Consider the following 54,773-nt stretch of genomic DNA (forward strand, 5'->3'; position numbering starts at 1 on the left):
GCCAACACATCCCCTCGACACGACACTCGATCACCCTGGCGCGGGGTGGAGCAGCCCGGTAGCTCGTCAGGCTCATAACCTGAAGGTCACAGGTTCAAATCCTGTCCCCGCAACCAAACATCATATCCCACATCAGCCGGCTCGCCCAACGCGAGCCGGCTTTTTCGTGTTTTAAGCAGGCACGACGCTAAGCCTTGCCTCTTCTACTATCTCGATGATGCAAGGCCCCCTGTCCCGAGTAGAGCAGGGGAGGGGGCTTCTCACTTCCCGCCAGCGATGAAGACGGTCTATTCGCCCTGGGGTAAGGCGGCAGGGCCGCCGTCCGGGTTCATGCCTTCTACGGGCGGCTTCCGCCGTGGGCGAGGAGGCGCGGCGGGTGCGGTGGCCGCGGTGACGTTGACGCCGAGGCGCGTCGCCAGGGCGAGGGCGCGGTTCTCGGTGACCCGGAGATGGCAGAAGCCGTGGGCGCCTTCGCGTGCATAGGTGCGGCAGAGCTGCTCGCGGTCCGACGAGAACGCGGCTTGCTCCGTCACGATCGGGCGGACGTCCTCGCGCCGCGCCCGCTGGGTCATTAGCTTGTAGTTCTCGCGCACCGCCTTGTCGGCGACGCCCCGGGCTGAATCGAACTCGGAGGAGCGGGGAATCAGGGTGGCCGCGGCCGGCCCCCACAGGCCGACGGGGGTGGTTGCGCAATCCTGGGCGGAGAACGTGCAGACCGGCGTCGGCCCGAGGCTCGATACCAGCACGCCGCCTTCCGTCACGTCGAACCGCAACGGGCACTCCGCGGCCGCCGCCTCATAACGGGGCACACCTTCCGGCCGGCCCTCCGGGGTCAGGGTGATTGTGCCTCCGCCGCCGAGCGGCACCTTGCAGGTCTCCGTCGGCTGCGAGACTTTGGTGCCCGGCAGCGTGATCCGCGCGGACAAACCCGAGCCGGCGCGCTCGAGCTTGAGGCTGCCGCTCAAGCCGTTGAGCATCAGCTCCTGGCCGACCAGCCCATCTTCCGATGGGGCCTTCAGCACCACGGGGCGCGAGGGGACGACCGGGCGCGGTGCCTCGGGCACGGAGGCCGCGGGATCGTCGGGAAGCGGCGTGCCGGGGATCGGTGCGGCGGGCGGGCCCGCCGGGACCCCGCGCGGCGGCACAGGAGGTTTCGCTGCGCGGCCGATCCCGAACAGCTCCTCGAAGAAGTTTTGGGCCGAGGCTTCGCCGGGCATCAGGGCCGCGAGCGCGAAGCAGGGAACCGCGAGAAACGGGATGACGGGGCTGCGGGTCGGACGCATCGGGTCTTTCGGTACGGCGGCAGGTGGCCCGCGCGATGCCGGCCTCGCACCATGCTGGACGCTCTTTACGAAGCGTTAACACGGCTTCGGTGGCGGAGGCGTGGCCGAGGCGCAACAAAATGCAGGCCGGCGGGACGGCGTTCGAGCAAGTCCTGGAGGCGAGTCGGCACCATAGCGATGCAATGCACGGGCGAAACAGCTTCAAAATCGATCGGCCGGCCGCGTTCCGCGTGACGGCGCAGGCACTTGGCGCGAACGCGCATCTCGGAGGCGGCTTCGCCTTGCGAGCCTGCATCGCCCTTCTTATATCCGGCGAGACGCGGGATTAAGCGTGGGATCGGAGCCGTTCGCGGCCCCTGTTCCGGCCCCGGTTCCGTCTCCACATCTTCCAGCACCACACCGCCATGGGCCGAGCTGCTTCGGGGCTCGGCGGTCTGCTTGATCGCAACCAACATAAGGGATCCCACCATGGGTAAAGTCATCGGCATCGACCTCGGCACCACCAATTCGTGCGTCGCCGTGATGGAGGGCTCGCAGCCCAAGGTCATCGAGAACGCGGAAGGCGCCCGCACCACGCCGTCCATCGTCGCCTTCACCGACGACGGCGAGCGCCTCGTCGGTCAGCCGGCCAAGCGCCAGGCTGTCACCAACCCCGACCGCACCTTCTTCGCCATCAAGCGCCTCGTTGGACGCACCTACGACGATCCGATGACGCAAAAGGACAAGGGTTTCGTGCCCTACACGATCGCCCGCGGCGACAACGGCGACGCCTGGGTCGAGGCCGACGGCAAGAAGTACTCGCCCTCGCAGATCTCCGCCTTCACGCTGCAGAAGATGAAGGAGACCGCGGAGGCTCATCTCGGCCAGCCGGTGACGCAGGCCGTCATCACGGTGCCCGCCTACTTCAACGATGCCCAGCGCCAGGCGACCAAGGATGCCGGCAGGATCGCCGGCCTCGAGGTGCTGCGCATCATCAACGAGCCGACCGCGGCCGCGCTCGCCTACGGCCTCGACAAGAAGAAGGCCGGCACCATCGCGGTCTACGACCTCGGCGGCGGCACCTTCGACGTGTCGATCCTCGAGATCGGCGACGGCGTGTTCGAGGTGAAGTCGACCAACGGCGACACCTTCCTCGGTGGCGAGGACTTCGACAACCGCGTGGTCGAGTACCTGACCGCCGAGTTCAAGAAGGAGCAGGGCATCGATCTGACCAAGGACAAGCTCGCCCTTCAGCGCCTCAAGGAAGCCGCCGAGAAGGCGAAGATCGAGCTGTCCTCGGCGACGCAGACCGAGATCAACCTGCCCTACATCACCGCCGACGCCACCGGGCCGAAGCATCTCGCGCTCAAGCTCAGCCGCGCCAAGTTCGAGTCCCTCGTCGACGACCTGGTGCAGCGCACGATCGAACCCTGCCGCAAGGCGCTCAAGGATGCCGGCGTCTCCGCGTCCGAGATCGACGAGGTCGTGCTCGTCGGCGGCATGATCCGCATGCCGAAGATCCAGGAAGTGGTGAAGTCGTTCTTCGGCAAGGAGCCACACAAGGGCGTGAATCCGGACGAGGTCGTGGCCATCGGCGCCGCGGTCCAGGCCGGCGTGCTCCAGGGCGACGTCAAGGACGTGCTGCTCCTCGACGTGACCCCGCTCTCGCTCGGCATCGAGACGCTGGGCGGCGTGTTCACGCGGCTCATCGACCGCAACACCACGATCCCGACCAAGAAGAGCCAGACCTTCTCGACGGCCGAGGACAACCAGAACGCGGTCACCATCCGGGTCTTCCAGGGTGAGCGCGAGATGGCGGCCGACAACAAGCTGCTCGGCCAGTTCGACCTGATGGGCATTCCGCCGGCTCCGCGCGGCATGCCGCAGATCGAGGTGACCTTCGACATCGACGCCAACGGCATCGTCAACGTGACGGCCAAGGACAAGGCGACGAACAAGGAGCACCAGATCCGCATCCAGGCCTCGGGCGGCCTGTCGGACGCCGACATCGAGAAGATGGTCAAGGACGCCGAGGCCAACGCCGAGGCGGACAAGAAGCGCCGCGAGCTCGTCGAGGTGAAGAACCAGGGCGAGAGCCTGGTCCACGCGACCGAGAAGTCGGTGAAGGAGTACGGCGACAAGGTCTCGGAGGCCGACAAGGGCGGCATCGAGACTGCGATGACCGCGCTCAAGACTGCGCTCGAGGGCGAGGACGTCGAGACCATCAAGGCCCGCACGACGGACCTGATGCAGGCCTCGATGAAGCTCGGCGAGGCGATGTATGCGTCCAGCCAGACGCCCGAGGGTGGGCCGGAGGCGACCGCCGGGGCCGAGGCCAAGAAGGACGACGTCATCGACGCCGACTTCTCGGAGGTCGACGAGAAGGACCAGAAGAAGCGGGCGTAAGCTTCGCGTACGAGTTGAAGCGGGGCCGGAGCGATCCGGTCCCGTTTTCGCTTGCGGCGGCGGCGTCCGACCTTCATTCCGGGGCCGCCGACGGCCCCGAAGGTCGGAACGCCGCCGGCCACTGGGACGACCCTTCACGACGACGGCACGACGGCGCCGACTGCCGGGGGCAGGCGGACGGCCGGTTAGGCACTATCGAGGCAAGGCATGTCGAAGCGGGACTATTACGAGATCTTGGGTGTCGCCAAGACCGCGTCGGACGGCGAGATGAAGGTCGCCTTCCGCAAGCTCGCGATGACCTACCATCCGGACAAGAATCCCGGCAACAAGGACGCCGAGATCAAGTTCAAGGAGATCAACGAGGCGTATCAGTGCCTGTCCGACGGGCAGAAGCGCGCCGCCTACGACCGGTTCGGCCACGAAGCCTTCACACAGGGCGGCGGCCAGGGCGGCCCCGGATTCGGCAACGAGTTCGGCGACTTCATGTCGGACATCTTCGACAACTTCTTCGGCGACGGCCGCGGCGGCGGCCAGCAGCAGGCCCGCGGGCGCGGCGGCGCGCCGGGCCGCGAGCGTGGGGCGGACCTGCGCTTCAGCCTGGAGATCACCCTCGAGGAGGCCTTCACCGGCAAGGCCGAGACCATCAAGATCCCGACCTCGATCACCTGCGAAACCTGTGCGGGGTCGGGCGCGAAGCCCGGCTCCAAGCCGCGCACCTGCCAGACCTGCGCCGGCTACGGCCGGGTGCGGGCCGCGCAAGGCTTCTTCGCCATCGAGCGCACCTGCCCGAACTGCCACGGCCGCGGCGAGATCGTCGACGACCCCTGCGCGGCCTGCGCCGGGGCGGGTCGGGTCAACCGCGAGCGGACGCTGGCCATCAACGTGCCGGCGGGCGTCGACGACGGACTGCGCATCCGCTTGGCCGGTGAGGGCGAGAGCGGCCTGCGCGGCGGGCCGGCCGGCGACCTCTACGTGTTCCTCTCGATCAAGCAGCACGCCTTCTTCCAGCGCGACGGCGCCGACCTGTTCTGCCGGGTCCCGATCTCGATGGTGACGGCGGCGCTCGCCGGCGAGATCACCGTGCCGGTGATCGACGGCTCGCAGACGCAGGTGCGGATCCCGGCCGGCACCCAGACGGCCAAGCAGTTCCGCATCAAGGGCAAGGGCATGCCGGTGCTGCGCGCCCGCGAGGTCGGCGACCTCTACATCCAGGTCTTCGTCGAGACGCCGCAGAACCTGACCAAGCGCCAGCGCGAGTTGCTGCAGGAGTTCGGCCAGACCGCGTCCGACGACAACCACCCCGAGGCCGCCGGCTTCTTCTCGAAGGTGCGCGACTTCCTCGGCGGGTTCGGCGGCACCGCCCGCCCGTAACCCTGTGCAGACCCCGCGGCGTCCACCGGATGAAATCGTCGCCGGCCCGGTTGAGCCTGCGGCCGGGACCGGATCGATCGGCGCAGGCATGTGTGATCGCATTGTGCTAGGCACGGGCGCGACCTTGCCTGTAAGACAAGTGCCGACCGTCGCGTTCACTGCCGGGATCGCCTTTCGGTGATCCAACCTGAAGGAACACCGGACTTGCCGCCGCTACGTCGTTCCAGTGCGAAAACCTCGTCCGTGAACGCGAAGGTGCGGCGCGATCCGCTGGAGGACGAGGCACGGTTCCTCAAGTCCTGGCTCGAGCGCCCACTCGTCACCGGCTCGGTCACGCCGTCCGGCAAGATGCTGGCCAGGACCATGGCGGCCTACGTCGACCCGGCCGTTTCAGGGCAGGTGATCGAGGTCGGACCCGGGACGGGTCCCGTCACCGAGGCGCTGATCCGCCGGGGCGTCGCGCCCGAGCGCCTCGTGCTGATCGAGTTCAACCCTGATTTCTGCACCCTGCTGCGCCGCCGCTTCCCCGGCGTCACCGTGGTGCGCGGCGACGCCTACGACATTCGCGGAAGCGTCGGCGCAGTGATGACGGGGCCGGCCGCGGCGACCGTCTCCAGCCTGCCGCTCTTCACCAAGCCGCTGGAGCAGCGCCTCGACCTGCTCAACACCGCCCACGACCTGATGCATCCGGGCGCGCCGTTCGTGCAGTTCACCTACGCCGTCGTCCCGCCGATCCCGGCGCGCTGCGCGATGGGCAGCTACACCGCCAGCGGCTCGAACCGGGTCTGGCTCAACCTGCCGCCGGCCCGGGTCTGGGTCTACCGCCGGCCCTGATCGAAGCTGCCCGAACACAATCTGAGCGCGTGCCTCAGGTCACATTCAGGTGAGGCCCGCTATCTCTCCGCTCAACGCCGTCGGCGAAAGCCGCGGCGCACAGCAGGAGAGCGCCGATGACCACGACACCGACCCGCACCAGCCTCGCCCTCGCAGCCCTCGCGCTCGCTGGCGGCCTCGCCCTCGCGGCACCGGCCCAGGCCGCGCCGTTCGCACCGGCCCCGCTCGCCGAAGCTCATGCCGACGTTGTGCAGGCGCAGTACGGCTACGGATACGGCCACCGCCATTTCGGCCACGGCCCCCGCCACTTCGGCTATGGCCCGCCGCGCGGCCGTCATTTCGGCGGTCATCACGGATTCGGCGGCCCGCGCTTCGGGCATCACCATCACCATGGGCGCGGCTACGGCTACGGCCGGGGCTACGGCCGCGGCGGTTGGTAGGTAAGATCGGGCCGGTGGCGAAAGCCACCGGCCTTCTTCATGGCTTCGGCGCGATCCGCTCGATCACCGCCGGCCCCTCGGCCGCCGCCTCGCCCAGGCTGTAGGCCGCCCGCAACGCAGCCTCCGCGCGATCCGCCGCCGCCGCGTCGGCGGCGTGAACGATCCCGAGCAACCCGCTCGCATCCCCCGGCCGGGCGAGCTCAGAGAATCCCACCCGCCCGTCGATCCCGTCCTCCGGACGGGTACGGCCGCCGCCGAGGCCGATCACCGCGAGCCCGATCGCGCGGGTCGCGACCCGCGCGACTTTGCCCTCCGCCCGCACCTCCCGGATCACCGGCGCCGCCGGCAGGTGCCTGGTGGGATGCTCCATCAGGTCGGCAGGGCCGCCGAGCGCGGCGAGCATGCGCGAGAACGTCTCCGCGGCCCGGCCCGAGGCGAGGCTCGCCTCCAGCATCGTGGCCGCCGCGTCGAGATCGGGCGCGAGCCCGCCGGCCACCAGCATCTCTGCGGCGAGCGCCAGGGTCACTGCATGGAAGCGCGGCTCGCGGCGCCCGGCGAGGTAGTCGACCGCGTAGGCGACCTCCAAGCCGTTTCCGGCGGCGCTCGCCAGCGGCGCGTCCATGTCGGTGATCAGCGCCACGGTGCGCAGGCCCGCGCCGTTCGCCACCGCGACGATGCTGTCGGCGAGCGCCCGCGCCGCGTCGATCCCGGCCATGAAGGCGCCGGAGCCGACCTTCACGTCCATGACGAGGCCGTCGAGCCCTGCGGCGAGCTTCTTGGCGAGGATCGAGGCGGTGATCAGGTCGAGCGACTCCACCGTCCCGGTCACGTCGCGGATCGCGTAGAGCCGGCGGTCTGCCGGCGCGAGGTCCGCGGTCTGGCCGATGATGGCGCAGCCGACCTCGGAGACGACGCGCCGGAACCGGTCGAGGTCGGGCGTCGCGTCGTAGCCGGGAATGCTGGCGAGCTTGTCGAGCGTGCCCCCGGTATGGCCGAGGCCGCGCCCGGAGATCATCGGCACGTAGCCGCCGCAGGCCGCCACCATCGGCGCGAGCACGAGGCTGACCGCGTCGCCGATGCCGCCCGTCGAGTGCTTGTCGAGGACCGGGCCGGACAGGTTCCAGGCCAGCACGCTGCCCGATCGCGTCATCGCCTGCGTCAGCGCTACCCGTTCGGCGATCGACATGCCTTGGAAGAACACCGCCATCGCGAAGGCCGCCGCCTGGCCTTCGCCGACGCGCCCGTCGGTCAGCCCGGCGATGAAGTCGGCGATCTCCGCGGGCTCCAGCGTCGCCCCGTCGCGCTTGCGCCGGATGGTCTCCTGCGGAAGCCTCATGGCGTCGCCTCCGGACTGGTGGCATCCCCGCGGGCGGCCATCAGCACGCCGAACAGGCTGCTGGCGCCGAGCCGGAACGTCCCAGGGCCGGCCCAACCCGACCCCATGACTTGGTCTGTGAGCGCGAGGTAGGTCGCGGCGTCGGCGAGCGTCCGCAGGCCGCCGGACACCTTGAGGCCGCCCCGCCCGGCCTCGCGAATCGCGTGCAGCATGGTCTCGGCCGCCTCCGGCGTGGCCGAGACCGCGCTCTTGCCGGTGGAAGTCTTGATGAAGTCGGCGCCGGCCGCGAGCGCCAGCCGGCTGGCTGTGGCGACGGTTTCGCGGGCCTGCAACTCGCCGGTTTCCAGGATCACCTTCAACGCGGTTCCGGGGCAGGCCTCGCGCACCGCCTCGACCATGAGGCGGGCCGCCTCCGCATCGCCGCGCAGGAGCGCCCGGTAGGGCAGGACGAGGTCGATCTCGTGCGCACCATCGCGCAGCGCCTCCGCGGTGTCCTCGACCGCGCGGTCCACATCCTCGCCGCCCGCCGGGAAGTTGATCACCGTGGCGATCCGCACCGGCCCGCCCGCCAGAACGCGCGCCGCCTGATGCACGAATTGCGGCCAGACGCAGACCGCAGCGACCCCGCCCGCGCGGGCGTCCCGGCATAGCGCGTCGACCTGCGTCGCCGTGCAGGTGTCGCCGAGGTCGGTCAGGTCGAGCAGCGCGAGAGCGCGCCGGGCGGTCGAGGCCGAGTTCAAGGTCGGTTCGGGCATGCGCGTGCGCTTTCGGGGCGGCGTGAGGCTCAAGGATCGCCGCCGGGCAGGCCGGCGACGAAGTTTTGGATCAGCCGGACGAGGTCGCCGGCCGCAGCCGCCGCCGCCTGCTTGGTCTCGGCATGATGCGGGTCGCCGTCGCCGATCCCGGCGGCGCGGTTCGTCACCACCGAGACCGCGGCGACCGGCAGGCCGAGGAAGCGGGCGAGGATCACCTCCGGTACCGTCGACATGCCGACGAGGTCGGCGCCGAGCAGCCCCGCCATCCGCACCTCGGCCGGGGTCTCGAAGGACGGCCCGGAGAACCACGCGTAGACGCCCGCATGCAGGGGGATGCCGCAGGCGGCCGCGGCCGCATCGAGCCGGGCGTTCAGGGCTGGGTCGTAGGCCCGCATCATCGGTACGAAGCGGGCGTCGCTCGGCTCGCCGACGAGCGGGTTCATCCCCGACAGATTGAGGTGGTCGGACAGCCGCACGAGGCTTCCGGGGCCGGCCGCCGGCATCAGCGAGCCGGAGGCGTTGGTGAGTAGCAGGCAGGCGGCGCCGAGGGCCTGCGCGGCGGCGAGCGGCACGCGCATCGCGGCGGCGTTCCCGTGCTCGTAGGCGTGCGCCCGACCCTCGAACACCAGCACCCGCCGCCCGGCGATCGAACCGCGATGAAGCCGCCCGCGATGGCCGCTGACGCCGGCGCCCGGAAAGCCGGGGATCTCGGCATAGGGCCGCGAAACCGCATCCGCGAGCCCGTCGGCGAGGCCGCCGAGCCCGGTGCCGGCGACGATCGCGCAGGCATAGGGGCCGGCAAAGCCCGCCGCGCGCAACGTGTCGACCGCCTCAGTCACCGAGCATCTCCTGGACGAGCGTTTCGGGCCCGAAGGAGTCCGGCAGCAGCGCGTCGAGGGTGAAGCTGCGCCGGACCCCCTCCGGCCCCGCCGCGTGGATCGGCGTCGCGGGCGCGGCGAATTCGCGGATGCGCTGACGGCAGGCGCCGCAGGGCGTGACGAGGCCGCTGCCGTCGCCGAGCACCAGGATTTCGCGGATGCGCCGGCCGCCGGCCAGGATCATCGCGGCGATCGCCCCGGCCTCGGCGCAGGTGCCGACCGGATAGGCCGCGTTCTCGACGTTGCAGCCGGCATGGATCGCGCCGTGCTCGTCGCGGAGCGCTGCGCCGACCGCGAAGCGCGAGTACGGCGCATGCGCCCGGCCGCGTGCCCCGGCGGCGGCGTCGAACAGGGCGGCGAGGTCGAGAGGGGAGGGCGGCATCCCCGATCATTGGCATCGCCCGGCGTGAGCTGTCGAGGGGGGCGCGGGGCGGCGCATGCGGGTGCGGCGCCGGCTTTCCCTTGCCGGGGGCACGTTCTAGAACCCTCGCCAGGAATTCATCACCCGAGGACGACGATGCTGGGCCGGTACGAGCGCGGAGCGGGGGGCGAGGCGGTGGTCGCCTACGGCGACGGCACGATGCGCGTGGTGAAGCCCGGCGCCTTCGTGCGTTGCGCCACCACCGGCGTGCCGATCCTGCTCGACGACCTGCGCTACTGGAGCGCCGTGCGCCAGGAAGCCTACGCCACACCGGACGCCGTGATGGAGCGGCTGAAGCAGACCGGGCGGCCGTAGGCGGCGTTCATACTAAGTCTCATGGGTCAGGACCCATGAGGTCCGGCGGATTGCCGCCGCCCCGCAGTCGCGGGGGCCAGACCTCGATGAGTCGGGCTCATCAAGGTCTGGTATCAGACGTCGCGGCGTTCCAGGATCTCGATGCGGACGCCGTCCGGCCCGTCGATGAAGGCGACCCGCAGGCCCGGCCGCATCACCGTCGTCTCGACGAGCACCGTCACGCCGCGCGCTCGCAGGTCGGCCATCGTCGCGTCGATGTCGGCGACGCCGAGCCCGATATGTTCGATGCCGAGATGCGGTGCTGTCGCGGGCGGCGCGAGGTCGGCCGGTGCCTGCTCGATGAACACCCTCAGGCCGCCGAGGTCGAGCACGACCCGACTGAGCGGCGTGCCCTCACGGCGGATCTCCCGCGCAGCGAGCGTGTCGACGTAGAAGGCGGCCGCGGCCGCCGCGTCGCGGCTGCGCAGGTGGACGTGGTCGATGTGGAAGTCCATTCGGTCCTCGCGGTGACCTAAATCAAAGCCCGGTCGAGGCGGATGATCCGACACGGGGCGCCGGCGCGCGCGGCCGGCGCGTGCGGTGCGCGGACCAGCAGCGCCTCGGCTCGGCCCAGCACCGCCAGCATCGACGAATCCTGGCGCGATTCCGGGTGCGCCACCGGCAGCCGGTCGGGGGCGGTGTCGAGCACGGCGCGCATGTAGTCCTGGCGACCGTCGTTGGCGTCGAGGTCCCGGCCGAGGGTGGCGGGCTCGCTGCGGTCGGCCCCGGCGCGGGGATCGCCGAGCAGCGCACGGATTGCCGGCACGACGAAGAGCAGTCCGCAGACGATGGAGGAGACCGGGTTTCCCGGGAGCCCGATCACCAGCATGTCCCCGAGATGCCCGTGCATCAGCGGCTTGCCGGGGCGCAGCGCCACGCGCCAGAACCCGAGCTCCAGCCCTTCGGCGGCGAGCGCGGTCTGGACGAGGTCGTGGTCGCCGACCGAGGCGCCGCCGAGGGTCACCAGCAGGTCGGCCTCGACCGAACGCGCCCGCGCGAACGCCGCCTCCAGCGCCGGGAGCGTGTCGCCGGCGATGCCGAGGTCGATCGGCTCGCCGCCGGCGCCGTTCACCAGGGCGGCGAGCGCCAGCGCGTTCGAGGCGACGATCTGGTCCCAGGCCGGGATTTCGCCGGGCTGCACCAACTCGTCGCCGGTGGCGAGGATCGCGACACGGGGCTTGCGCCGAACCGCGACCCGGCCGTGGCCTGCCGCGGCGGCGAGGGCCAGGCGGCGCGCGTCCAGGGTGTCTCCCTCCGTCAGGAGCACGTCGCCTTCCGAGAAATCGAGGCCGGCGCGGCGGACGAATCTGTGGGGCGTCACCGCTTCGAGAGCGTGGATCGTCGGGCCTTCGGCGCGTGCGTTCTCCTGGATCAGGATCCCGTCGGCGCCCTCGGGGACCGGGGCCCCGGTGAAGATCCGCACCGTCTCGCCGGGGCCGATCGTCCCCGAGAAGCCGTGGCCGGCGGCGCTCGTGCCGACGAGGCGCAGGCGCGTGCCCTCGGTCGCGTCGGCGGCGCGCACGGCGTAGCCGTCCATGGCGGAGGCGGGGAAGGGCGGCTGCGTCCGGGTGGCGACGACGTCGACCGCCAGCGTCCGCCCGGCGGCGGAGGCCAGCGGCACGTCCTCGGCCGCGGTCGCGCCGGGAACGCTCGCGAGGATGCGCGCCAGCGCCTCGGCGACGGGGATCAGTCCGCTCATCTAGCGTGCCCGGTCACTTGGCGCCCGATCACGCCGCGTCCTCCGCCCGGTAGGCGCCGGAGCGGCCGCCGTCCTTGGCGAGCAGGCGGATGCCCTCGATCCGCATGCCGCGGTCGGCCGCCTTCACCATGTCGTAGACCGTGAGGCAGGCCACCGAGACCGCGGTGAGCGCCTCCATCTCGACGCCGGTCGGCCCCTGTACGCGGACCTCCGCGGTGAGACGCAGGCCCGGCAGCGCGTCGTCGATCTCGCACTCGACGCGCACCTTTGTGAGGAGGAGCGGGTGGCAGAGCGGGATCAGCTCGTGGGTGCGCTTGGCCGCCATGATGCCGGCGAGCCGCGCGGTGCCGACCACGTCGCCCTTCTTGGCGTCGCCCTCGCGGATCAGCGCGAGGGTCGCCGGCAGCATCACCACCCGCCCCTCGGCGCGGGCGGTGCGGGTGGTCGCGGGCTTGTCGCCGACGTCGACCATGTTGGCCGCGCCGCTGGCGTCGAGGTGGGTGAGGCGAGGTTCGTCCACGCTCACGCCTTCGCCTTCTTCGCGGGCTTGGCGTTGAAAGGCTTGCCGCCGAACAGCAGCGCGTGCGTCGCCGCCGTCACGTCCGGCTGGCGCATCAGGCTCTCGCCGACGAGGACCACGTTGAGCCCGTGCCGGCCGAGCCGCGCCACGTCGTCGTGTCCGCCGATGCCGCTCTCGGCCACCGCGATGCGGTCGGGCGGGATCGCGGCGCCGAGCTTGATCGCGGTCTCGAACGAGACCTCGAAGGTCTTCAGGTTGCGGTTGTTGACGCCGATCAAGGCGGTGCCGAGGGGGATCGCGCGGGCGAGCTCGGCGGCGTCGTGGACCTCGACCAGCACGTCCATGCCGAGTTCCTTCGCGGTCTCGACCAGGGCCAAAGCCTCGTCGTCGTCGAGGCAGGCCATGATCGCCAGGATGCAGTCGGCGCCCCAGGCCCGCGCCTCGTAGACCTGGTAGGGCTCGAACAGGAAGTCCTTGCGCAGCACCGGAAGCCCGCAGGCGTCGCGCGCCTGGATCAGGTATTCGGGCCGGCCCTGGAACGAGGGCTCGTCGGTGAGCACCGAAAGGCAGGTGGCCCCGCCCTTCTCGTAGGCCGCGGCGAGCGTCGCCGGGTCGAAATCCGCGCGGATCAGGCCCTTCGACGGCGATGCCTTCTTCACCTCGGCGATCAGGGCCGGGCGGCCTTCCGCCACGTGCGCGCGGATCGCGTCGGCGAAGCCCCGCGGCGGCGAGGCCTTGGCGGCCCGCGTCTCCAGCTTGGCCAGCGGCACTCGCAGCTTCGCCTCGGCGATCTCGCGGCGCTTGTACGCCTCGATGCGCGCGAGCACGCTCGAACGGTCGGTGGCCGGCGGCTCGGTCGGAGGCGGCGGCTCGGCGAGGGCGTCGGTGGCCATCGGTATCCCTTATCCGTTCGAGACCGCGACGAGACGGGCCAGCGTCGCGCGGGCCGCCCCCGAATCGATCGCATCCTGCGCCCGCGCGACGCCGTCGGCGAGGGCATGCGCCGAACCTGCGACCACGAGCGCGGCGCCCGCATTGAGAACCGCGATGTCGCGGTAGGCATTGCGCGTGCCCGAAAGCACCTGGCCGAGCGCCTGCGCATTGTGCTCGGGGTCGCCGCCGCGGAGCGCCTCGAGATCGTGCAGCGGCAGGCCGACGTCGCGCGGGTCGATCGCGAAGGTCGAGGTCCGCCCGTCCTCCAGCGCGACGACCTGCGTCGGGCCGGTGACGGTGATCTCGTCGAGGCCGTCCGAGCCGTGGACGGTCCAGACCCGGCGGCTGCCGAGTTCCGCGAGGACCCGCGTCAGCGGCTCGGCCCAGGCGCCCTGCGAGACGCCCAGCAGCTGGCATTCGACGCCGGCGGGGTTCGAGAGCGGCCCGAGCAGGTTGAAGATGGTGCGGACCGGCAATTCCGAGCGCACCGCCGCCACGTGGCGCATCGCGCCGTGGTGGGTCTGGGCGAACATGAAGCACAGTCCGGCTTGGGTGAGGCATCGGCTCAGGCCCGCGGGGTCGAGGCCGAGCCTGACGCCGAGTGCCGCCAGCACGTCGGCCGCGCCCGAGCGCGAGGTCGCGGCGCGGTTGCCGTGCTTGGCCACCGGCACGCCGCAGGCCGCGGTGAGGATCGCGGCCAGCGTGGAGACGTTGTAGCTGCCCGAATGGTCGCCGCCGGTGCCGACCACGTCGACGCTGCCGGGGGGCGCCTCGACCCGGACCATGCGGGCGCGCATCGCCTCGACGGCGCCGACGATCTCCTCCGGCGTCTCGCCGCGGACCTTCAGGCCGACGAGGAAGGCCCCGGCCTGGACCGGGGTGACCTCCCCGGAAAGCAGGTCGTCGAAGGCCGCGCGAGCCTCGGCCCGGTCGAGGGAGAACCCGGCGGCGACCTTGGCGAGATGGGGCTTGAAGGATTCCATCGGCTCGACGGGCGGCGCGTTCGCGGGATGCCGCGTCAATGCACGCCGGGGCGGGCCTTGTCACCTGCCGGGTTTCGCCCGCGGCCGTGCGCCTGGTTCCACGCCGTCGCGATGTCGAGGAAGTTCTGCAGGATGCGCGTTCCGTGATGCGAGAGGATGCTCTCGGGGTGGAACTGCACCCCGTGCACCGGCAGGTGCGCGTGCTCCAGGCCCATGATCAGGCCGTCGGCCTCGGCGGTCACGGTCAGGGCCTCGGGGCAACCGGCGCGGTCGACCACCAGCGAATGGTAGCGCGTGGCGTCGAAGCTGTCGTTGAGCCCGCGGAAGATGCCCGTCGCGCCGTGGCGGATGGTCGAGACCTTGCCGTGCATCGGCGCGGGCGCCCGCACCACGTCGCCGCCGAAGGCCTGCCCGATCGCCTGGAGGCCGAGGCAGACCCCGAAGATCGGGATCTCGCCCGAGAGCTGGCGCACCGCGTCGAGACAGATGCCGGCCTCGTTCGGGGAGCAGGGGCCGGGCGACAGCACCAGGGCGTCGGGCGCGCGCGCGCGGATCTCGTCCACCGTCACCTGGTCGTTGCGCACCACCTCGATCGCGCCGCTGAGCGGGCCGATCAGGTGGACGAGGTTCCAGGTGAAGGAATCGTAGTTGTCGATGACGAGGACGGAGGGCGTCGGCGCAGGGCTCATGGCCGACGATCTGGCCCGGCGGGCCGCGTCGGTCAAGACGCCGCGAGCGTCCCCCTTCGCGTCGCGGATCAAGCCGCCGGTTTCGGCCCGACCAGGGCGAACGGCGTGCCCTGCGGGTCCTGGGCCTGGACGATCCAGTCGCCGCCGGGCACCGGGTGAGGACCCTGCAGGACCGTACCGCCTGCCGCCGCGACGCGCTCGGCCGCGGCGTCGATCGCCTCGACGGCGATGTAGAACAACCAGGACGGGGCCGTCGGAAGCGGTGCGCTCATCATGCCGCCGAGGTCCACGCCGTTGCGGGCGAAGACCTGGTAGGTGCCCATCGGCCCCATGTCGACGGCCATGGATGTCTCCCAGTCGAACAGCCCGGCATAGAAAGCGAAGGCCGGCTCCCAGTCGCGGGCGTGCAACTCGTGCCAGGCGAAGGGGCCGGGCGTTCCCCGCGGCGGCATCGGCGGCGGGGGGCCGTCGCCGCGGAAGAGCGCGAAGGCCGCGCCCTGCGGGTCGGCGGCCATGCAGAACCGGCCGACCCCGGGGATGTCCCGCGGCGCGAAGGTGATGCGCCCGCCGGCCGCCGTGACGCGCTCGGCGGAGGCGTCGACGTCGGCGACGCCGACATAGCCGAGCCATCCGTGCCGCGTGCCGGCGGGCGCCTCGCATCCGGCCGACGCCATCATCCCGCAGATGCGCACGTCGCCGACCGTCGCGAGGCGGTAGTCGATGCCGGGCATCCCCGCATCGACGATCGCCCAGCCGGCGACCGCGCCGTAGAAGGCCTGCGCCGCCGCGACGTCGGGGGTGGTCAGCTCGTACCAGACGAAGGTGCCCGCGTGATCCGCCATCGCCTTCGATCCTTTGCACGGGCCGGTTTGTCGCATTGCGATCTATGTTGATATCAACGTAGATCGATTCATGTCAACGGCCGTCTCCTTCGCGACCACCGCCCACATCCGCGACGCCTGCCTCTGCCTGCACGCGCAACGGGCCGCCCGCGCGCTCGGCCGCCGGTTCGACGACGCGCTTCGGCCCCTCGGGCTGACGAGCGGCCAGTTCTCGCTGCTGATGGCGCTGAACCGGCCTGAGCCCGCCGCGATGTCCGCGGTGGCGCGCCTCCTCGCCATGGACCGGACCACGCTGACCGCGGCCCTGAAGGTGCTGGAGCGGCGCGGCCTCGCGACGGTGGCGGTGGACCCGGAGGACGGGCGCGGGCGGCGTCTGTCCTTGACCGAGGCCGGCCGCGCAGGCCTCGCGGCCGCGGTTCCGGTCTGGCGCGCGACGCACGCGGCCGTCGAGGCGACGCTCGGCGGCGTCGACGCCGACATGCTGCGGACGGGCTTGCGCGCTCTCGCCTGAGGCGGCCTGCGCGTCGGCCGGGCCTACTGCCCGCGCTTCGCCTGGGCCGCGAAACGCACCGCGTCCTCGGCGGCGCGGAACAGGGCGCGGGCCTTGTTCACGCATTCCTGATGCTCGGAGGCCGGGTTCGAGTCGTAGACGATGCCGGCGCCGGCCTGCACGTGCATGCGGCCGTCCTTCACGATCGCGGTGCGCAGGACGATGCAGGTGTCCATCTCGCCCTGCGCGCCGAAATAGCCGATGCAGCCGCCGTAGGGCCCGCGCTTCTCGCGCTCCAATTCGTCGATGATCTCCATCGCCCGCACCTTCGGCGCGCCCGAGACCGTGCCGGCCGGGAACCCGGCCGCCAGCGCCGCGAGGGTGTCGTGCCGCGGGTCGAGGTCGCCCTCGACGTTCGAGACGATGTGCATCACGTGGCTGTAGTATTCGAGGAAGAACGAGCCGGTGACCGTGACGGTGCCGAGCTTGGCGACGCGGCCGACGTCGTTGCGGCCGAGGTCGAGCAGCATCAGGTGCTCGGAGCGCTCCTTCGGGTCGGCCAGGAGCTCCTCGGCCAGGGCCCGGTCCGCGGCCGGCGTCGCGCCGCGCGGGCGGGTGCCGGCGATCGGGCGGATCGTGACCTTGTCGTCGCGCACCCGCACCAGGATCTCGGGGCTCGAACAGACTACCTGGAAGTCGCAGAAGTCGAGGTAGCACAGGAACGGCGCCGGGTTCGTGCGCCGGAGCGAGCGGTACAGCGCGATCGCGGGCAGGGTGAACGGCGCCTCGAAGCGCTGCGACAGCACCACCTGGAACACGTCGCCGGCGACGATGTACTCCTTCGCCTTGGCCACCATCGCGAGGTAGGCCTCCGGCGTCGTGTTCGAGACCGGCTCGGGATGCGCCACCGCTGCAAGGTCGATCCGCGCCTCGATCGGCAGCGGCCCTTCCAGCGCCTCGGCGATCCGGTCGAGGCGGGCGAGCGCCGCCTCGTAGGCGGCCCGCGCCGTCACGCCCGCGGCCGGCCGCACCGGGCAGACGACCGTGATCAGGTCGCGCACGGAATCGAACACCACCATCACCCGCGGGCGCACGAGGATGGCGTCGGGCACGCCGAGCGGGTCGGGATTGGGCTCGGGCAGCCGCTCCATGGCGCGAACCATGTCGTAGCCGAGATAGCCGAACAGGCCGGCGGCCATCGGCGGTAGCTTGGGCCCCTCGCGCTCCACGATCGCGCTTTCGGCGATCAGCGCGCGCAGGGAATCGAGGGGCGTCCGGTCGTCGGCGGCGAAGTCGGCGAGGTCGCCGCGGGCCAGCGCCGCCCGGCCGTCGCGGCAGCGCCAGGCGAGGTCGGGATCGAGGCCGATCATCGAGTAGCGCCCGCGCACCACGCCGCCCTCGACCGACTCGAGCAGGAAGGCGGGGCCGGGATGGCGGGCGCGGAGCTTGAGGAACGCGGCGACCGGCGTCTCGAGGTCGGCCACCAGCGTCAGGTCGAGGAGGACCGGCCGTCCGGCCTCGTAGGCCGCCTCGTAGGCGGCGTAGTCGGACGCGTCCGCCATCGGCCTCAGGACTCGCCGCCGATCGCGCGCCGCAGGGCCGCCTGGTTGACGCTGACACCGGCGTTCTTCTGCACCTCGGCGATGTATTCGCCGAGCACGTCGTCGGCGAGCGCCGTGCGGAAGTTGCCCTCGATCGTCTTGTCCGCCGGGCTGCCGGCGACGAAGGCCGGCATCGTCGCGGCCTCGACCTTGTAGACCGCGCGCGACTCGCCCGACGCAGCAGAGCCGGCCTTGCCGACGGCGGTGGCGAAGATGCGGTTGACCACGTCCACGGTCAGCGCATCCTTGGTCTGGTTGCGGGCGAGGTCCTCGCCGTCCTGCGGGTTGACGCCGACCTCGGTGCCGAGCGCCTCGATGGTTTCGCCCTTGTCGAGCCGCTCGGCCAGCGCCTTGCCCTTGACCTGGAGCAGGCGCGACACCTCGGCCTCGCGCCAGCCGGCGGCGACCGCGTCGCGGACCTCGTCGAGGGGCTTGTCGTGTGCGGCGTCGATCTTGGTCACATCGTACCAGACGTAGCCGCCGGCCTTGGTCCGCAGCGGCTCGTTGTCCCCGCCGATCTCGGCGCGGTAGAGCGCCGGCAGCGTCGTCCCGGAATCGGGGATGCCGGAGACCGTCTGGCCCGCCGGGTCTTTCCCCTGCGCGTCGACCGCCGGGATCGTCACGATCGGCAGGTCGCGCTCCTTCGCGATGTCGGCGAGGGGCTTGGCGCCGGCGCGCTGGTCCTCGATCGCGTCGTGGATCTTGTCGACGCCGTCGCGGGCGCGCGCCAGGGCGATCTGCTTGCGGATCTCCGGCTCGACCTCGGCCAGCGTCTTCACCGTCGCCGGCTCGATCGCGGTGACGTGGAGGAGCACCGTGCCGAAGCGGCCCTTCACCGGCTGGCTGGTGCCGTCCTTCTCAAGGCCGAAGGCGGCGTCGGCCACCGCCGGGTCGAACAGCTCGGCCCGCGTCAGCGTCCCCAGCGTCAGGTCCTTGCCGTCGGCGCCGCGCTCCTGCGCCACCGCATCGAAGCTCTTGCCCTCCGTGATCGCCTTGCGCGCCGCCTCGGCGGCGGCGGCGTCGGGGAACACGACCTGCTGGATCGTGCGCTTCTCGGGAGAGCCGAACCGCGCCTTCTCCTGGTCGTAGACCTTCTGCACCTCCTCGGCCGTGACGGCGTCGGGCTTGGCCATCGCCGTCGGGTCGAGCACCAGCAGGGTCGCGGCGCGGTATTCCGGCGCGCGGTAGGCCGCGCGGTTGCCCTCGTAATAAGCCTTCAGCGCGTCCTGGCTCGGGGCGGCGATGTCGCCGGCGGCGGACGGCGGCAGCATCAGGTAGGCGGCCTTGCGCCGCTCGGTGGCGTAGCGGTGCACCGCCCCGCGCATCGCCTCGGGCACGTGCAGGTCGGCGGAGACGGCTTCGGCGAGCTGCAGGCGGGCGATGACGGCGCGCTGCTCGCGCACGAACATCGCCTCGTTCAGGCCGGCGCGCTGGAGGGTCTGGTAGAACAGCGCCGACTCGAACTGGCCTTGCGCGTTCTGGAAGCTCTTCTCGTCGTGGATCGCCCGGATCACCGAGGTGTCGGGCACCGCGAGGCCGAGGTCGTGGGTCTTCTGGTCGAGGGAGGCCTCGGTGACGAGCTGCGACAGCACCTGCCGGTCGACGCCGAGCGCCCGGGCCTGGTCCGGGGTCAGGGTGCGCCGCATCTGCGTCTGGTAGCGCTGCAGCTGGTTCTGGTACGCGGTGCGCACGGCCTCGGCGGTGATCGGCGTCTTGCCGACCGTGGCCACCGCGGTCGACGAGCCGCCGCGGAAGAACTCCTCCACGCCGAAGACCGCGACGCCCGCGATCAGGAACGTGAAGATCACCGTCAGCACGATCTTGCCGAGCCAGTGCTGGCTGGCGTTGCGGATGTTCTGCAGCATGCTGGTGGCTTGACTCTCTTGCAGGCTCGCGCGCGCTCGGATCGCCGGGGCGGGCGCCGCGAGGCGCCGTCCTTCGATCCGTCCGCGATAGCCTAGTCCGCCCCGGCAGGCAAAGGCGGGCGCGCGACCGCCTACTGCGTCAGGCGGGTCATCCGCACGGCACGGTCGAACATCGCGCTGAGCGAGGCATTGATCTCGTCCGACGAACTGGCCGTGAAGAAATAGCCCGGTGAGGCGCAGCTCTTAAGCGGCGTCGAAAGCGTCGGGCTGAACTGATTGACGCGGTTGTTCTCCCAAGCCGTATAGGTCCCATCGTCCGGGGAATTGATGGTAATGTACGGGATGTAGAGAATCGAGATCGTTGCACCGGCATTCTTCAGTGCTGTGCAGTTGGCGGGATCGATCTGAGAAGGGCTAGAACTATCCCACCAAGCATTGGAGTACCCAGCAAATTTGGACGGATTTCCGGGATAGGTGTACTTTCCGTTCTTTATGATATAGTAGTGCTGCCCGTTCTGCATGCCGTCCGTGATCAGAAATACGAACGGTTTGGGGTTGCTGGTGGACGACCCGTCACCGAAAGCCGAGATCGCCGACTTCATCTGGGGCAGGGCAACCTCGAAATGCGTCCCGCCGCTCCCGGTGCCGGTGCTCGGGTCAACGTTGACCGAGAGCTGAGTGGTGTTGGTGTCGAGAAGTTTCGTAAGCGTCATCGGCCAGGTCTTGGCGCAATCGGCCGCGGTGCTCGCGCTGGCGAGGTTGCCGGAGAGCGGCGAGAGCGTCGCCAACTGGTTGATGAACGGATAGATGCCGACCCGATACTGGTTCGGGACGATCTGGTTGCCGGCGCGCTGGAGCAGCAGACAGACGGCGTTGTTGACCGAATCCGAGCGTAATTGGATCTGTGGGCTGGCGTTCACAGCCTTGTTCCATCCGTTCGCTCCGGGGAAGTGGCAGGCGAACATGCAACCCTGCTTGGAGTCGGTCATCGCCGACTCGACGTTCATGCCGGCGAGCCGGTTCATGTCATTGACCGAGGTCGGCAACCCCATCGAGCCCGAGACGTCCACCATCAGGTAGAAGTCGAGGTAGCTCGGGAGATCGGTCGAGGCGGTCACGGTGTTGGCGAGGGTCGTCGTCGGCGTGCGGAAGATCCGCCCGAAGTTGTTCGTCACGGTGGCCGTGTAGACGATCGTCGAGGTCAGTGTCTGGCCGCTCGATACCAGCTGCGGCGTCTGGAGCGTGTAGGTGGCGTAAGGAACTTTTCCTGCGTTGACGTTGAAGACGTTGGTGGCCTGGGTGATGCCCGCCGCGATCGCCTTGGCGGTGAGGTTGGATTGGCCCTGGTTGGCGGCGATGTAGGCCTTGGCGGTCGCCACGGCTGCGACCGCGGCCGCATCCGCTGCGCTGTCGAGCTTGGTCTTGTCGGTGATCGAGACACCGTAATCGACCCCGAGCCCGATGAGACCGATCATCGGGATCAGGCTGAGGCCGAAGATGATCGCGACGTTGCCGTCACGCGCCGCCGCGAAGCTCGGACGCGCTGCGGGAGGCCGGCCGGCCCGGCGAAGGCGATTCAGTAGCCAGGACATTTGGAGGCGATCCCGTCGCTGTTCGTGGTGTCGTAGTTCACGAGGCTGGCGTAGCGTGGCTGGACGTAGACCGAGCGGGCGACCCGGCTGGCCGGGAAGAACTTCGCGCCGAAGGTAGGCTTGAACGTGAAGACCACGTCGATGACGATGAGCGAGCCCGGGCCGTAGACCGAACGCGGCAGGGTGCCGGCGCTCGCCGCCGCCGTGTTGTCCGCGGGCTGCAGCGGCGTCACACAGAGCCGCTTGTTGCCGCCGTAGGTCCCCGTGCTCGTCCAGACGACGTTGGCGTTGTAGCAGGCGCTCATGTCGGCGCTGTCGGTGCAACCGGTGGACTTCTGGGTGAAGGCGACGCCGGTGTAGTTGATGGTGATGTCCTGCCACCATTGCAGACCTTGCCGCGGAGCGTCCTTCAGAAGGTAAGGGAACAGGACGAGGGCCGCGTCGTAGCTGAAATGCAGGTCGGTCGCGTTGACCGTCGCGATGGTGGAGCCCTGCGGCGGCGTGGTCTGGGAGATCATCTGGCCGATCGAGTGTGCGACGAGCTCGACCTTCCGCGTCGCGTTGACGTAGGTGATCACCTGGAGGCCACCCAGCATCAGCATGAGAAGGATCGGGAGGACGATCGCGAACTCGACGATGGACACGCCGCGTCCGTCGTCACGAAAGCGTCGCGCCAGGATTGTCGGGCCGCGCGCCATCAGAACTTCTCGTTGCGGAACGCCGCGGTCGAGACCGCCAGGTAGCTGTTGGTGCCGCCGTTCCCGAGCATGGACGCGAAGGCCGCGGGCAGGACGGGGATCGGGTAGATGACCTGCAGGTACTGGTAGTCGCCGGCATTCCCGAGATTGTATTGGCCCGGGCCGCTGCTCTGCGACGGGATCTGCAATCCGCTGCCGTCCGGCTTGACGAAATTGTAGTATCCGCCCGCGGAAGGCAGCGGGACGATGTAGAGGTTCACCACGACGTTCGCGCACGACATCACGCTCGGAAGCTTGCTGCAGAGCGCGGTCTTAAAGGTGGCCTGATCCGTGGACCCGAACTGGGCTTTGCCGGTCATGACCTGACGCGCGGTCTGGCTCGTGGCGTAATCCAGCCGCTGGTTGACGAACAGAACCAGGGCGGCGACCATGACGAACGTGATCGTCAACAGCAGCATTGGCGCCACGAGGGCGAACTCGACCGCCGTCGCCCCACTTCGACCCTGTAGCAATTGCCGTGCACCGCGCATGCCCTGTCATGGCACGGCAGGAATTAAGGCCAGTCTAACATAGTGTAGTCTTTTCGGGCCTAATGCCCCGTCGCCTGGACGGCATTCCGCGCGGTTCGCGGGCCATTTCCCGATGCGCCCCTTTCGGGCTGCTTTGGCTCACAGCGAGCGTCGCATGATCTTCGCCTGCGATCGTCTCACGCGGGCGCCGATCCGGTTTGCGCCCTCGGGCGGGCTCTGGTAGCCCCGGCCCCCGCATGCGACGGGCGGCGCAAGGGACGGCAGGGACATCGATGATGCGTTCGGGACGGCGGCCCCTGGTTGCAGGCAACTGGAAGATGAACGGGACGCGGGCCTCGATCCCCGTGGTCGACGCGGTGCGGACCGGGCTGTCGCCGGCGCTCGCCGAGACCATCGACCTGCTGATCTGCCCGCCCTCGACGCTGATCTCGGCCTGCGTGGCCGCGACCTACGATTCGCCGATCGCCATCGGCGGCCAGAACCTGCACGCCAAGCCGAGCGGCGCCTTCACCGGCTCGATCTCCGCCGAGATGCTGGCCGACCTCGGCGCCACCTACGTCATCGTGGGCCATTCCGAGCGCCGGGCCTACCACCACGAGACCGACGACGGCGTCCACGCCAAGGCGCTCGGCGCCCGGCGCGCGGGCCTGTGCGGCATCATCTGCGTCGGCGAGACCATGGAGGAGCGCGAGCAGGGCCGGGCGCTGGACATCGTGCGCGCGCAGCTCGCGATCGGCACGCCGAAGGGCGCCACCGCGGCCGACACCGTGATCGCCTACGAGCCGGTCTGGGCGATCGGCTCGGGCCGCACGCCGACGGCGCGCGAGATCGCCGAGGTCCACGCCTCCCTGCGCGAGATGCTCGACAAGCTCGTCGGCGAGGAGGCGGCCAAGATCCGCATCCTCTACGGCGGCTCGGTCAAGCCCGGCAACGCCCGCGAGCTGCTCTCGGTGGAGAACGTCGACGGGGCGCTTGTCGGCGGCGCGAGCCTCGTCGCCGAGGACTTTCTGGGGATCTGCGCCGCCTACGCCTGAGCGGCGCCCCGCTCAGATCTTGTAGGCCTGCCGGGCGAGCAGCCGCCAGCGGCCGCCGTCGCGGTGCCAGACCTGCATCACGCCGATGCGCACCGGCACGGTCTTGCCGCCGGAGGTCGTCTCGCCGCTGAAGACGTGCCGGGCGATGGCGTCCTCCCCGACGACCGAGACCGAGCGGTCCGACAGGACGATGCTCGGGAAGGCGGAGCGCCGGCTCGTCAGCGCGTCGACGAAGGCGGCCTTGTCCTGCACTGCGCCGCCGGAATGGCCGTAGCTCAGGCCGTCGAGCACCAGCGCGTCGAGGGCGGCGGCGTCCGGTGCGAGCAGGGCGGCGGTCAGGGCGTCGACCGCCGCCTCCACCTCGGTCGCGGCTCCAGCGGATACTGCAGGGTTGGAGGCGAGGAGGGCTGCGGCGAGAGCGAGAGCGAGCAGGGGGCGGCGTGCGATGGGCATGGCGTCTTCCTTCCGATCCGGTCGGGGCGCGTTGGCCGCGCCAGGTTCCGACGCCGTCTTTGAGCATGCGGAGCCCACGTGCGGCGAGGCGGACGGCTGACATCGCGTCGGCGATCGTCATGTTTGGCGCCCGCCCGCTTGTGGTGTATGCCCCCGCCAGATGGGCAGCCGGTGCGACGCAGCGCCGGCCGCCGCGTCCGGTCCCCACCCCAGCGCGCGGCTCGCGGGACCGGCGCACGCACTGAAAACGATTCCGGAAACCCGATGCAGACCGTCCTGATCGTCGTCCACCTCATCATCGTGTTGTCGCTGATCGGCGTCGTGCTGCTGCAGCGCTCCGAGGGCGGCCTCGGCCTCGGTGCGGGCAGTAGCGGCGGCGGCGTCTCCGGCTTCATGACCGGGCGCGGCCAGGCCAACGCGCTGACGCGGGCCACCGCGATCCTCGCCGCCCTGTTCTTCGTCACCAGCCTGACTCTGGCGGTGATGTCGCACCGCTCCGCCGCGCCGAAGTCGATCCTCGACGGCGCCGGCGGCACCGCGCAGCCGACCGGCCAGCCCGCGGGCGCCGACAACCTGCTCGACACTCTGCGCCGCCAGAACAACGCCCCGGCCGAGGGCACTTCGACGGCGCCCGCCGCTCCGGCTCAGCCTGCCGTTCCGGACGCGCCGCAGTCGCGTTGAACGCCGCGTCGCACCCTGGACGGCGCAGCCGCGCCGTTCGATCGGACAAAAGAAACTTAACGCTCCCGCCCTAGGCCTGCCCAATCCAGCGTTGCGCGATTTCCGTGGGGATCGCGCGATGCGGGTGTCATGCCGTTTGGCGAATCGCCCAGCCTTCTCTATGGACCGAGGCCCATGACGCGGTACGTTTTCATCACCGGCGGCGTGGTCTCCTCGCTCGGCAAGGGTTTGGCCTCTGCGGCGCTCGCAGCGCTGCTCCAGGCGCGCGGCTACACGGTGCGCCTGCGCAAGCTCGACCCCTATCTCAACGTCGATCCGGGCACGATGAGCCCGACCCAGCACGGCGAGGTCTTCGTCACCGACGACGGCGCCGAGACCGACCTCGACCTCGGGCATTACGAGCGCTTCACCGGCGTACCGGCGACCCGGGCCGACAACATCACCACGGGCCGGATCTACCAGGACATCATCGCCAAGGAGCGCCGCGGCGACTACCTCGGCGCGACGATCCAGGTGATCCCGCACGTCACCAACGCGATCAAGGACTTCGTCCGCGACGGCAACGACGCCTTCGACTTCGTGCTCGTCGAGATCGGCGGCACGGTCGGCGACATCGAGGGCCTGCCGTTCTTCGAGGCGATCCGCCAGCTCGGCAACGACCTGCCGCGCGGCTCGACCGCCTTCGTGCACCTCACGTTGCTGCCCTACATCCCGTCCGCGGGCGAGCTGAAGACCAAGCCGACGCAGCATTCGGTGAAGGAGCTGCGCTCGATCGGCATCCAGCCCGACATCCTGCTATGCCGCTGCGATCGGCCGATCCCGGCCGACGAGCGGCGCAAGCTCGGGCTGTTCTGCAACGTGCGCGAGACCGCGGTGATCGAGGCGCGCGACGTCGCCTCGATCTACGACGTGCCGCTGTCCTACCGCGAGGCCGGCCTCGACCGCGAGGTGCTGGCGCATTTCGGGCTCGCCCACGACGGCGAGCCGGACCTGACGCGCTGGCGCACGATCTCGGAGCGGGTGCGGAACCCCGAGGGCGAGGTCACCATCGCCATCGTCGGCAAGTACACGGGGCTGAAGGACGCCTATAAGTCGCTCACCGAGGCGCTGACCCACGGCGGCATCAGCCATCGCTGCCGGGTGAACCTCGAATGGATCGAGGCGGAGGTGTTCGAGCGCGAGGACCCGGCCCCATTCTTGGAGGGGATCAACGGCATCCTGGTGCCGGGCGGGTTCGGCCAGCGCGGCGCCGAGGGCAAGATCCGCGCGGCCCGCTTCGCGCGCGAGCGCAAGATCCCGTATTTCGGGATCTGCTTCGGGATGCAGATGGCGGTGATCGAGGCGGCCCGGTCGCTCGCCGGCGTGCCCGACGCCAACTCCACCGAGTTCGGCGACACGCCCGAGCCTGTCGTCGGCCTCCTCACCGAGTGGCTGCGCGGCAACGAGCTGGAACAGCGGGCGGCCGCCGGAGACCTCGGCGGCACCATGCGGCTCGGCGCCTACGGCGCGACGCTCCACCCCGACACCAAGATCGCCGCGATCTACGGCAGCACCGACATCTCCGAGCGCCACCGGCACCGCTACGAGGTCAACATGGCCTACCGTGAGCGGCTCGAGGCCAAGGGCCTACGCTTCTCCGGCCTGTCGCCGGACGGGCTGCTGCCGGAGACGGTGGAGCATGTCGGCCACCCGTGGTTCATCGGCGTCCAGTTCCATCCCGAGCTGAAGTCGCGCCCGTTCGCGCCGCATCCGCTGTTCGAGGGGTTCGTCGGCGCCGCGATCGAGCAGAGCCGCCTGGTGTGAGGCGGCGGTGCCCGCGATGACGTCGATCTCCGGGCTGCCCGCCTTCCTCGGCTACGGCGCCGTCGCCTGCGGGCTGGTGGCGCTCTACCTCGGCGTCTACTTGACGGCGACCGCGCACCGCGAGATCGCGCTGATCCGGGCGAACAACGTCGCCGCCGCGATCGCGCTGGGCGGCAGCCTGGTCGGCTACGCACTGCCGCTCGCCGTGGCGATCTACAACGCGCAGTCTGTCCTCGACTGCGTGATCTGGGGCCTCGTGGCGCTGGTCGTGCAGATCCTGATCTACTTCCTGGTCCGGCTCGTCCTGCCGGACCTGTCGCGGCGGATCGCAGATGGGGAAAGCGCCGCCGCGATCCTGCTGGCCGCCGCCTCGCTCGCTGGCGGTGTGATCGACGCCGCGTCCATGACCTACTGAACGCGGCCGGTCGCGGCCGTCCGATCGTCGGCCTGCGACCTTCTCAAGCGCGGCCGGAGTTCTTACGTCTCGGCCTTGCGGCATTCTGCCGTCCAGGAGCCGGGCCGTCCGAGACGGTCCGAACGATCATGTCCTCGCCGATCGAACGGTCCTCGAAGCGCTCGACCACCGTCGCGCTCGTCCTCGTCGCCGGCGCAGGGGCCACGGCCTTCGCGCTCGGCCGCTGCGACCCCTCGCAGCGCGAGGAGGACGTGCTGGTCTACCGCGATCCCGACGCCTGCATCCGCGGCGGGCTCCGCACGGAGAACGATTGCCGGAGCGCCTACGCCACGGCCCTGGCCGCCTACCCGGAAGGCGCGCCGCGCTATCCCTCACGCGTCGATTGCGAGGGGCATCATGGCGCCGGGCACTGCGTGGACGGTACCGCCGTCGCGGCGAGCGCCGCCGGGAGCTTCGTGCCGATCCTCGCCGGCTACGCGGTCGGCCGACTGGCCGAGCAGGCCCTCGCGCCGCAGCCGCTGTATGATCATCGCCCCGATCAAGCCGGCATCGCGTCGTCCGGCGCGGGTGGAGGCGGCTACTGCACGAGCTGGGGCGGGCGCGTCGTCACCGGCAGCGGTGGCGCGTCGTCGAGCGCGCGGGTCTCGTCGCCCGCGGTGCGTCCGGCCGCCTTCGGCGGGTTCGGCGCCACGGGCCGCAGCTTCGCCGCGCACGGGACGGCGGGCCACGGGGGCGGCGGCTGATGCGCCGCATCGCGTTGGGCGAGCGGCCGGACTGGCGCGCCAGCGCGCAGACCAACGGCTTCACCTTCCACACCCTCGACGGGGCACCTTATTGGGACGAGAGCCACGCCTACGCCTTCACCCTCGAAGAGGTCGAGCGCGACATCGAGGGGCCGGGCACCGAGCTCCACGCCCTGTGCCTCGACTTCGTCGCCGACGCGGTCGAGGACGCGCGCATCCTCGCCTCGCTCGCGATTCCGGAAGCCGCCTGGGACGTGGTGCGTGACAGCTGGCGCCGCGGCGACCCCACGCTCTACGGCCGGCTCGACCTCGCCTATGGCGGCGACGGCACCGGCCCGGCCAAGCTCTTGGAATACAACGCCGACACGCCGACGGCGCTCTACGAGGCGGCGGTGTTCCAGTGGCTGTGGCTCGAGGACCTGCTGCGGCTCGGCCGGCTGCCGGCCGGGTCGGACCAGTTCAACGCCGTGCACGAGCGCCTGATCGCCCGCTTCCGCGCGGTCGGCGGCGCGTCGCTGGCGCTGACGGCTTACGCCGACGCGCCCGAGGACCGCGGCACCGTCGCCTACATCGAGGATTGCGCGCGCCAGGCCGGCCTCGCGACCCGCTTCCTCGACCTCGGTGACATCGGGCTCGCCGCCGACGGCCGCTTCGTCGACCGGGCGCTGACGCCGATCACGACCCTGTTCAAGCTTTATCCGTGGGAATGGGCGTTCGCGGATGCGTTCGGCGCGGCTTTGTCCGCGACGCCGACGCGCTTCCTCGAACCGCCGTGGAAGGCGGTGCTGTCGAACAAGGGGCTGCTGCCGCACCTGTTCGCCCGCGAGCCGGGCCATCCGAACCTGCTGCCGGCCTATTTCGAGGATGACCCCCAGAAGGCGCGGCTCGGTACCTCTTTCGTCAAGAAGCCGCTGTTCTCGCGCGAGGGTGCCAACGTGCTGATGGTGTGCGACGGCGCCGTGCTGGCCCAGGACCACGGCCCCTACGGCGCAGGCGGTCACGTCCGCCAGGCGCTCGCCGAGCTGCCGTGCTTCGACGGGCGCCACGCCCTCGTCGGCGCCTGGATCGTCGGCGACGACTGCGTCGGGCTGTGCCTGCGCGAGTCGGATGGGCCGATCACAACGAACGCGGCCCTGTTCGTCCCGCACGTGATCCTGCCGGGGTGAGTGCGCCGATGACGCGCTGTGCAAGGCGCGCGCGACGGCCTATCTGAGCGGACGTGACGGACATCCTCTTCTACCACCTCCAGAACCAGCCGCTCGAAGCGGTGCTGCCGAACCTCGTCGAGAAGTCGCGCGAGCGCGGCTGGCAGGCGGCGATCCAGGCGGCGACCGAGGAGCGGCTGCAGGCGCTCGACGACCACCTCTGGACCTTCCGCGACGACAGCTTCCTGCCCCACGGCACCGATCGCGAGCCGGATGCGGCGAGCCAGCCGGTGGTGCTGACGCTGCGCGAGACCAACCCCAACGCCGCCGCGATCCGCTTCCTCGTCGAGGGCGCCGACCTGCCGCCGGATGCCGGCGACTACCAGCGCATCTGCGTGCTGTTCGACGGCACCGACCAGGATGCGCTCCTGCGCGCCCGCGAGCAGTGGAAGGCGGCCAAGGCCGCCGGCCACGCGGTCGCCTACTGGCAGCAGGACGACGACGGCCGCTGGCTGAAGAAGGCGTGACGTTCCCTCGCGCACCCGACCGGATTTCAGGATTCGCCATGCGCTTGTTTGACAATGCGATCGAGGCCGCGCTCCGCGCGCTTCCCTCCCCCCTCTGCGGGAGAAGGTCGTCCGCTCAGCGGGCCGGGAGGGGGGAGCGACAGTGCCGGATAACGCGCACCCCTCTCCCGAGCCTCGCCGACGCGAGGCAAACCCTCTCCCGCAGGGGAGGGAGGGCATGCGCGTTCGGGTTTGCGCTCCTGATGGCTTTCGCCCCGCTTCCGGCCATCGCCCAGGCGCCGCAGCGCGGCCCCTCCGAATCGCGGCCGGCCGAGGGCCGCAAGCTTCCGCCCGATTCCACCACCGAGCAGAGCGTCACGCTCCCCAACGGCCAGAAGCTCGACTTCACCGCCACCGCCGGCAGCCTGCCGCTGGTCGACGAGTCCGGCAAGCTGCAGGCCGAGATCGCCTTCGTCGCCTACACTCGCCCCGCGGCGGCCGGGACGGCGCGGCCGATCACCTTCGCGATCAACGGCGGCCCCGGCGCGGCGTCGGCCTACCTGAACGTCGGCGCGATCGGCCCGTGGCGCCTGCCGGCCGACGGGTCGAGCATCAGCCCGTCACGCTCGGTGGCGCTGGTGCCGAACGACGGCACCTGGCTCGACTTCACCGACCTCGTCTTCATCGATCCGGTCGGCACCGGCTACAGCCGCGCCGCCGACGGCGACGGCAAGGCGTATTGGAGCGTCGACTCGGATGCCTCGGTGCTGTCGGCGGCGATCGCCCGCTACCTGCGCGTCAACACCCGCATGGGCGACCCGAAGTTCTACGTCGGCGAGAGCTACGGCGGCTTCCGCGGGCCGCTGATCGCCGCCAAGCTCCAGGAGGATGTCGGCGTCGGCCTGTCGGGCCTCGTGCTGCTCTCGCCGGTCCTCGATTTCGGCACCCTGTCGCCGCCGCGGTCCAACCCGTGGGGCAACATCCTGCGGCTGCCCTCGTATGCGGCCGGCGCCCTCGAGCGGGCCGGCACCGTGCCGACCCGCGACACGCTCGCCGACACCGAGCGCTACGCCACCGGCGCCTACCTGGCCGACCTGTTGAAGGGGCCGAACGACGCGCCGGCGGTGGCGCGCCTCACCGAGCGCGTCGCCGCGCTGACAGGGCTCGATCCGGCATTCGTCAAGGCACAGGGCGGGCGGCTGTCGTCGAACAGCGTCCAGCGCGAAGTCGACCGCGCCACGGGCCGCGTCGCCAGCGCCTACGACACCGGCGTCAGCGGCTGGGACCCGGACCCGACCGCGGCGCATTCCGGCTTCGACGACCCGCTGCTCACCGCTTTGCAGGCGCCGCTCACCAGCGCGATGATCGACCTCTACGCGAAGAAGCTGAACTGGCGGGTGACGAACCTGCGCTACGAGCTCCTGAACACCGCCGTGAACCGCAGCTGGAGTTGGGGCGGCGGCCGCTCCGCGCCCGAGGCGGTCGGAGCGCTTCGCGGGGTGCTGGCGCTCGACGGCAACGTCCGGGTGCTGGTGGCGCACGGCTTCACCGACCTGGTGACGCCGTACTTCGCCTCCAAACTGCTGATCGACCAAATCCCGTCCTATGGGCCTGAGCCGCGGCTGTCGCTCGCGGTGTACCCTGGCGGGCACATGTTCTATTCCCGCCCCGATACGCGGGCGGCGTTCAAGCGCGACGTCTCGGCCCTCTACGCCGCCGCGCTGAAGGCCCGCGAGGGCACCGCACCCAACTTGGAGCGCAAGGAGGCGCCGTGACGTTGCCCGACCTGCGAACGCTCGCCAGCGGCACCCTGTTCGCGGCAGCCCTCCTCGGCGCCTGCACCGTGACCGAGCGGACGCCGCCGCCGGCCCCTTCCGAGATCGTGCCGATCCCGCCGCGCGTGGCCGCGGCGCCGACCTTCACCGGTCCGGTGCTCGCGCCGGACGGGTCCTGCACCGGGCCGGTCCCGACGAGCGCCGCCGCGATCGAACTCGGGATCGGCGAGTGCGACCTCGTGCGCCTGAAGGGCCGCCCGCCGGTGGACGTGCTGGTGGGTGAAGGCCGCGCGGGTCGTGAGGTGCAAGTGCTCTACACCGAGCCCGGGGCGAAGGAGCTTTACTTCTTCGTCAACAACAAGCTCGACCGCTTTGTGAAGTAGGCAGCCGGAGGCGCGTCTTCGCGTCGCGACCTTTACGACATCGTGAGCGAGGCGGCGCGATCCGCGCTACCGCAACCGCCAAACCTTCAGCACGTCGCCGCCGAGGGGCAGCGGTTCGAGCCAGTCGGCCTGGACTTCGCCGCGGGCGAGGCGCGTGGCGAAGGCGGGTCCGTCTAAGCCTGGGCTCGGCCGCGCACGGCAGACGACGACGTAGCGGACGCCGTGCGCCGCCACGTGCCGGCGCAGGTCGGCCTCGCTGCCGCCGAGACCTTCGATCGCGGCGGTGAGCCCTGGGATCGCCCGGTGATACGGCGCCGCGACCACCGCATGCGGCGTCCGCATCAGGATCGACGGCCCCATGACGACCGGCGCGAGCACCGTTCCGGCGGGAAGCGCGGCGAGCGGCTTCACCGCGGCGTCGGCCTGGCAGGCGAAGGCCTCGGCGCTCGCCGCGGCGGCCCCGCTTTCTTCGAACAGGCCGGCGAGGGCCGCCGGGGCCATCCAGGCGGTGCTGATCATCGCGATGCCGAGGGCGGCGAGGCCGGCCCGCCGGCGCGGCGCGGCGGCGCGGTCGCCCGCCAGCGCGAGGGCGCGGTCGAGCACCGGCCCGGCCACCAACGGGATCAGCCCGGAGGCGACGTAGATCCCACGGAACTGGAACCAGCCGATGACGAGGCCCGGCCAGAGGAGGACGGCGGCGACGCCGTAGGCGCGCCGATGTTCGGGCGCCCCGCGGAACGCCGCCCAGGAGGCGGCGAAAGCCGCCAGCGCCAGGACGGGATAGTAGACCAGCATCTCCCACTGCCGGCGGGCGACGAACTTCGGCACCGAGGTCATCTCGTTGACCATGAGCAGCCAGCGGTCTCGGACCAGCGGCGTCATCCCCGGGAACGGGCCGCCGAGGCAGATCGGAAACAGCAGAGCGAAGCCGCCGACGAGGACCGCGCCGATCGCCGCGACGACGGCGATGCGCGCCCCGATCGAGCCGAGCCGCCGGTCGAGCCCGGCGCAGGCGAGCGCGGCCGCGCCCCCGCCGCCCGCGAGCCAGAGCCAGGGCGGCGAGAGCGCGTCGCAGGCGGTGGCGGTCCAGAGATGCGGCGCGGTCTGGGCCCCGAACAGGAGCGGCGCCGCGAGCCCGAGCCCGAGGCCGAAGCCGAGGAAGCAGGGCAGGGCCGGCCGGCCGCGAAAGACCCAGTCGCCGACCACGAACAGCGCCCCGAGCGCGACGGAGGGCAGGCCTTCGAGGCCGATCGCCAGGGAGAAGGCCGCGAGCGCCCCGGCCGCCACCCCGGCCCGCGCGCCGCCGCGGATCAGGGCCGTCGCCATCCCGAGGATCGCGATCATCTGCACGTCGTGGTGGTCGACGCGGCCGGCGGCGAATTGCACGGTGACGCCGAAGGTCTGCGTCGCGGCGAGCACCGCCAGCACCGCCGCCCGCGGGCCGAAGCTCGTCCGGACGCCGGAAAAAAGCGCGGTCGCGTAGACCGCGAGCAGCAGCGGCGGCCAGAACGCCGCGACGAGCCCCTCCGCCAGACCGGAGCCGACCCACGGCGTCAGCACGAGCAGCAGGCCGGCCGGCGGCGCGTCGAGCAGGCGCGACCAGTGGCTCGGCACGCCGTCCGGCGGCAGGAAGCGGTACTGCACGTTGTCGTACCAGCCCTGGCCGGCGGCGAGGTCGCGGGCCTCGACCAGGCGCATGGCGTCGTCGGTGTCGGGCACGCGCAGGTGCCGGATCGTCTCGATCACGTCGCCCGGCGGATACAGCGTGACGACGCAGAATAGGACCAGCAGCCACAGGAGCTTGCGCGCATGGAGGCCCGCCGGCGGCGCGGCCGGAAACGAAGCTGTGGCCGCCATCGCGCCTCTCCGGTTGTCCGCCGGAGGGTCCGGCCGCGACGGGTCTCGTCGTGCTGGCGCGACCTTGCCGCGAACGCGCTTAACGGGCGGTCAAGGCCGCCGGCTTGGCAGGTTTCCTTAACCACGCCGGGAGCAGGGTCCGACGACGCGAAGGCAGGCCGGGGCAGCGGATGAGTCACCACACCGAGACGCTGGTGATCGGCGGCGGACCCGCCGGGCTGACGGCGGCCTACCTGCTGTCGAAGCAGGGCCGCGACGTCACCGTGCTGGAGCGCGACCCGGATCAGGTTGGCGGCATCTCGCGCACGGTGAGCCACAACGGCTACCTGTTCGACATCGGCGGGCACCGCTTCTTCTCGAAGTCGAAGGCCGTGGTCGACCTCTGGGACGAGATCCTGCCCAACGACTTCATCGAGCGTCCGCGCCTGTCGCGGATCTATTACCAGGGCAAGTACTACGCCTACCCGTTGAAGGCGTTCGAGGCCCTGCGCAACCTTGGGATCCTCACCAGCACCGCCTGCGTGCTGTCCTACCTCTACGCCCGCGCCAAGCCGATCCATGAGCCCAAGCACTTCCACGGCTGGGTCCGCAACCAGTTCGGCGAGAAGCTGTTCTCGATCTTCTTCAAGACCTACACCGAGAAGGTCTGGGGCATGTCCTGCGACGCGATCTCGGCCGATTGGGCCGCGCAGCGCATCAAGGGCCTCGACCTCGGCGCCGCCATCCGCGACGCGCTGAAGCGATCGCTCGGGATCAAGGCCAAGCGCAAGGCCGGCGAGCCGGTGATCAAGACGCTGATCGAGTCGTTCCGCTATCCCCGCCGCGGCCCCGGCATGATGTGGGAGGCGGCCGCCGACAAGATCGCCGCGCAGGGCGGAAAGGTGCTGCTCGACCGGGGCGTCGACGGCCTCTCGTTCGACGCCGCCGCCGGCCTGTGGCGCGTCTCGGCCCTGCGCGGCGACGGCACGCGCGAGACCTTCACCGCGCGCCACGTGATCTCGTCGGCGCCCGTGCGCGAGCTCGTGGACGCGATCACGCCGCGCCCGATCAGCACATTCCAGGCGCGGGCGCTGCAGTACCGCGACTTCGTCACGGTGGCGCTGATCGCCAAGTCGCAGGAGGACTTCCCGGACAACTGGATCTACATCCACGACCCGTCCGTCCAGGTCGGCCGGGTGCAGAACTTCCGCTCGTGGTCGCCGGAGATGGTGCCCGACGAGGCCCACACCTGCCTCGGACTCGAATATTTCTGCTTCGAGGGCGACGGCCTCTGGACCGCGAGCGACGCCGACCTCGTGGCGCTGGCCAAGCGCGAGATCGGGCAGATCGGCCTGATCGACCCGGCCGACGTGATCGACGCCTGCGTCGTGCGCCAGCCCAAGGCCTATCCGGTCTACGACGAGACCTATGCCGAGAACGTCGCGCTGGTGCGGATCGAGCTGGAGATGGACTACCCTACGTTGCATCTTGTGGGGCGCAACGGCATGCACAAGTACAACAATCAGGACCATGCGATGATGACGGCGATGCTCACCGTCGAGAACATCGTCGCGGGCAAACGCCGCCACGACGTCTGGCGGGTCAACGAGGACGCCGAGTACACCGAGGCCGGCGTCTCCGGCGCGGAGCACGCCCTCGCCAGCGAGCGGCTGGTGCCGCGCAAGGTCGCCTGAGGCGACAGAGGCCGGGCCGCGTTACGACGCGGCCTTGCCGGCGCCCGCCCGCGGCATACACTCCCCGCCAACGCCCGGTCTCAAGGGCGGTCTCGGGAGATCAGCCCCATGCGTCCGGTGTTCCTCGCCGCGCTTCTGTCCAGCGCCGCCCTCGTCACGTCCGCCCTCGCCCAGGGCGCGCTGCCCGCCGAGACCAAGGCCAAGGTGGACGACTTGGTCAAGCTCCAGGGCATGCAGAGCACCAACACGGCGCCCGCCCCCGAAATCCCGCAGACCGGCCGCAAGGCCGACGCGATCCGCAAGACGCTCGCCAAGATCAAGCTCCCCGAGGGCTTCAAGATCGACCTCTACGCGATCGTGCCGGACGCCCGCGCGATCGCCGTCGGCCCCAATGCCGGCGTGCTGTTCGTCGGCACCCGCAAGACCAAGGTCTACACCGTCACCGACCGCGACAAGGACCGCGTCGCCGACGAGGTCCGCGCCTTCGCGCCGGGCATCGACTTCAAGATCCCCAACGGCGTCTGCTTCTCGAAGGACGGCGTGCTCACGGTTGTCGAGCAGAACCGGGTGCTGTCCTTCCCCGCGGCCGAGTTCTTCTACGAGAACCCGGACGTCGCCGCCGGAATCGTGGTCAAGCAGGGCGAGCTGATCCCGGCCTCGGAGGAGAGCTACAACCACACCGCCCGCGTCTGCCGCGTCGGCCCGGACGGCAAGACCTACATCGCGCTCGGCCAGCCCTACAACGTGCCGGCGCCCGAGAAGATGGACCTCTACCGCACGCACGGCATCGGCGGGATCGTGCGCATGGACGCCGACGGCAAGAACCGCGAGGTCTACGCCACCGGCATCCGCAACTCCGTCGGCATCGACTTCGCCGCCGACAAGTCGTTGTGGTTCACCGACAACCAGGTCGACGGCATGGGCGACGACAAGCCGCCGGGCGAGCTCAACCACGCCACCAAGGCCGGCGAGAACTTCGGCTTCCCGTGGTTCGGCGGCGGCGCCGTCCGCACCGTCGAGTACAAGGACCAGACCCCGCCGGCCGGCGTCGTCGCCCCGGTGGCCGAGCTGGCGCCGCACGCCGCCGACCTTGGGCTGACCTTCTACAACGGCCGCCAGTTCCCGCAGGCCTATCGCGGCGGCATCTTCATCGCCGAGCACGGCTCGTGGAACCGCACCGAGCCGGTCGGCGCGCGCGTCATGTTCGCGCCCGTCGTCGACGGCAAGGTCGGCCAGCCGAAGCCCTTCGCGGAAGGCTGGCTGACCGGCGACGGCGAGTATCTCGGCCGCCCCGTGGACGTCGCGGTGCTGCTCGACGGCTCGCTCCTGGTCTCCGACGACGCGGCCGGCGCGATCTACCGGATTTCGTACGAAAACGACGCGAAATAGAACGCACTTCCATCGTTGCAGGCACACGCACCGACACCTGAACGGCCACTTGCACGATCACTTCCAGGATCACTTGCAAAGCCACTTGCAAAACCACTTGCACAGTCACCTGCACACGCACGCGCCGGGCTCGCCCGGCGCGTGCGGCCGGGGTGCCGATCCCGGGCTCGGCGGCGTGCGGGCGATGCGCATTCTCGAACGTCCACAGGCTCGCACCCGCCCGGTCCCCGCATGATCCGCCTCGCCGCCTTCGCCCTGATCCTCGCCGTCGCGCCCGCCCTCGCCCAGGCCGGCGACGCGGCGGCGGGCCGGAAACGCGCCACCGCCTGCCAGACCTGCCACGGGATGGACGGGCTCTCGAAGCTGCCCGAGGCGCCGAACCTCGCCGGCCAGGTCGAGGTCTACCTCGTGAAGGCGCTCACCGAGTATCGCGACGGCACCCGGCAGAACCCGGTGATGTCGGTCGTGGCCAAAGACCTGTCGGATGCCGACATCGCCAACCTCGCGGCCTATTACGGCGGCCTGCAGATCGAGGTGATCCCGCCGGGCTGAGCGGGACGAACGCCGCCGGCCGGGGGGGCGAATTTGTCCTCGGCGTCGAGCCTCGGATTGAAACGCGAGCCTGCTCGACCGGCTGGTCTCGACCCGATCGTGGCGTAGCGATCGACCTGTAGGATGCAAAAGGCCGACGTTCGCACGCTGGGCATCGGGAATGTCGGCTGGCGTCGGGGCTGTCTGCCGAAGGATCTATGATGTCGGTCGGTCGCGGTCTACTGCTTGAAGAGCCATAACGATTCGAGGACGACCGCCATGCAGGAAGACGGCGGAGATCCGGATGGATGGGCCGGCATGAACGCCATCAGCGCCAACGACATCGTCGAAACCATCCCGACCGGTCTTCTGGTGCTCGACGGGGATCTGCGCGTCCGGTCGGCCAATCGCGCGTTCTGCCGCACCTTCGGCGTGACGGTCGAGGACACCATCGGGCAGCGGTTGTTCGAGCTCGGCAACGACCAGTGGGACATTCCGGCTCTCCGAGACCTGCTCGGCACGATCATCCCCGATGACCAGGTCGTCGAGGCCTATGAGGTCGAGCACGACTTCCCCGGGATCGGTCGCAAGGTCATGCTTCTCAACGCCCGCAAGGTCTACCGCCCGGGCGACGGCACAGAGCGGCTTCTGCTGGCCATCGAGGACGTGACGGAGGCGCGCGAAGCGCGACGCGAAAGCGAACGCACCTGGGAACTTGCCCAGAACGTCGTCGATACCATTCGGGATCCGCTCCTGATCCTCGAAGGCGACATGCGGGTAACCACCGCGAGCCGCGCCTTCCTGCAGCTCTTCGACGTGCCCGCCGAAGCCGTGATCGGCCATAAGCTTCACGACCTGTCGCAGGGGCAATGGAAGATCGGGAAGCTGCAGGCGCTGTTGGCGCGCGTGGTCCCGGACGAGGAGGCCTTCGACGGCTTCGAGATCGAGGACGAATTTCCGGGCCTCGGAAGACGAATCTTCAAGCTGAACGCCCGCAAGGTGTTCCGCCCCGGCGATCACGTCACCCGGATGCTGGTGGTGTTCGAGGACGTGACCGAGGCGCGGATGCTCGAACGGCATCGCGAGATGCTGTCGACCGAGCTGGCCCATCGGATCAAGAACAGCCTGACGGTCATCACCTCCTTCGTATCCTACGAGGCCCGCCGGGCGGCCGAACCGTGCCGGGAAGGCTACCGGGCCATGCAGGCTCGGATCGGTGCGGTCGCCCAGCTGTACGATGTCATCGCGCGCTCCGCCGCGCTCGGCCCGGTCCCGATGGACACCTACCTCACCGGCATCGCCACGAGCTTGCGCGCCAGTCTTCTGGGGGAGGGCTCGCACGTCACGATCTCCGTCTCCGCGGAGCCGCTGTCGATCGATCCCGATCACGCGGTGACGATCGGACTGATCGTCAACGAGCTCGCGACGAATGCGGTCAAGTACGCGTTCCCTGACGGGAAAGGTCAGATCGTCCTCGGGTTCGACCGGCGTGAGGGTGAGGTCGCCCTGACCGTCAGCGACAACGGCGCCGGTCTCGTGGTCACCGGCGGTGGGCCATCCGGCTCGGGACTCGGCTCGCGCTTCGTCGAAGCCTTCGTGCGCCAGATCGACGGCATTCTCGCGACCGCGACCAACGCCCAGGGCACGACGTTCACGGTACGCCTTCCGTCGTCCATCCTCGCATGAGGGTGGCGCTGCGATCCAATCGGATCGCGCGGGTGGAATGTCCGATCGTGGGGGCTGCCTGGGCCTGCGCGATGATCTTTTCGGCTCGAAGCGGACCGGCAGAAATGCATGCGTTGCGCACCGCCTGGCCGACGTTCACACTGAGACGCGACCCCCGCCGGGGGTAGCCCAAAGCCGATCCTGGACGCACGCGGAGGCATCGATGCGGGTCCCCACAGCTTTCGCCCCGGACGCGACGGTGTTTCCCGCACGCGTCGCGATCGGGCTCGGGCCGCGCCCGGTGCTGGTCGTGGCCGCCGCCGCCGCGCTCGTCGCCGGGACGATCGGGGTCGTGCGGGCGCCTGCTGTTGCGATCGATCCGGATCTCGTCCGGGTGATCCGCTGCATGGCCCTGATCAAGGGCGGTCTGGCGTTGGCCGCGCTCGCGGCCTGCCTCTGGCGGCTCGGGCGGCCGGCCGCGGGCTGGCGCAGATTCGCCTACGTGGCGGGGCCGCCGTCGATGCTGGGCGGGGCCGTCGCCCTGTGGTCGCTGCATGGGGTCGGGCTCGCGGCGCTCGGCCTGCATCTCGGGCTGTTCGGCGTGCTCGCCGCGGGGCTGACGGACCCCGCCTTCTTCGACGGCTGGCGCCGCCGGCGCGCGTGACGGCGGCGCGATTTTCGATAAAACGCGTCAGCGGCCGAGCCGCCGCCTGGCCTCGTCGCGGGCTCGATGCTCGAAGCGGGCGAGGGCGACCCGGCGCTCCAGCGAGAGCGCGTCGCGCCCCGGCGGTATCGCGATGATCTCGGCCACGGTCTCGCGCTCGCGGTAGAGGCCTTCGAGCGCCGAGCCCGCGAGCGTCGCCGAATCGAGCCTGTCGGCGAAGGCGTCGTCGTGGCAGGCGCGCACGATCTCGGCCTCCAGCAGCAAGCCCGGGGCGCAGGCGCGCTGGTCCTCGTCGTAGGCGGTCTTCAGAAGCGTCGCGACGCCGCCGCCGACGAGCGCGAGGCTGATCGCCACCGGCCTGCCGTCCAGCGCCAGGATGTCCGCGCGGGCGCCGACCGGCCCCTGCGCCGGCCCCTCCTTCTGCCCGAACAGCGCGCGCGCGAAGGCCGCGTGCTCCGGGCGGCAGGCCATCGCCGTGCCGGCCGCGCCCTTCCAGCCCACGCGCTCCAGCGCGAGGAAGGCCGCGACCGCTTGGTCGAGGTCGGGGCCGGCAGTCGCGGTCGCGAAGGTCACCGCGCCGGCCTCGCCGAGGCGCTTGGCGCGGCGGCGGAGGTCCTTCAGGCGGCCCTTGTGCGGGTGGCCCTCCAGGAACGCGTCGTGGCTCGCGCGCCGGTCGAGCACCGGGCGCGCGAACGCGGCCACCGTGGCGCGTCGCCAGCCGGCGCGGTCCATCGCGGCGACGAGGCCGGCGCCGGCCGGGCCGTCGAGGGGCAGCAGCGGCCAACGCCAAGCCCGGCCGCCGGAGGCGGCTGCGAGGCCCGCGACGAGGGCGTCGAGCACGGCGTCCCGTGCCGGGCCGTCGGCGACGAGGGGCGCGGTCGCGGTGACGAAGGGCGACAGGAAGGGCCGCGCGACCCGGCCCCCGAGCGCGCTGACATCGCGCGCGATTCCGTAGGGCAGGGCGGCTTCGAGCCGGCCCGCGCGGCGGATTGTGACGAAGCGCAGGGCCTCGGGGGCGAGGCCGGCGCGCTGATGCGCGGCGACGACGTGGCGGGCGTAGTGCGGATGCGGCGCCCGCGCCCGCGCGAACAGGTCGTCCCATTCGGCCGCATCCGGCGCGTCGGACGGGCCGGCCTCGATCGCGGGCATGTGGACGGCGGAGATCATCGCGGGTTCGCCGTGAAAAGGCCGGTCCAGACCGGGGTCGAGAGGCCGTGGACGCGGTGCGCCGCCAGCGCCAGGATGCCGGCGCGCAGGATCGTGGTCAGCGCCATCCCGAGCGCCGCGCCGATCACCCCGAGATGCGGCACGAGGAGCAGGCAGGCGCCGACGGCCACCGCCAGCATCGCCAGGGTGATGCCGGCGCAGAGCCGCTCGCCGCCGAGCATGGTCAGCAGATCCTCACCCGGGCCGAACAGGCTCGCGGCGACGCTGCCGGCGGCGAGCACGGCGAGGATCGGGATGCTGTCGGAGAATTGCGGGCCGAACATCGCCAGCAGCAGGGGGCTCGCGGCGACGACGGCGAGCGCCACGAGGGCGGTGGCCGCCAGGGTGCCGCGGCCCTGCAGGCGCACAAGCCAGGAAAGCGTCGCCCAGTCGCCGACCGCATGCGCCGCGCTGAAGCGCTGCGCGGTGGCGGCGACGGCGGCGAAGTGCACGAACACGACGAATTGCTGGATGCGCGTCGCGGCGAAGTACAGGCCGACCGCCGAGGGCGGCATCAGGAAGCCGAGCACCACCACGTCGACGAAGGTGAAGCCGGCGTTGGCCAGGTCGATCAGCGCGATCGGCAGGCTGGCGCCGAGCCAGTGGCGCCAGCGGTAGCGGCGCGGGCCCTTGGGCAGGGTGCGCGCCATCCGCGCGATCACGAGCGTCGCCTGGATCGCCACCGACAGGATCGCGGCGGCGAGCATGCAGGCCATCGCGACCCAGGCGTGGGCGGGCGCCCCGAGCAGGATCGCGGCGACCATCGCGACCATCATCACGGTCTGGCGCACGAGGTAGGGCGGGGCGATCGCCAGCACCGCCCAGTTCTGGCTGCGGGCGAGGCCTTCGAGGAAGTCCTGGAGCGCGAACAGCGGCAGCACCAGCGCGGCGACGAGGAGCGGCGCCCGATAGGGCCCGGCGACCCAATCGGGCCGCAGCGTCAGGATCGCGGCACCCACCCCGGCGACGAGGAGGGCGGCCGCGCCGATCGCGACGGCGCCGGCCACGAGGTAGCCGCGGGCGTGGTCGAGGTCGCCGCGGGCCTGGTCGACCGGCAGGAAGCGGCAGGCGCCCTGCGACAGGCCGAGCGTGACCGAATGGCCGATCATCGCGGTCCAGACCCAGACCGTGGCGAAGATGCCGTATTCCTGCCAGCCCATCAGCCGGGCGGTGAGCACCTGCGCGCCGTAGGCGAAGCCGGCCGAGGCGATGCGGATCGCGAACACGTCGAGGGCGGTGCGGGCGGGGCCGGTCGCGGCGGCGCGCAGGCGGTGGACGGCCGAGCCGAGGGTCGCCGCCGCCATGTCCGCCTCCTCGATCCCGCGCGGATCGGCCCCGAGCCCTAACCCGGCCGCCGTTGCGGCGGGGTTAATGGGGCAGGGTCAGGGTCTTACCGACGTCAGGGTCTTACCAACGTCAGGGCTTTGCCGGCGTCAGGGCCTCGCCGGCACCGCCGTCGCCCCCGCGGTACCGGTGGGCTTCGGCGCCGTCGCTCCCGCGGTTCCGGTGGCCTCGGGCTGCTGCAGCGACAGCGTGATCGCGCGGCTGACGTGCTCGGCCATGCAGCGCAGGCCGAGGTCGTTGAGGCGGAACTGCTGGCCGAGCATGTGGCCCTCGCCCTTGTCGCTGCGCCCGGCGAGGTAGCGCATCGCGTCGTAGCGCAGCACCAGCGGCACCTTCTCCTGCGTCGCCACCGTGCGCACCGACTGGACGATGCTGGTATAGTAGGCGTCCGCCGCGAGGCTCGCGGTGTAGAGCGGGTCGACCAGGACCACGTCGATGTCGTGCGACTTGATCCACTTCACGGTCTCGGTGAGCGCGTCGGTGAAGGCGTCGAGCTCGACCCGGGCGAGGGCGTCGTGGGTGCCGACCTGCCAGATCACGAGGTCCGGCTCCACGTCGGCGACCATGCTGCGCAGCCGCTCGGCCGCGCCCGAGGCGATCTCGCCCTGGAGGCCGCGATATTCCATCACCACGTCGACGTTGGGCATCGCACGCTCCAGCGCCGTCTCGAGCTTGACCGGATAAGTCGCCGAGGCCCCGGGCGCGGCGTTGCCGCCGATAGCGAGCACCCGCACCGGGCGGTTCTTCTGCAACGCCGCCTTCACCGCCGGGAGCTGGGACAGGGTGTAGAGCTGCGAGCCCGGGACGCGGCATTCCGGCGACAGGCTCGTATCGCCCGGCTCCGCCTCCTTGCTCCCGGCCCCGGAGGGCGGCGACACCACCATCGGGACGCCCGGCGCACGGGGCGCCTCCTGAGCTGCGACCGGCCAAGCCGCGACCGGCCAAGGCGCGACCGGCCAAGCCGCGAGCAGGCCGAGAAGCCATGCGACGGCGATCCGGTGCATCGCGCCTGTCCTCACGACGCCACCCGGGGCTTGCGGCCGCGCCATTCCACGAACCACGCCGTCGCGCCGAGGCCGACGATGCCGACGGCGAGCACGATCATGTCGACGACCAATCCGCCGCCGGTCCGAAACCGCAAGAGCTGGCCGCCGAGGCTCAAGATCGATCCCATGGAGAACACGGCCAGGGAATTCCGGCCCAAGCCCGCAAGATACCCGACAATCAAGGGGATCCGAGGCGCGATGATACCGTAGACCGGGCCGAACGCGAGAAGGACGCCCACGAAATGTAACAGGCGTGCCGGCGTCAGGTAGGTCTTGTCGAAGGTGAACAGCAGTCGCGGGTCCGGCACCAGCATCGGATCGGGCCGGATCTCCAGCACGGAGAGCACGATCCCGAGCACGACGATCGCGATCCCGAGGGGGAACAGCCGGCGCGACCAGAGCCGGAGCGTGCCCGAGGTGCGGTTCCAGTCCTGCAGGACGAAGCCGAGCACGAGCAGCAGCTGCCAGCACCACGGATCGAAGAACCAGTCGCCCTGGCCGGGCCAGGATTGCAGGTTCCACTCCTCGACCAGGCTGGCGAGATAGAGCCCGACCGAGAGCCCCAGCGCCAGGAGTCGGTTCAGCCGGGCGATCAGCACGAAGGCCGGCGCGATCCCGAGCAGCACCACGTAGAGCGGCAGGATGTTGAAGAAGCCGAGCTGGTGGGTCAGCAGGACCATGCCGACGACGGTCTGGATCGGGTCGGCGAAGAACCCGCCGGCATTGTGCCATTCGAGGATGAGCGGGTTGTCGAACACCAGCGCGGTGCCGGCGATCATCGCCAGCGCGATCACCATCACGGCGAGCTGCGCCCGGTAGACCTCGATGGTGCGCGACAGCAGGCGCAGGACCGAGCGCAGGCGCGGCTCAGGGGTGCCGTCGCGGCCGCGGGTGGCGATGCCGATCGACCAGCCGGCCAGGAACACGAACAGCTCGGCCGCGTCCGAGATGCCGTATTGCGAGTAGGTGTAGCGCTCGAAGGTGTTGCCGGGGACGTGGTTGATGAAGATCGTGACGAGGGCGAGCCCCCGCCAGAAGTCGATCGCGTTCGGTTCCCGCATCGCGGTGTCGGCTCCGGAAGTTCGGCGTGCGGGCTCGGCGGGCGTCGGCGCTTCGCGACGCAGCGAAGGCGGGTCCTGATACGGCGGCGCAGGCCCGACTGCAAAGGTTGGACGCGAACGAGGCGCACGACAGGTCGAACCGCCGCGCCGCGAGCCGCGTTACGCCGGGACCAAGGAGCGCACGATGTCCAGAACCCGCCCGATTTCCGTCTTCGTCCTCGCCGCCGCTCTGGCGTCGTCCCTCCCGGGGCAAGGCTTCCTCCCGGGGCAAGTCTTCCTCGCGGGGCAAGCCCTCGCCCAGGCCGAGACCGGGACCGGCGGCGGCGCGGCCTCGACGGTGACGGCGCCGAACACCTCGCGTGTCGGCCGGACCATGCCGCCCTCGACCGGGGCCGGCGCGGCTACCGCCGACGACCGCCGGACGCGCACGCCGAACGAGAAGCAGGACGACCAGCTCATGCGCGGCATCTGCATCGGCTGCAGCCCGAAATAGCGCCCGGCAGAGCGGCGGTTCATTCTGCCGCGTGTTCGCGCGCCAGCCTGAGGAGGTTCTGCCCGTAGGCGGTCTTCTTGAACAGCTCGCCGCGGGCGACGAGCTGGTCGCGGCCGATGAAGCCGCGCTCGAACGCGATCTCCTCCAGGCATGCCACCTGCAGGCCCTGGCGGTTCTGGATCGTACGCACGAACTCGGAGGCTTCGAGCAGGCTGTCGTGGGTGCCGGTGTCGAGCCAGGCGTAGCCGCGGGACATCTTCTCGACGTGGAGCTGGCCGAGCGCGAGGTAGGCCTCGTTGACCGAGGTAATCTCGAGCTCGCCGCGCGGCGACGGCTTCACGGCCGCTGCGATGTCGAGCACCTGGTTGTCGTAGAAGTACAGGCCGGTGACCGCCCAGGTCGATTCCGGCTCGGTCGGCTTCTCGACCAGGCGCAACGGGCGCCCGGCCGCGTCCAGGGTGACGACGCCGTAGGCCTGCGGGTTCTCGACGTGGTAGGCGAACACCGTCGCGCCGGCCTTGCGCTCGGCGGCGCGCGCCAGCAGGTCGCTCATGCCGGCGCCGAAGAACAGGTTGTCGCCGAGGATCAGCGCCACGTCGTCGTCGCCGACGAAGTCGCGGCCGATGATGAAGGCCTGGGCCAGCCCCTCGGGCTTGGGCTGGACCGCGTAGGAGAAGCGCAAGCCGAACTGCTCGCCGGTGCCGAACAGGCGCTTGTAGTTGTCGAGGTGTTCCGGGCTGGAGATGATCAGGATCTCGCGGATGCCGGCCAGCATCAGCACCGAGACCGGATAGTAGATCATCGGCTTGTCGTAGACCGGCAGCAGCTGCTTGTTGATCGACAGCGTGGCCGGGTGCAGCCGCGTGCCGGAGCCGCCGGCCAGGATGATGCCCTTCATCGGGACGCCTCCGTTGGGACCGGCCCGATTAGGCGGTCGAGGATGGTGTCGAGAGCCTGTTGCCACGGTCGCATCGCGATGCCGTAGGCTGCGTGCAGGCTCTCGGTGGAGAGGTCGGAATTGGCCGGGCGCCGGGCCGGCGTCGGGTAGGCGCTGGTCGTGATGCCGGCGACCGGCACCTCGCGCCCGCCGCGTGCCACGCTGCCGGCGACGATGGCTTGCGCAAAGCCGTGCCAGGTGGTCGTCCCGGCGTTGACGCAGTGGAAGGTGCCGGTCGGCGCGTTCGCGTCGTCCGCCATGCGCAGGGCGACCACGGCGAGCGCCGCGGCGAGGTCGGCGGCGGAGGTCGGGCAGCCGTGCTGGTCGTCGACCACGGTGAGCCGGTCGCGTTCGGCCGCGAGCCGCAGCATCGTCTTCACGAAGTTGCCCCGGTGCGGGCTCACCACCCAGGCGGTGCGCAGGATGGCGTGGCGCGGGTTGCCGGCCCGCACCGCCAGCTCGCCGCCGGCCTTGCTCGCGCCGTAGACGCTGCGCGGGGCGATCGGGTCGTCGGGCCGGTAGGCGCCGGGGCGCGTGCCGTCGAAGACGTAGTCGGTGGAGACGTGCACCAGCGGGATCGCGTGGCGCGCCGTCTCGGCGGCCAGGATCGCCGGCGCCAGGGCGTTGAGGCGCCAGGCCGCCACCGGCTCGGATTCGGCCTTGTCGACCGCGGTGTAGGCGGCCGTGTTGATCACCGCCGCGAAGCGACGTTCCGCCAGCAGGCGGGCGACGGCATCGACGTCGGTGATGTCGAGGGCGGCGCGGTCGGGGGCGTGCACCGTGACGCCGTCAGGCCAGGCGTAGGCCTGCAGCTCGGTGCCGACCTGCCCGGCGCCGCCGAGAACGAGGATGTCCATTCAGGCGCCCTTGCCTGTCGTGGGTGCGCCCTCGCTCGGCGCCAGGCCGAGGCGCTCGCCGGTGTAGCGGCCCTCGCGGATCGGGCGCCACCAGGCCTCGTTGTCGAGGTACCAGCGCACGGTCTCCTCCAAGGCCTGCTCGAAGGTCTTGGACGGCGCCCAGCCGACTTCGGCTTCGGCCTTGCTCGGATCGATCGCGTAGCGCCGGTCGTGGCCGGGACGGTCGGCGACGAAGCTGATCAGGTTTTCGTGCGGGGCGCCCTCGGGCCGCAGCCGGTCGAAGGCGGCGCAGAGCGCCTTCACCACGGCGAGGTTGTTGCGTACCGCGCGGCCGCCGAGCAGATAGGTCTCGCCGACCCGGCCGCGCTCCAGCACCGCCACGAGGCCGCGCGCGTGGTCCTCGACATGGATCCAATCGCGCTCGTTCAGGCCGTCGCCGTAGACCGGTAGCTTGCGGCCTTCGAGCGCGTTGAGGATCATCAGCGGGATCAGCTTCTCGGGGAAGTGGCGCGGCCCGTAATTGTTCGAGCAGTTCGTCACCAGCACCGGCAGGCCGTAAGTCTCGTGCCAGGCCCGCGCGAGGTGGTCGGAGGCCGCCTTCGAGGCGGAGTAGGGCGAGCGCGGATCGTAGCGGCTACCTTCCGTGAAGAACGTGTCCGGCGGCAGCGAGCCGTAGACCTCGTCCGTCGAGACGTGGAGGAAGCGGAACCGCGCCTTCGCCTCCGCTGGCAGCGCCTCGTAGTGGCCGCGCGCGGCGTCCAGCATCACCTGCGTGCCGATGACGTTGGTCTGGATGAAGGCGCCCGGATCGGTGATCGAGCGGTCGACGTGGCTTTCCGCCGCCAGGTGCATCACCGCCTCCGGCGCAAAGTCTGCGAAGGCCGCGCGCACCGCGTCGGCGTCGCAGATGTCGGCCTCGACAAGGCGGTGGCGGGCATCGTCGGCGAGGCTGTCCAGCGAGACCGGGTTGGCCGCGTAGGTCAGCGCGTCCAGCGTCAGCACCTCGTGGCCGAGGTCGCGCACGAGATGGAGCACGAGAGCGGAGCCGATGAAGCCGCAACCTCCGGTTACCAGAATGCGCATGGCAGGCCTTTCCTTGAATGCGTCGACGGTCGTCGCAAGCCGGGTCCTCAGAACACCGGTCCGAGGTCCGACAGGCGCGGCGCCGCCTTGTCCTTGTCCGACAGGATCGCCTCCGCCGCCGAGACCGGCCAGTCGATGCCGACCTCGGGGTCGTTCCAGACCAGGGCGCGGTCGTGGGCCGGGCTGTAGTACGCGTCCACCTTGTAGGCCACCATCGTGTCGGGCGTCAGGGTGCAGAACCCGTGGGCGAAGCCGTGCGGGATGAACAGCTGCTCGCCGCCCTCCGCATCCAACGTCACCGTCACATGCTCACCGTAGGTGGCGGAGGCGCGGCGCAGGTCCACCGCCACGTCGAGGATCGCCCCGGAGAGCACCCGCACGAGCTTGGCCTGCGGCTGCGGCGCGACCTGGAAGTGCAAGCCGCGGATCGTCCCCTTCGGCGCCGAGAACGACTGGTTGTCCTGCATGAACGCGCAGGTGATGCCGGCGCGCGCCAGCGCGTCGACGCGGAACGTCTCCGAGAACCAGCCGCGGGCGTCGCCGAAGCGCTTCGGCTTCACCCGCATCACCCCGGCGAGCCGGGTCTCGATCACGTCCATCGCACGCTCTCCGATGGTACTGCGCCCAGCGCCCGACCGCGCCGCCGCTCACGCCACGGCGTCCGCCTCGGACGCATCGAGCGGGCTTCCAGGCATTCCTCATGGCTGTCAAGACGCGAGGACCTTTCGCGGCTCCAGCGCGCCCGCTACGGAATCCCGATCATCTTGTGCGTCTGGAGCGAGAGCCGCCAGCGCGCATCCGCCCGGCAATAGGCGACCGCCGCGCCGGTGTTGGCGACCCGGTCCGGGCCGTCCATCGGCTGAAGCCAGCGATGGCGGAAGTCGAGGTCGGCGACGGTTTCCGGCGCGAGGCCGGCCTGCGGGAAGACCAGCTTCAACTCGTCGCCGTGCCGCTGCACCAGGGGGGCGCCGGCCTTGGGGCTGACGCAGATCCAATCGATCCCCTCGGGCGCCGCCAGCGTTCCGTTGGTCTCCACCGCGATGGCGAAGCCGCGGGCGTGGACCGCCGCGATCAGGGCGGGATCGAGCTGCAGCAGCGGCTCGCCGCCGGTGAAGACGACGTAGTGCCCGTGCGGGCCGCCCTCCCAGGTCTGCGCGATCCGGTCTGCCAGGTCGTCGGCGGTGGCGAACTTGCCCCCGCCCTCGCCGTCGGTGCCGACGAAGGCGGTGTCGCAGAACCGGCAGACCGCCTCGGCCCGGTCGTCCTCGCGGCCGGACCACAGGTTGCAGCCGGCGAACCGGCAGAACACGGACGCCCGCCCGGCCTGCGCACCCTCGCCCTGAAGCGTGTGGAAGAGTTCCTTGACCGCGTACGCCATCGCCCCGCCGTGCCCGCGCGCCGTCGGCGCGGCCCCCGTCCCGTTCCAAAAGGTCGTCGAGCGACAGCACATAGGCGTCCGCGTGCCGCAACGCCACATCGGTGTCCCAAGGCGCGAAGCTCAGCCATGGGCCTGCCGAGACGCTGAGGCTCCGCCATGCTCTTGCCACGGTGCCCGCGTTGAACGGCCGGCGATCCATGGGCCCTTGTTCGCAGCCGCGAGAGGGACGGCACCGGGCCCGGTGCCGGCGCGGCGTTCCATTGCTTTGAGTCGGGGTCGATGTCGAACCGTTTTCTGAGGCGCCTCTCCCTGGGGCTCGCCACGCTCGCCGGCCTCCTCGGTGCGCAGGCGGCCGACGCCGTGACCGCACCCGTGCTCGTGGTGGAGGTCGATTCCGGCAAGGTGCTCTACGCGCAAGGGGCGACCGACCCCTGGTACCCGGCCTCGATCACCAAGCTGATGACCACCTACGTCGCCCTCGACCTGGTGCGGCAGGGCAAAGTCTCGCTCGATTCGATGATCACGATCTCGGCCGCCGCCGCCGCCGAGCCGCCCTCGAAGATGGGCTTCAAGCCGGGCACGCAGCTCACCCTCGACAACGCTTTGAAGATCATCATGGTCAAGTCGGCCAACGACGTGGCCTTCGCGATCGGCGAGACGCTCGGCGGCACGGTCGACGGCTTCGCCGACATGATGAACGAGACCGCGCGCAAGATCGGCATGCGCGAGAGCCGCTGGTACAACCCGAACGGCCTGCCCGATCCCCGGCAATGGACCTCGGCCCGCGACATGGCGGTGCTCGGCCGCGCGCTGCTGCGCGACTTCCCCGATTCGCACGACCTGTTCTCGATCTCGGCGATCCAGTTCGGCCGCTCGGTGATGGCCAACCACAACGGCCTGCTCGGGCGCTATGCCGGCGTCGACGGGATGAAGACCGGCTTCATCTGCGCGGGCGGCTTCAACGTGGTGGCGAGCGCCAACCGCAACGGCCGGCGCATCCTCACCATCGTGATGGGCAGCCCGAGCGCGCGCGAGCGCGACCTCAAGGCCGCCGACCTGTTCGATTACGGCTTCGGCCAGTCCGCCGGCTGGACCGCGCAGACCCTCGACGCGATGCCGGCCTCGTCGATCGGCGCGCCGCCCGACATGCGGCCCTACATCTGCGACCGCAAGAAGCCGATGCCGATCGACGAAGGCCCGGGCGCCATCGCCGGCGCGGCCGACAGCGCCGGCGCGCAGTTCCTTGGGGCCGCCGGCCTGTCCTCGTCCGCGCTGACCTTGGCGACGCTGAACGGCGCGGCCGCGCGGAACCGCACCCTGCCGCCGCGCGCGCCGCTGCAGCCGATCCTGGTCTGGATCGGTCGCGACCCGGCCGAGGGGCAGATCATGCTCAACGAGCAGGCCGAGGCGGAGAAGGCCGCCGCCGCCTCGAGCCGCACCGCGAAGCTCGAGGCCGCCAAGGCCAAGCGCGAGGCGGCGCTGGAGGCGGCCAAGCAGAAGCGGGCCGCGGCCCTGGAGGCCAAGGCGCAGGCCAAGTCAGAGGCCAAGTCGCAGGGGAAGGCGAAGCCTGCCGTCGCCGGCGGCGTGCCCCGCTCGGCCAGCGCCTACACCGCGGTGGACGCGTCCGGCATGCCGGAGGCCAAGCATACGCCGGCCCACACCAAGCCGGCGACGACGGCGACCCAGAAGGGCGGCAAACCTGCGCCGGCCAAGCCGACATCTGCCAAGGTGACGCCCGCCAAGCCGACGGCGAAGGCCAAGCCCGGCGGGGCAAAGTCCGCTGCGAAGTCGTCCGCTACGAAGTCGTCCGCTGCGAAGTCCGCTGCGACCGCGGACGAGTGATCGGCCTCAGCGATTGAGCCCGCCGCCCGGCCGCGCTAGGCCGGACGCATGACCGACGCCCCCCGCCGACCGGACCCGATCCCGCTCACCGTGCTCACCGGCTTCCTCGGAGCCGGCAAGACCACGCTGCTCAACCGGATGCTGCGGGACCCGGCGCTCGCCGACACCGTCGTCATCGTCAACGAGTTCGGCGAGATCGGGCTCGACCACCTGCTGATCGAGGGCGTCACCGAGGACATGGTCCTCCTCGGCGCCGGCTGCCTGTGCTGCACCGTGCGCGGCGACCTGATCACGACGCTGGAAGACCTGCTGCGCAAGCGCGACAACGGCCGGATCACGCCGTTCCGCCGGGTGGTGATCGAGACCACCGGGCTCGCCGACCCGGCGCCGATCCTGCACGCGCTGATCTACCATCCCTATCTCGTGATGCGGTACCGGCTCCAGGGCGTCGTCACCGTCGTCGACGCCGTCAACGGGTCCGCGACGCTGGACGACCACCCGGAAGCGATGCGGCAGGCCGCGGTGGCCGACCGGATCGTGCTCGCGAAAGCCGATCTGGCCGGGGACACCGCGGCGCTGCGGGCGCGTCTGGCCGCCCTCAACCCGTCCGCGCCGATCGACCCGCCCGACGTGCCGGCGGCGACGCTGCTCGGCGGCTTCTTCGGCCTCGACGGCAAGGCCGCCGACGTGCGCGCCTGGCTCGGCGCGGTGCCCGAGACGGACGGGCACGCCCACGACGTGAACCGGCACGACGCGGCGATCCGCGCCTTCTCGCTGACCAGCGACGCGCCGGTGCCGCGCCCGGCGTTCGAGATGTTCTTGGATCTGCTGCGCGGCGGGCACGGTCCGAAGCTCCTGCGGCTCAAGGGCCTCGTCGCGATCGCCGACGACCCCGACCGGCCGGTGGTGGTCCACGGCGTCCAGCACGTGGTGCACGCCCCCGTCACCCTGCCGGCCTGGCCCGACGACGACCGCACCTCACGCCTGGTGCTGATCGTCCGCGACCTCGATCCGGCCTTCGTCGTCAGCCTCTGGGACGCCTTCCTCGGCCGCCCGCGGATCGATGCGCCGGATGCGGCGGCGCTGACGAACAACCCGCTGGCGATTCCCGGCGGCTGATACGGCCTCCGCGCAATCGAAGCGGAGGCTGTGTCAGGCAAGCCCGCGCGGCGCTTGAGCGAAGCCCAAATCCGCCATCCCGAAAGGATCGACCAGATTTGGTATGACGGAGCCCGCGGCACCATCCTTGAAACCAGCCTGTCGAAGGGCGCCCGAGGGGGCCCGAACGTCCCGGATCGGGACGATTTGTAGCCAAGGCGGGACGCAGGTGCCATGACGCACGGCTTCACGGTGATCCAGGGCGGACAGGCCCAGCCCGACGCGGCGGTGGACGTCCACCCGGTTTCGACCGGCACCGAGGCGGCCACCGAAGGTTGGCGGGTGGACCTGCGCCGCGCCGGCACCGTCGACGACGGCGCGGTCGCCGCCTGGCGGGCGCTGATGACGCGCAACGCGATCACCGATCCGCGGGTCGACCCGGATTACCTGCTGAGCGCGGCCCGGCATCAGTCCGGCGGCCGGGCCATCGCCTTCGCCCTGGCCTGGGACCGGGACGGGAGCGGCCGCGAGGCATTGCGCGGCGTGATGCCGATGGCGATGCCGCATGCGATCTGGGGGCGGGCGCGGGCCGAGCTGTGGCAGCCGCCGAGCCTTCCGCACCCGGCCGCCGCCCTGATCGACGGCCCGCGGACGGACGCGGTCGAGGCCGCGATCCGCGGGCGGCTCGCCGGCCTTCGGCGGCCCCTGCGGCTCGCCGCGCCGTCCCGCCTGCCGTCGCGCGGCGAGGCCCTCCGCCCGGCCCTCGCCGCCCGCGCCGACGGGCGCCGGACGGTTCCGGCCGATTGCGTCGTCGGCATCCTGTCCGCCGAGGACGCGGCGGCCGACGTCGAACACGTCTCCGACTCGGCCCTGATCCCGGCTGCGGTCGAGGAATTCCTGGCGCTCGATGCGCGCCACGCGGCGCGCCCGATCATCGCCGACCCGTCGGAGGCGTCGATGGTGCGGGTGGTGACGCGCCTGTTCGGGCGCCGCGGGCAGATGCGGATCGAGCTCGCCCGCCGCGCCGGCGAGCTGGTCGCCGGCACGCTCCACCTCGGCGCGGGCGCCCGGGCGGTGGTCTGGCGCCGCGCGGCCCGGGCCTGATAGGCCGCCGCGCGATCAAGCGGAGGCCGTATCGGGCAAGCCCGCGCGGCGCTCGAGCGAAGCCCAGATCCGCCACCCCGAAGGGATCGACGGGATTTAAGTTTGATCCGCTACTCGTCCTCGCCGAACTTGTTGGCGAGCAGGGCTTCGATCGCATCGAGGCAGGCCTCGGCGTCGGCGCCGACGGCGGTGACCGTCACGTGGGTGCCCTGCGCCGCGCCAAGCGTCAGCAGGCCCATGATCGAGCGGCCGCCCACGGTCTCCCCGGCGCGCGTGACGGTGACCTGCGCGTCGAAGCGCTCGACGGTCTGGACGAACTTGGCCGAGGCCCGCGCATGCAGGCCGCGCCGGTTGATGATCGGCAGGCGCCGCAGGAAGCCGCCCTCCGGAACGGTCGGGGGCTCGTCGTCCGGCTCGAAGAGGTCGTCCATCCGCCGGCGCGCTTCCCTGTCCGTCGCCGCGCCGTGGGCAGCGCGAGCCTGTTCCGGCACGCGCACGGCGCGGCCGTCACCGTGCGTAACGGGTCGGCGGTCGGGACGGCAAGATCGGGGGGAAGACTATTTGCCGGCGAGCACGCGCGAGGCGACGTTGATGTACTTGCGGCCGGCTTCCTGGGCGTGAAGCACCGCGTCGCCGAGCGATTCCGCGTCGCGCACGCTGGCGAGCTTGATCAGCATCGGCAGGTTGATGCCCGCCACCACCTCGACGGCGCCGCCGTTCATGCAGGACAGGGCCAGGTTCGACGGCGTGCCGCCGAACATGTCGGTGAGCACGACGACGCCCGTGCCGGTGTCGACGCGGCCGACCGCGGACATGATGTCCCGCCGCCGCAGCTCCATATCGTCTTCCGGCCCGATCGTGATGGTCTCGATCTGCTTCTGAGGGCCGACCACGTGCTCCAGCGCTGCCCGGAATTCGGTCGCGAGCAGTCCGTGGGTGACGAGCACCATGCCAATCATCGACACGTATTCCGGTGTCCTGTGAACGAGTCCGCCAATTTGTGCATTGCACGCACAGGCTCAAGGCGTCGCGACGTTTTGATCGCCCGTCGTCCCAATCATGCCACGCCTGCCGCACCCGCGCTACGGGGTGCGGGCGCCTCGCCGCAACGAGGCGGCGTGTGCGACTGCGAAGACACGCCGGGCGTCGCCGCGAGCAGCTTCGCGACGACGAGCCCCGGCGCGAGGCCGGCATCCCGCGCCGCCCGGTCGATCCGCAGGCAGGGGAGGGCGACGCCGACGATCGCGACCTCCGGCTCCCGCGGTTCGGGAAGGCGCGGCCCGGGCGCCACGAGGTCGACGACGAGGCGCAGGATGCAGGCCGGGACGTGGTCCACCGCGACGATCCCGTGGCCGCGGACCTCGATCAGGCCGGCGATGGCCGGGTGCGGGCGCGCCACCACGTGCCCGTGACGGGCTTCGACGCGGACCCGGTCGTCGCCGACCAGCGCCGCGAAGCCGCCCTGATGGGTGCACCGCTCGATCAGCGCCAGGGCGAGGCTCGACTTGCCGGCCCGCGATTCGCCCCGGATCAGCACGCCCGCCTCGCCGACGACGACGCAGGTGGCGTGGACGGTTTCGCGTAGGTCGGCGGCCGGAGCAGCTGGGAAGCCCGGCCGGCCTCGTCGGCTTGTCGGGTCAGGCATCGTCGAACGCCGTCATGGCAAGGTCGTGACCGGCGCGCCGCGTTTCGCGCGATCCGTCCGGTTCGGGCGCGCCGACAGGCGTGAACCTGGTCGCTCCGAGGGGGGAGGGGCGTGCCCTCTCAGGACATGTCACGCCCCTCATCCTGTCCTTCTCCCCCTGGGAGAAGGGACCCGCGCTTTTGCCGGAGCATTTGGTAGAGAGGCGGAGCGGTCGCCCTCGGTCGGACCGTTGCCGCGCCACCCCCGTCACGCCGCCGACATCTGCCGCGGGGCCGCCGGGATGCGCACGATGAAGCGGGCGCCGCGGACCGTCGGCTCGCCGTCCTCGTCGGCCGGGCCGGGGCGGTTCTCGGCGCGGATCGAGCCGCGATGCGCCTGGACGATCTGGCGGGAGATCGAGAGGCCGAGGCCCGAGTTCTGGCCGAAGCCCTGCTCGGGGCGGTCGGTGTAGAAGCGCTCGAAG

At 71.2% G+C, this 54,773-nt stretch carries 56 protein-coding genes and 1 tRNA gene (1 of these 57 running past the window's edge); 25 read left to right on the plus strand and 32 right to left on the minus strand.

Features of this window, described 5'->3' with window-relative positions; genetic code table 11:
- Positions 1-39 precede the first annotated feature (39 nt).
- A tRNA-Met gene (locus tag FV234_RS09595) sits at positions 40-116 on the plus strand.
- Positions 117-287: 171 nt separating this feature from the next.
- Here FV234_RS09595 and FV234_RS09600 read toward each other — a convergent pair.
- Entirely contained in the window at positions 288-1,283 is a 996-nt protein-coding gene (locus tag FV234_RS09600; protein WP_147828956.1) for a hypothetical protein, read from the minus strand.
- Between the two features lie 468 nt (positions 1,284-1,751).
- On the opposite strand from FV234_RS09600, the gene dnaK reads away from it, so the two are divergent.
- From dnaK to FV234_RS09620, 4 genes are all read left to right on the plus strand, one after another.
- Positions 1,752-3,668, plus strand: a complete 1,917-nt coding sequence (gene dnaK, locus FV234_RS09605) for a molecular chaperone DnaK (protein ID WP_147828958.1) — start codon at positions 1,752-1,754, stop codon at positions 3,666-3,668.
- Positions 3,669-3,875: 207 nt separating this feature from the next.
- On the plus strand, positions 3,876-5,039 hold the full coding sequence (gene dnaJ / locus FV234_RS09610; RefSeq protein ID WP_147765159.1) for a molecular chaperone DnaJ: 1,164 nt from the start codon (positions 3,876-3,878) through the stop codon (positions 5,037-5,039).
- A 204-nt stretch (positions 5,040-5,243) separates the two neighbouring features.
- Entirely contained in the window at positions 5,244-5,873 is a 630-nt protein-coding gene (locus FV234_RS09615; protein ID WP_147828960.1) for an rRNA adenine N-6-methyltransferase family protein, read from the plus strand.
- A gap of 116 nt (positions 5,874-5,989) precedes the next feature.
- A complete protein-coding gene (locus FV234_RS09620) occupies positions 5,990-6,313 on the plus strand; it encodes a hypothetical protein (protein ID WP_147828962.1) in 324 nt (107 codons plus the stop codon).
- A gap of 37 nt (positions 6,314-6,350) precedes the next feature.
- Here FV234_RS09620 and deoA read toward each other — a convergent pair whose 3' ends face one another.
- Genes deoA through FV234_RS09640 form a run of 4 tightly spaced genes read right to left on the minus strand, consistent with a single transcriptional unit; the run spans position 6,351 to position 9,664 of the window.
- Positions 6,351-7,649, minus strand: a complete 1,299-nt coding sequence (deoA, locus tag FV234_RS09625; protein WP_147828964.1) for a thymidine phosphorylase — start codon at positions 7,647-7,649, stop codon at positions 6,351-6,353.
- Positions 7,646-8,404: a deoxyribose-phosphate aldolase gene (gene deoC / locus FV234_RS09630; protein WP_147751402.1), complete on the minus strand. Its 759-nt coding sequence runs from the start codon at positions 8,402-8,404 to the stop codon at positions 7,646-7,648. The genes deoA and deoC overlap by 4 nt, the downstream gene beginning before the upstream one ends.
- A gap of 29 nt (positions 8,405-8,433) precedes the next feature.
- Entirely contained in the window at positions 8,434-9,243 is an 810-nt protein-coding gene (locus FV234_RS09635; protein WP_147751401.1) for a purine-nucleoside phosphorylase, read from the minus strand.
- Entirely contained in the window at positions 9,236-9,664 is a 429-nt protein-coding gene (locus FV234_RS09640; protein ID WP_147751400.1) for a cytidine deaminase, read from the minus strand. Before FV234_RS09640 ends, FV234_RS09635 begins: the two co-directional genes overlap by 8 nt.
- Positions 9,665-9,799: 135 nt before the next feature.
- Between FV234_RS09640 and FV234_RS09645 the strand changes: the two genes are divergently transcribed.
- Positions 9,800-10,018, plus strand: a complete 219-nt coding sequence (locus FV234_RS09645; RefSeq protein WP_147751399.1) for a DUF2093 domain-containing protein — start codon at positions 9,800-9,802, stop codon at positions 10,016-10,018.
- A gap of 113 nt (positions 10,019-10,131) precedes the next feature.
- On the opposite strand, the gene FV234_RS09650 is transcribed toward FV234_RS09645, so the two are convergent.
- The 7 genes from FV234_RS09650 to FV234_RS09680 all read right to left on the minus strand — a co-directional run bounded on the left by FV234_RS09650 (position 10,132) and on the right by FV234_RS09680 (position 15,723).
- Positions 10,132-10,512 carry a VOC family protein gene (locus tag FV234_RS09650; protein ID WP_147751398.1) on the minus strand — a complete coding sequence of 127 codons (381 nt, stop codon included), beginning with the start codon at positions 10,510-10,512 and terminating at the stop codon, positions 10,132-10,134.
- Between the two features lie 17 nt (positions 10,513-10,529).
- On the minus strand, positions 10,530-11,756 hold the full coding sequence (glp, locus tag FV234_RS09655) for a gephyrin-like molybdotransferase Glp (protein WP_147751397.1): 1,227 nt from the start codon (positions 11,754-11,756) through the stop codon (positions 10,530-10,532).
- Between the two features lie 28 nt (positions 11,757-11,784).
- A complete protein-coding gene (gene moaC, locus FV234_RS09660) occupies positions 11,785-12,276 on the minus strand; it encodes a cyclic pyranopterin monophosphate synthase MoaC (RefSeq protein WP_147762347.1) in 492 nt (163 codons plus the stop codon).
- Positions 12,277-12,278: 2 nt separating this feature from the next.
- Positions 12,279-13,169 (minus strand): indole-3-glycerol phosphate synthase TrpC, encoded by an 891-nt coding sequence (gene trpC, locus FV234_RS09665; protein WP_147751395.1) that lies wholly within the window; start codon positions 13,167-13,169, stop codon positions 12,279-12,281.
- A gap of 9 nt (positions 13,170-13,178) precedes the next feature.
- The gene (gene trpD / locus FV234_RS09670) at positions 13,179-14,192 is read right to left on the minus strand and encodes an anthranilate phosphoribosyltransferase (RefSeq protein ID WP_147828966.1); all 1,014 of its coding nucleotides are present in this window, start codon (positions 14,190-14,192) and stop codon (positions 13,179-13,181) included.
- Between the two features lie 35 nt (positions 14,193-14,227).
- Positions 14,228-14,881, minus strand: coding sequence for an aminodeoxychorismate/anthranilate synthase component II (locus tag FV234_RS09675; RefSeq protein ID WP_147828968.1), 654 nt, complete (start codon positions 14,879-14,881; stop codon positions 14,228-14,230).
- Positions 14,882-14,949: 68 nt separating this feature from the next.
- Positions 14,950-15,723 carry a VOC family protein gene (locus FV234_RS09680; RefSeq protein ID WP_147828970.1) on the minus strand — a complete coding sequence of 258 codons (774 nt, stop codon included), beginning with the start codon at positions 15,721-15,723 and terminating at the stop codon, positions 14,950-14,952.
- Between the two features lie 70 nt (positions 15,724-15,793).
- Here FV234_RS09680 and FV234_RS09685 point away from each other — a divergent pair, with 70 nt between their 5' ends.
- Positions 15,794-16,234: a MarR family transcriptional regulator gene (locus tag FV234_RS09685; protein ID WP_147828972.1), complete on the plus strand. Its 441-nt coding sequence runs from the start codon at positions 15,794-15,796 to the stop codon at positions 16,232-16,234.
- 23 nt (positions 16,235-16,257) lie between these two features.
- Here the strand turns inward: FV234_RS09685 and trpE are convergent, their stop codons facing one another.
- The 5 genes from trpE to FV234_RS09710 form a co-directional block, all read right to left on the minus strand.
- Positions 16,258-17,775, minus strand: a complete 1,518-nt coding sequence (gene trpE / locus FV234_RS09690; RefSeq protein ID WP_147828974.1) for an anthranilate synthase component I — start codon at positions 17,773-17,775, stop codon at positions 16,258-16,260.
- 5 nt (positions 17,776-17,780) lie between these two features.
- A complete protein-coding gene (locus FV234_RS09695) occupies positions 17,781-19,679 on the minus strand; it encodes a peptidylprolyl isomerase (RefSeq protein ID WP_147828976.1) in 1,899 nt (632 codons plus the stop codon).
- A 131-nt stretch (positions 19,680-19,810) separates the two neighbouring features.
- A complete protein-coding gene (locus tag FV234_RS09700) occupies positions 19,811-21,271 on the minus strand; it encodes a pilus assembly protein TadG-related protein (protein ID WP_147828978.1) in 1,461 nt (486 codons plus the stop codon).
- Entirely contained in the window at positions 21,256-21,915 is a 660-nt protein-coding gene (locus FV234_RS09705; RefSeq protein WP_238272227.1) for a TadE/TadG family type IV pilus assembly protein, read from the minus strand. Before FV234_RS09705 ends, FV234_RS09700 begins: the two co-directional genes overlap by 16 nt.
- Positions 21,916-21,968: 53 nt before the next feature.
- Positions 21,969-22,499 (minus strand): TadE/TadG family type IV pilus assembly protein, encoded by a 531-nt coding sequence (locus FV234_RS09710; RefSeq protein ID WP_147828982.1) that lies wholly within the window; start codon positions 22,497-22,499, stop codon positions 21,969-21,971.
- A gap of 272 nt (positions 22,500-22,771) precedes the next feature.
- On the opposite strand from FV234_RS09710, the gene tpiA reads away from it, so the two are divergent.
- Entirely contained in the window at positions 22,772-23,533 is a 762-nt protein-coding gene (gene tpiA, locus FV234_RS09715; RefSeq protein ID WP_147762336.1) for a triose-phosphate isomerase, read from the plus strand.
- 12 nt (positions 23,534-23,545) lie between these two features.
- Here tpiA and FV234_RS09720 read toward each other — a convergent pair whose 3' ends face one another.
- On the minus strand, positions 23,546-23,986 hold the full coding sequence (locus FV234_RS09720; RefSeq protein WP_147828984.1) for a nuclear transport factor 2 family protein: 441 nt from the start codon (positions 23,984-23,986) through the stop codon (positions 23,546-23,548).
- A 264-nt stretch (positions 23,987-24,250) separates the two neighbouring features.
- Here FV234_RS09720 and secG point away from each other — a divergent pair, with 264 nt between their 5' ends.
- The 8 genes from secG (at position 24,251) to FV234_RS09760 (ending at position 31,437) form a co-directional block, all read left to right on the plus strand.
- Positions 24,251-24,667 (plus strand): preprotein translocase subunit SecG, encoded by a 417-nt coding sequence (gene secG / locus FV234_RS09725; protein ID WP_147828986.1) that lies wholly within the window; start codon positions 24,251-24,253, stop codon positions 24,665-24,667.
- 174 nt (positions 24,668-24,841) lie between these two features.
- Positions 24,842-26,470, plus strand: a complete 1,629-nt coding sequence (locus FV234_RS09730; protein ID WP_147751383.1) for a CTP synthase — start codon at positions 24,842-24,844, stop codon at positions 26,468-26,470.
- A 16-nt stretch (positions 26,471-26,486) separates the two neighbouring features.
- Positions 26,487-26,885, plus strand: coding sequence for a DUF350 domain-containing protein (locus FV234_RS09735; protein WP_147751382.1), 399 nt, complete (start codon positions 26,487-26,489; stop codon positions 26,883-26,885).
- Positions 26,886-27,013: 128 nt separating this feature from the next.
- Positions 27,014-27,628, plus strand: coding sequence for a DUF1190 domain-containing protein (locus tag FV234_RS09740; protein WP_147751381.1), 615 nt, complete (start codon positions 27,014-27,016; stop codon positions 27,626-27,628).
- Positions 27,628-28,794 carry a glutathionylspermidine synthase family protein gene (locus FV234_RS09745; protein ID WP_147751380.1) on the plus strand — a complete coding sequence of 389 codons (1,167 nt, stop codon included), beginning with the start codon at positions 27,628-27,630 and terminating at the stop codon, positions 28,792-28,794. The genes FV234_RS09740 and FV234_RS09745 overlap by 1 nt, the downstream gene beginning before the upstream one ends.
- A gap of 53 nt (positions 28,795-28,847) precedes the next feature.
- Entirely contained in the window at positions 28,848-29,300 is a 453-nt protein-coding gene (locus tag FV234_RS09750; protein ID WP_147751379.1) for a DNA polymerase III subunit chi, read from the plus strand.
- Positions 29,301-29,542: 242 nt separating this feature from the next.
- A complete protein-coding gene (locus FV234_RS09755; RefSeq protein WP_147751378.1) occupies positions 29,543-31,054 on the plus strand; it encodes a peptidase S10 in 1,512 nt (503 codons plus the stop codon).
- 68 nt (positions 31,055-31,122) lie between these two features.
- Positions 31,123-31,437, plus strand: a complete 315-nt coding sequence (locus FV234_RS09760) for a hypothetical protein (RefSeq protein ID WP_238272230.1) — start codon at positions 31,123-31,125, stop codon at positions 31,435-31,437.
- A 66-nt stretch (positions 31,438-31,503) separates the two neighbouring features.
- Here the strand turns inward: FV234_RS09760 and FV234_RS09765 are convergent, their stop codons facing one another.
- Positions 31,504-33,294 carry a hypothetical protein gene (locus tag FV234_RS09765; protein WP_147828988.1) on the minus strand — a complete coding sequence of 597 codons (1,791 nt, stop codon included), beginning with the start codon at positions 33,292-33,294 and terminating at the stop codon, positions 31,504-31,506.
- Between the two features lie 170 nt (positions 33,295-33,464).
- On the opposite strand from FV234_RS09765, the gene FV234_RS09770 reads away from it, so the two are divergent.
- The 5 genes from FV234_RS09770 to FV234_RS09790 all read left to right on the plus strand — a co-directional run bounded on the left by FV234_RS09770 (position 33,465) and on the right by FV234_RS09790 (position 39,216).
- Positions 33,465-34,967 carry an NAD(P)/FAD-dependent oxidoreductase gene (locus tag FV234_RS09770; protein WP_147814371.1) on the plus strand — a complete coding sequence of 501 codons (1,503 nt, stop codon included), beginning with the start codon at positions 33,465-33,467 and terminating at the stop codon, positions 34,965-34,967.
- A gap of 108 nt (positions 34,968-35,075) precedes the next feature.
- Positions 35,076-36,356 (plus strand): PQQ-dependent sugar dehydrogenase, encoded by a 1,281-nt coding sequence (locus tag FV234_RS09775; protein ID WP_147828990.1) that lies wholly within the window; start codon positions 35,076-35,078, stop codon positions 36,354-36,356.
- Between the two features lie 231 nt (positions 36,357-36,587).
- Complete coding sequence (locus FV234_RS09780; RefSeq protein ID WP_147828992.1) at positions 36,588-36,908, plus strand: cytochrome c; 321 nt, start codon at positions 36,588-36,590, stop codon at positions 36,906-36,908.
- Between the two features lie 258 nt (positions 36,909-37,166).
- Positions 37,167-38,573: a PAS domain-containing protein gene (locus FV234_RS09785; RefSeq protein ID WP_246686155.1), complete on the plus strand. Its 1,407-nt coding sequence runs from the start codon at positions 37,167-37,169 to the stop codon at positions 38,571-38,573.
- Between the two features lie 202 nt (positions 38,574-38,775).
- The gene (locus tag FV234_RS09790) at positions 38,776-39,216 is read left to right on the plus strand and encodes a hypothetical protein (protein ID WP_147828994.1); all 441 of its coding nucleotides are present in this window, start codon (positions 38,776-38,778) and stop codon (positions 39,214-39,216) included.
- 27 nt (positions 39,217-39,243) lie between these two features.
- On the opposite strand, the gene FV234_RS09795 is transcribed toward FV234_RS09790, so the two are convergent.
- The 4 genes from FV234_RS09795 to FV234_RS09810 all read right to left on the minus strand — a co-directional run bounded on the left by FV234_RS09795 (position 39,244) and on the right by FV234_RS09810 (position 43,873).
- Entirely contained in the window at positions 39,244-40,383 is a 1,140-nt protein-coding gene (locus FV234_RS09795; RefSeq protein WP_238272226.1) for a GNAT family N-acetyltransferase, read from the minus strand.
- The gene (locus FV234_RS09800) at positions 40,380-41,726 is read right to left on the minus strand and encodes an oligosaccharide flippase family protein (RefSeq protein WP_147828996.1); all 1,347 of its coding nucleotides are present in this window, start codon (positions 41,724-41,726) and stop codon (positions 40,380-40,382) included. The genes FV234_RS09795 and FV234_RS09800 overlap by 4 nt, the downstream gene beginning before the upstream one ends.
- A 129-nt stretch (positions 41,727-41,855) precedes the next feature.
- Entirely contained in the window at positions 41,856-42,650 is a 795-nt protein-coding gene (locus FV234_RS09805) for a GDSL-type esterase/lipase family protein (RefSeq protein WP_147829026.1), read from the minus strand.
- A gap of 131 nt (positions 42,651-42,781) precedes the next feature.
- On the minus strand, positions 42,782-43,873 hold the full coding sequence (locus tag FV234_RS09810; RefSeq protein ID WP_147753857.1) for an OpgC domain-containing protein: 1,092 nt from the start codon (positions 43,871-43,873) through the stop codon (positions 42,782-42,784).
- Between the two features lie 184 nt (positions 43,874-44,057).
- Here FV234_RS09810 and FV234_RS09815 point away from each other — a divergent pair, with 184 nt between their 5' ends.
- On the plus strand, positions 44,058-44,366 hold the full coding sequence (locus FV234_RS09815) for a hypothetical protein (RefSeq protein WP_246686156.1): 309 nt from the start codon (positions 44,058-44,060) through the stop codon (positions 44,364-44,366).
- Between the two features lie 19 nt (positions 44,367-44,385).
- Here the strand turns inward: FV234_RS09815 and rfbA are convergent, their stop codons facing one another.
- The 5 genes from rfbA to queE all read right to left on the minus strand — a co-directional run bounded on the left by rfbA (position 44,386) and on the right by queE (position 48,621).
- Positions 44,386-45,264 carry a glucose-1-phosphate thymidylyltransferase RfbA gene (gene rfbA, locus FV234_RS09820; protein WP_147753858.1) on the minus strand — a complete coding sequence of 293 codons (879 nt, stop codon included), beginning with the start codon at positions 45,262-45,264 and terminating at the stop codon, positions 44,386-44,388.
- Complete coding sequence (rfbD, locus tag FV234_RS09825; RefSeq protein ID WP_147828998.1) at positions 45,261-46,160, minus strand: dTDP-4-dehydrorhamnose reductase; 900 nt, start codon at positions 46,158-46,160, stop codon at positions 45,261-45,263. The genes rfbA and rfbD overlap by 4 nt, the downstream gene beginning before the upstream one ends.
- The gene (gene rfbB / locus FV234_RS09830; protein WP_147829000.1) at positions 46,161-47,243 is read right to left on the minus strand and encodes a dTDP-glucose 4,6-dehydratase; all 1,083 of its coding nucleotides are present in this window, start codon (positions 47,241-47,243) and stop codon (positions 46,161-46,163) included.
- 47 nt (positions 47,244-47,290) lie between these two features.
- Entirely contained in the window at positions 47,291-47,842 is a 552-nt protein-coding gene (gene rfbC, locus FV234_RS09835; protein ID WP_147829002.1) for a dTDP-4-dehydrorhamnose 3,5-epimerase, read from the minus strand.
- Between the two features lie 146 nt (positions 47,843-47,988).
- Positions 47,989-48,621 (minus strand): 7-carboxy-7-deazaguanine synthase, encoded by a 633-nt coding sequence (queE, locus tag FV234_RS09840; RefSeq protein WP_147829004.1) that lies wholly within the window; start codon positions 48,619-48,621, stop codon positions 47,989-47,991.
- 279 nt (positions 48,622-48,900) lie between these two features.
- On the opposite strand from queE, the gene FV234_RS09845 reads away from it, so the two are divergent.
- The 3 genes from FV234_RS09845 to FV234_RS09855 all read left to right on the plus strand — a co-directional run bounded on the left by FV234_RS09845 (position 48,901) and on the right by FV234_RS09855 (position 52,665).
- On the plus strand, positions 48,901-50,463 hold the full coding sequence (locus FV234_RS09845) for a D-alanyl-D-alanine carboxypeptidase family protein (RefSeq protein WP_147829006.1): 1,563 nt from the start codon (positions 48,901-48,903) through the stop codon (positions 50,461-50,463).
- A gap of 48 nt (positions 50,464-50,511) precedes the next feature.
- Positions 50,512-51,582: a GTP-binding protein gene (locus FV234_RS09850; RefSeq protein ID WP_147829008.1), complete on the plus strand. Its 1,071-nt coding sequence runs from the start codon at positions 50,512-50,514 to the stop codon at positions 51,580-51,582.
- A 213-nt stretch (positions 51,583-51,795) separates the two neighbouring features.
- A complete protein-coding gene (locus FV234_RS09855) occupies positions 51,796-52,665 on the plus strand; it encodes a hypothetical protein (RefSeq protein ID WP_147829010.1) in 870 nt (289 codons plus the stop codon).
- Positions 52,666-52,775: 110 nt separating this feature from the next.
- Here FV234_RS09855 and FV234_RS09860 read toward each other — a convergent pair whose 3' ends face one another.
- The 4 genes from FV234_RS09860 to FV234_RS09875 all read right to left on the minus strand — a co-directional run.
- On the minus strand, positions 52,776-53,096 hold the full coding sequence (locus FV234_RS09860) for an HPr family phosphocarrier protein (protein WP_147751899.1): 321 nt from the start codon (positions 53,094-53,096) through the stop codon (positions 52,776-52,778).
- Positions 53,097-53,222: 126 nt separating this feature from the next.
- Complete coding sequence (locus tag FV234_RS09865) at positions 53,223-53,624, minus strand: PTS sugar transporter subunit IIA (RefSeq protein WP_147751901.1); 402 nt, start codon at positions 53,622-53,624, stop codon at positions 53,223-53,225.
- Between the two features lie 98 nt (positions 53,625-53,722).
- Entirely contained in the window at positions 53,723-54,310 is a 588-nt protein-coding gene (locus FV234_RS09870; protein WP_147829012.1) for a hypothetical protein, read from the minus strand.
- Between the two features lie 246 nt (positions 54,311-54,556).
- On the minus strand, positions 54,557-54,773 hold the final stretch of the coding sequence (locus FV234_RS09875; RefSeq protein ID WP_187273633.1) for a sensor histidine kinase. The gene runs 1,553 nt beyond the window's last position; only the last 217 of its 1,770 coding nucleotides appear in the window; its start codon lies beyond the right edge, outside the window; it ends in the stop codon at positions 54,557-54,559.

The sequence above is a fragment of the Methylobacterium sp. WL8 genome, assembly GCF_008040045.1.
Classification (GTDB): Bacteria; Pseudomonadota; Alphaproteobacteria; order Rhizobiales; family Beijerinckiaceae; genus Methylobacterium; species Methylobacterium cerastii.

What these genes read in the sequence shown, in the direction of transcription:
- FV234_RS09600 (WP_147828956.1), bottom strand. Translation starts at nt 1,283, where the DNA reads ATGCGTCCGACCCGCAGCCCCGTCATCCCGTTTCTCGCGGTTCCCTGC.
- dnaK (WP_147828958.1), top strand. Translation starts at nt 1,752, where the DNA reads ATGGGTAAAGTCATCGGCATCGACCTCGGCACCACCAATTCGTGCGTC.
- dnaJ (WP_147765159.1), top strand. Translation starts at nt 3,876, where the DNA reads ATGTCGAAGCGGGACTATTACGAGATCTTGGGTGTCGCCAAGACCGCG.
- FV234_RS09620 (WP_147828962.1), top strand. Translation starts at nt 5,990, where the DNA reads ATGACCACGACACCGACCCGCACCAGCCTCGCCCTCGCAGCCCTCGCG.
- deoA (WP_147828964.1), bottom strand. Translation starts at nt 7,649, where the DNA reads ATGAGGCTTCCGCAGGAGACCATCCGGCGCAAGCGCGACGGGGCGACG.
- deoC (WP_147751402.1), bottom strand. Translation starts at nt 8,404, where the DNA reads ATGCCCGAACCGACCTTGAACTCGGCCTCGACCGCCCGGCGCGCTCTC.
- FV234_RS09640 (WP_147751400.1), bottom strand. Translation starts at nt 9,664, where the DNA reads ATGCCGCCCTCCCCTCTCGACCTCGCCGCCCTGTTCGACGCCGCCGCC.
- FV234_RS09645 (WP_147751399.1), top strand. Translation starts at nt 9,800, where the DNA reads ATGCTGGGCCGGTACGAGCGCGGAGCGGGGGGCGAGGCGGTGGTCGCC.
- FV234_RS09650 (WP_147751398.1), bottom strand. Translation starts at nt 10,512, where the DNA reads ATGGACTTCCACATCGACCACGTCCACCTGCGCAGCCGCGACGCGGCG.
- glp (WP_147751397.1), bottom strand. Translation starts at nt 11,756, where the DNA reads ATGAGCGGACTGATCCCCGTCGCCGAGGCGCTGGCGCGCATCCTCGCG.
- trpC (WP_147751395.1), bottom strand. Translation starts at nt 13,169, where the DNA reads ATGGCCACCGACGCCCTCGCCGAGCCGCCGCCTCCGACCGAGCCGCCG.
- trpD (WP_147828966.1), bottom strand. Translation starts at nt 14,192, where the DNA reads ATGGAATCCTTCAAGCCCCATCTCGCCAAGGTCGCCGCCGGGTTCTCC.
- FV234_RS09675 (WP_147828968.1), bottom strand. Translation starts at nt 14,881, where the DNA reads ATGAGCCCTGCGCCGACGCCCTCCGTCCTCGTCATCGACAACTACGAT.
- FV234_RS09680 (WP_147828970.1), bottom strand. Translation starts at nt 15,723, where the DNA reads ATGGCGGATCACGCGGGCACCTTCGTCTGGTACGAGCTGACCACCCCC.
- FV234_RS09685 (WP_147828972.1), top strand. Translation starts at nt 15,794, where the DNA reads ATGTCAACGGCCGTCTCCTTCGCGACCACCGCCCACATCCGCGACGCC.
- trpE (WP_147828974.1), bottom strand. Translation starts at nt 17,775, where the DNA reads ATGGCGGACGCGTCCGACTACGCCGCCTACGAGGCGGCCTACGAGGCC.
- FV234_RS09695 (WP_147828976.1), bottom strand. Translation starts at nt 19,679, where the DNA reads ATGCTGCAGAACATCCGCAACGCCAGCCAGCACTGGCTCGGCAAGATC.
- FV234_RS09700 (WP_147828978.1), bottom strand. Translation starts at nt 21,271, where the DNA reads ATGTCCTGGCTACTGAATCGCCTTCGCCGGGCCGGCCGGCCTCCCGCA.
- FV234_RS09710 (WP_147828982.1), bottom strand. Translation starts at nt 22,499, where the DNA reads ATGCGCGGTGCACGGCAATTGCTACAGGGTCGAAGTGGGGCGACGGCG.
- tpiA (WP_147762336.1), top strand. Translation starts at nt 22,772, where the DNA reads ATGATGCGTTCGGGACGGCGGCCCCTGGTTGCAGGCAACTGGAAGATG.
- FV234_RS09720 (WP_147828984.1), bottom strand. Translation starts at nt 23,986, where the DNA reads ATGCCCATCGCACGCCGCCCCCTGCTCGCTCTCGCTCTCGCCGCAGCC.
- secG (WP_147828986.1), top strand. Translation starts at nt 24,251, where the DNA reads ATGCAGACCGTCCTGATCGTCGTCCACCTCATCATCGTGTTGTCGCTG.
- FV234_RS09730 (WP_147751383.1), top strand. Translation starts at nt 24,842, where the DNA reads ATGACGCGGTACGTTTTCATCACCGGCGGCGTGGTCTCCTCGCTCGGC.
- FV234_RS09735 (WP_147751382.1), top strand. Translation starts at nt 26,487, where the DNA reads ATGACGTCGATCTCCGGGCTGCCCGCCTTCCTCGGCTACGGCGCCGTC.
- FV234_RS09740 (WP_147751381.1), top strand. Translation starts at nt 27,014, where the DNA reads ATGTCCTCGCCGATCGAACGGTCCTCGAAGCGCTCGACCACCGTCGCG.
- FV234_RS09745 (WP_147751380.1), top strand. Translation starts at nt 27,628, where the DNA reads ATGCGCCGCATCGCGTTGGGCGAGCGGCCGGACTGGCGCGCCAGCGCG.
- FV234_RS09755 (WP_147751378.1), top strand. Translation starts at nt 29,543, where the DNA reads ATGGCTTTCGCCCCGCTTCCGGCCATCGCCCAGGCGCCGCAGCGCGGC.
- FV234_RS09765 (WP_147828988.1), bottom strand. Translation starts at nt 33,294, where the DNA reads ATGGCGGCCACAGCTTCGTTTCCGGCCGCGCCGCCGGCGGGCCTCCAT.
- FV234_RS09770 (WP_147814371.1), top strand. Translation starts at nt 33,465, where the DNA reads ATGAGTCACCACACCGAGACGCTGGTGATCGGCGGCGGACCCGCCGGG.
- FV234_RS09775 (WP_147828990.1), top strand. Translation starts at nt 35,076, where the DNA reads ATGCGTCCGGTGTTCCTCGCCGCGCTTCTGTCCAGCGCCGCCCTCGTC.
- FV234_RS09780 (WP_147828992.1), top strand. Translation starts at nt 36,588, where the DNA reads ATGATCCGCCTCGCCGCCTTCGCCCTGATCCTCGCCGTCGCGCCCGCC.
- FV234_RS09785 (WP_246686155.1), top strand. Translation starts at nt 37,167, where the DNA reads ATGCAGGAAGACGGCGGAGATCCGGATGGATGGGCCGGCATGAACGCC.
- FV234_RS09790 (WP_147828994.1), top strand. Translation starts at nt 38,776, where the DNA reads ATGCGGGTCCCCACAGCTTTCGCCCCGGACGCGACGGTGTTTCCCGCA.
- FV234_RS09795 (WP_238272226.1), bottom strand. Translation starts at nt 40,383, where the DNA reads ATGATCTCCGCCGTCCACATGCCCGCGATCGAGGCCGGCCCGTCCGAC.
- FV234_RS09800 (WP_147828996.1), bottom strand. Translation starts at nt 41,726, where the DNA reads ATGGCGGCGGCGACCCTCGGCTCGGCCGTCCACCGCCTGCGCGCCGCC.
- FV234_RS09805 (WP_147829026.1), bottom strand. Translation starts at nt 42,650, where the DNA reads ATGGTGGTGTCGCCGCCCTCCGGGGCCGGGAGCAAGGAGGCGGAGCCG.
- FV234_RS09810 (WP_147753857.1), bottom strand. Translation starts at nt 43,873, where the DNA reads ATGCGGGAACCGAACGCGATCGACTTCTGGCGGGGGCTCGCCCTCGTC.
- FV234_RS09815 (WP_246686156.1), top strand. Translation starts at nt 44,058, where the DNA reads ATGTCCAGAACCCGCCCGATTTCCGTCTTCGTCCTCGCCGCCGCTCTG.
- rfbA (WP_147753858.1), bottom strand. Translation starts at nt 45,264, where the DNA reads ATGAAGGGCATCATCCTGGCCGGCGGCTCCGGCACGCGGCTGCACCCG.
- rfbD (WP_147828998.1), bottom strand. Translation starts at nt 46,160, where the DNA reads ATGGACATCCTCGTTCTCGGCGGCGCCGGGCAGGTCGGCACCGAGCTG.
- rfbB (WP_147829000.1), bottom strand. Translation starts at nt 47,243, where the DNA reads ATGCGCATTCTGGTAACCGGAGGTTGCGGCTTCATCGGCTCCGCTCTC.
- rfbC (WP_147829002.1), bottom strand. Translation starts at nt 47,842, where the DNA reads ATGGACGTGATCGAGACCCGGCTCGCCGGGGTGATGCGGGTGAAGCCG.
- queE (WP_147829004.1), bottom strand. Translation starts at nt 48,621, where the DNA reads ATGGCGTACGCGGTCAAGGAACTCTTCCACACGCTTCAGGGCGAGGGT.
- FV234_RS09845 (WP_147829006.1), top strand. Translation starts at nt 48,901, where the DNA reads ATGTCGAACCGTTTTCTGAGGCGCCTCTCCCTGGGGCTCGCCACGCTC.
- FV234_RS09850 (WP_147829008.1), top strand. Translation starts at nt 50,512, where the DNA reads ATGACCGACGCCCCCCGCCGACCGGACCCGATCCCGCTCACCGTGCTC.
- FV234_RS09855 (WP_147829010.1), top strand. Translation starts at nt 51,796, where the DNA reads ATGACGCACGGCTTCACGGTGATCCAGGGCGGACAGGCCCAGCCCGAC.
- FV234_RS09860 (WP_147751899.1), bottom strand. Translation starts at nt 53,096, where the DNA reads ATGGACGACCTCTTCGAGCCGGACGACGAGCCCCCGACCGTTCCGGAG.
- FV234_RS09865 (WP_147751901.1), bottom strand. Translation starts at nt 53,624, where the DNA reads ATGATTGGCATGGTGCTCGTCACCCACGGACTGCTCGCGACCGAATTC.
- FV234_RS09870 (WP_147829012.1), bottom strand. Translation starts at nt 54,310, where the DNA reads ATGCCTGACCCGACAAGCCGACGAGGCCGGCCGGGCTTCCCAGCTGCT.